This window comes from Nocardia sp. NPDC004582, assembly GCF_053602115.1.
In genome coordinates, this window is the sequence record NZ_JBSGCY010000017.1 from 1 (window position 1) to 57,671 (window position 57,671).

Annotated in this window: 42 protein-coding genes; 19 read left to right on the plus strand and 23 right to left on the minus strand. The window is 68.4% G+C overall.

All coding sequences use genetic code 11. The features are described 5' to 3' along the window. Positions 1 to 280: 280 nt before the first annotated feature. The 7 genes from ACWELJ_RS07650 (at position 281) to ACWELJ_RS07680 (ending at position 11,769) form a co-directional block, all read left to right on the plus strand. Positions 281 to 796 (plus strand): DUF732 domain-containing protein, encoded by a 516-nt coding sequence (locus ACWELJ_RS07650; protein ID WP_452365372.1) that lies wholly within the window; start codon positions 281 to 283, stop codon positions 794 to 796. Beyond that, positions 793 to 1,776 (plus strand): cutinase family protein, encoded by a 984-nt coding sequence (locus tag ACWELJ_RS07655; RefSeq protein WP_452365373.1) that lies wholly within the window; start codon positions 793 to 795, stop codon positions 1,774 to 1,776. Before ACWELJ_RS07650 ends, ACWELJ_RS07655 begins: the two co-directional genes overlap by 4 nt. 415 nt (positions 1,777 to 2,191) lie before the next feature. Next, on the plus strand, positions 2,192 to 4,114 hold the full coding sequence (fadD32, locus tag ACWELJ_RS07660) for a long-chain-fatty-acid--AMP ligase FadD32 (RefSeq protein WP_452365374.1): 1,923 nt from the start codon (positions 2,192 to 2,194) through the stop codon (positions 4,112 to 4,114). A 104-nt stretch (positions 4,115 to 4,218) separates the two neighbouring features. Then, positions 4,219 to 9,345 carry a polyketide synthase Pks13 gene (gene pks13, locus ACWELJ_RS07665; protein WP_452365375.1) on the plus strand — a complete coding sequence of 1,709 codons (5,127 nt, stop codon included), beginning with the start codon at positions 4,219 to 4,221 and terminating at the stop codon, positions 9,343 to 9,345. Positions 9,346 to 9,397: 52 nt separating this feature from the next. Next, entirely contained in the window at positions 9,398 to 10,942 is a 1,545-nt protein-coding gene (locus ACWELJ_RS07670) for an acyl-CoA carboxylase subunit beta (protein ID WP_452365376.1), read from the plus strand. Between the two features lie 82 nt (positions 10,943 to 11,024). Continuing rightward, the gene (locus ACWELJ_RS07675; RefSeq protein ID WP_452365377.1) at positions 11,025 to 11,501 is read left to right on the plus strand and encodes a hypothetical protein; all 477 of its coding nucleotides are present in this window, start codon (positions 11,025 to 11,027) and stop codon (positions 11,499 to 11,501) included. Positions 11,502 to 11,562: 61 nt separating this feature from the next. Beyond that, entirely contained in the window at positions 11,563 to 11,769 is a 207-nt protein-coding gene (locus tag ACWELJ_RS07680; protein WP_452365378.1) for a DUF5988 family protein, read from the plus strand. Positions 11,770 to 11,849: 80 nt separating this feature from the next. Here the strand turns inward: ACWELJ_RS07680 and ACWELJ_RS07685 are convergent, their stop codons facing one another. Then, positions 11,850 to 15,209, minus strand: a complete 3,360-nt coding sequence (locus tag ACWELJ_RS07685) for an arabinosyltransferase domain-containing protein (RefSeq protein ID WP_452365379.1) — start codon at positions 15,207 to 15,209, stop codon at positions 11,850 to 11,852. 123 nt (positions 15,210 to 15,332) lie between these two features. Beyond that, a complete protein-coding gene (locus ACWELJ_RS07690; protein ID WP_452365380.1) occupies positions 15,333 to 18,587 on the minus strand; it encodes an arabinosyltransferase domain-containing protein in 3,255 nt (1,084 codons plus the stop codon). Between the two features lie 68 nt (positions 18,588 to 18,655). Here ACWELJ_RS07690 and ACWELJ_RS07695 point away from each other — a divergent pair, with 68 nt between their 5' ends. Continuing rightward, on the plus strand, positions 18,656 to 20,533 hold the full coding sequence (locus tag ACWELJ_RS07695) for a serine/threonine-protein kinase (protein WP_452365381.1): 1,878 nt from the start codon (positions 18,656 to 18,658) through the stop codon (positions 20,531 to 20,533). Positions 20,534 to 20,566: 33 nt separating this feature from the next. Then, positions 20,567 to 22,201 carry a serine/threonine-protein kinase gene (locus ACWELJ_RS07700; RefSeq protein ID WP_452365382.1) on the plus strand — a complete coding sequence of 545 codons (1,635 nt, stop codon included), beginning with the start codon at positions 20,567 to 20,569 and terminating at the stop codon, positions 22,199 to 22,201. A gap of 71 nt (positions 22,202 to 22,272) precedes the next feature. Here the strand turns inward: ACWELJ_RS07700 and ACWELJ_RS07705 are convergent, their stop codons facing one another. From ACWELJ_RS07705 to ACWELJ_RS07720, 4 genes are all read right to left on the minus strand, one after another. After that, the gene (locus ACWELJ_RS07705) at positions 22,273 to 24,093 is read right to left on the minus strand and encodes a glycosyl transferase (RefSeq protein WP_452365426.1); all 1,821 of its coding nucleotides are present in this window, start codon (positions 24,091 to 24,093) and stop codon (positions 22,273 to 22,275) included. A 202-nt stretch (positions 24,094 to 24,295) separates the two neighbouring features. Beyond that, positions 24,296 to 26,227 (minus strand): galactan 5-O-arabinofuranosyltransferase, encoded by a 1,932-nt coding sequence (locus ACWELJ_RS07710; protein ID WP_452365383.1) that lies wholly within the window; start codon positions 26,225 to 26,227, stop codon positions 24,296 to 24,298. Between the two features lie 146 nt (positions 26,228 to 26,373). Then, positions 26,374 to 27,135 carry a decaprenylphospho-beta-D-erythro-pentofuranosid-2-ulose 2-reductase gene (locus ACWELJ_RS07715; RefSeq protein WP_452365384.1) on the minus strand — a complete coding sequence of 254 codons (762 nt, stop codon included), beginning with the start codon at positions 27,133 to 27,135 and terminating at the stop codon, positions 26,374 to 26,376. Continuing rightward, complete coding sequence (locus tag ACWELJ_RS07720; protein ID WP_452365385.1) at positions 27,132 to 28,634, minus strand: FAD-binding protein; 1,503 nt, start codon at positions 28,632 to 28,634, stop codon at positions 27,132 to 27,134. Before ACWELJ_RS07720 ends, ACWELJ_RS07715 begins: the two co-directional genes overlap by 4 nt. Before the next feature lie 44 nt (positions 28,635 to 28,678). Here ACWELJ_RS07720 and ACWELJ_RS07725 point away from each other — a divergent pair, with 44 nt between their 5' ends. Next, complete coding sequence (locus ACWELJ_RS07725) at positions 28,679 to 29,161, plus strand: GtrA family protein (RefSeq protein WP_452365386.1); 483 nt, start codon at positions 28,679 to 28,681, stop codon at positions 29,159 to 29,161. A 7-nt stretch (positions 29,162 to 29,168) separates the two neighbouring features. Here ACWELJ_RS07725 and ACWELJ_RS07730 read toward each other — a convergent pair whose 3' ends face one another. The 3 genes from ACWELJ_RS07730 to ACWELJ_RS07740 form a co-directional block, all read right to left on the minus strand. After that, complete coding sequence (locus ACWELJ_RS07730) at positions 29,169 to 29,786, minus strand: pyridoxamine 5'-phosphate oxidase family protein (RefSeq protein WP_452365387.1); 618 nt, start codon at positions 29,784 to 29,786, stop codon at positions 29,169 to 29,171. Positions 29,787 to 30,197: 411 nt separating this feature from the next. Further along, positions 30,198 to 32,486 (minus strand): molybdopterin-dependent oxidoreductase, encoded by a 2,289-nt coding sequence (locus ACWELJ_RS07735; protein WP_452365388.1) that lies wholly within the window; start codon positions 32,484 to 32,486, stop codon positions 30,198 to 30,200. Positions 32,487 to 32,677: 191 nt separating this feature from the next. Further along, positions 32,678 to 33,145 carry a hypothetical protein gene (locus ACWELJ_RS07740; protein WP_452365389.1) on the minus strand — a complete coding sequence of 156 codons (468 nt, stop codon included), beginning with the start codon at positions 33,143 to 33,145 and terminating at the stop codon, positions 32,678 to 32,680. Between the two features lie 373 nt (positions 33,146 to 33,518). Between ACWELJ_RS07740 and ACWELJ_RS07745 the strand changes: the two genes are divergently transcribed. Together ACWELJ_RS07745 and ACWELJ_RS07750 are read left to right on the plus strand one after the other, a co-directional pair. Further along, complete coding sequence (locus tag ACWELJ_RS07745; protein WP_452365390.1) at positions 33,519 to 34,091, plus strand: DUF4282 domain-containing protein; 573 nt, start codon at positions 33,519 to 33,521, stop codon at positions 34,089 to 34,091. A gap of 106 nt (positions 34,092 to 34,197) precedes the next feature. After that, on the plus strand, positions 34,198 to 35,070 hold the full coding sequence (locus ACWELJ_RS07750; RefSeq protein WP_452365391.1) for a helix-turn-helix domain-containing protein: 873 nt from the start codon (positions 34,198 to 34,200) through the stop codon (positions 35,068 to 35,070). A gap of 9 nt (positions 35,071 to 35,079) precedes the next feature. Here the strand turns inward: ACWELJ_RS07750 and ACWELJ_RS07755 are convergent, their stop codons facing one another. Continuing rightward, positions 35,080 to 35,496 (minus strand): MarR family transcriptional regulator, encoded by a 417-nt coding sequence (locus ACWELJ_RS07755; RefSeq protein WP_452365392.1) that lies wholly within the window; start codon positions 35,494 to 35,496, stop codon positions 35,080 to 35,082. Between the two features lie 60 nt (positions 35,497 to 35,556). Between ACWELJ_RS07755 and ACWELJ_RS07760 the strand changes: the two genes are divergently transcribed. After that, positions 35,557 to 37,047: an MFS transporter gene (locus ACWELJ_RS07760; RefSeq protein ID WP_452365393.1), complete on the plus strand. Its 1,491-nt coding sequence runs from the start codon at positions 35,557 to 35,559 to the stop codon at positions 37,045 to 37,047. A gap of 110 nt (positions 37,048 to 37,157) precedes the next feature. Here the strand turns inward: ACWELJ_RS07760 and ACWELJ_RS07765 are convergent, their stop codons facing one another. After that, positions 37,158 to 37,724, minus strand: a complete 567-nt coding sequence (locus ACWELJ_RS07765) for a dTDP-4-dehydrorhamnose 3,5-epimerase family protein (RefSeq protein ID WP_452365394.1) — start codon at positions 37,722 to 37,724, stop codon at positions 37,158 to 37,160. 2 nt (positions 37,725 to 37,726) lie between these two features. Then, positions 37,727 to 38,602, minus strand: coding sequence for a glucose-1-phosphate thymidylyltransferase RfbA (rfbA, locus tag ACWELJ_RS07770; RefSeq protein WP_452365395.1), 876 nt, complete (start codon positions 38,600 to 38,602; stop codon positions 37,727 to 37,729). Positions 38,603 to 38,850: 248 nt separating this feature from the next. Between rfbA and ACWELJ_RS07775 the strand changes: the two genes are divergently transcribed. Continuing rightward, a complete protein-coding gene (locus ACWELJ_RS07775; protein WP_452365396.1) occupies positions 38,851 to 39,852 on the plus strand; it encodes an alpha/beta hydrolase in 1,002 nt (333 codons plus the stop codon). A gap of 150 nt (positions 39,853 to 40,002) precedes the next feature. Here the strand turns inward: ACWELJ_RS07775 and ACWELJ_RS07780 are convergent, their stop codons facing one another. Then, positions 40,003 to 40,719, minus strand: a complete 717-nt coding sequence (locus ACWELJ_RS07780) for a hypothetical protein (protein ID WP_452365397.1) — start codon at positions 40,717 to 40,719, stop codon at positions 40,003 to 40,005. Positions 40,720 to 41,154: 435 nt separating this feature from the next. Here ACWELJ_RS07780 and rfbB point away from each other — a divergent pair, with 435 nt between their 5' ends. Next, positions 41,155 to 42,159 carry a dTDP-glucose 4,6-dehydratase gene (rfbB, locus tag ACWELJ_RS07785; protein ID WP_452365398.1) on the plus strand — a complete coding sequence of 335 codons (1,005 nt, stop codon included), beginning with the start codon at positions 41,155 to 41,157 and terminating at the stop codon, positions 42,157 to 42,159. 80 nt (positions 42,160 to 42,239) lie between these two features. Here rfbB and ACWELJ_RS07790 read toward each other — a convergent pair whose 3' ends face one another. Then, the gene (locus tag ACWELJ_RS07790; RefSeq protein ID WP_452365399.1) at positions 42,240 to 43,805 is read right to left on the minus strand and encodes a DUF2142 domain-containing protein; all 1,566 of its coding nucleotides are present in this window, start codon (positions 43,803 to 43,805) and stop codon (positions 42,240 to 42,242) included. Next, entirely contained in the window at positions 43,802 to 44,773 is a 972-nt protein-coding gene (locus ACWELJ_RS07795) for a glycosyltransferase (RefSeq protein ID WP_452365400.1), read from the minus strand. The genes ACWELJ_RS07790 and ACWELJ_RS07795 overlap by 4 nt, the downstream gene beginning before the upstream one ends. A gap of 98 nt (positions 44,774 to 44,871) precedes the next feature. On the opposite strand from ACWELJ_RS07795, the gene ACWELJ_RS07800 reads away from it, so the two are divergent. Then, positions 44,872 to 45,375, plus strand: coding sequence for a GtrA family protein (locus ACWELJ_RS07800; RefSeq protein ID WP_452365401.1), 504 nt, complete (start codon positions 44,872 to 44,874; stop codon positions 45,373 to 45,375). A 119-nt stretch (positions 45,376 to 45,494) separates the two neighbouring features. Further along, a complete protein-coding gene (locus ACWELJ_RS07805) occupies positions 45,495 to 47,396 on the plus strand; it encodes a glycosyltransferase (protein WP_452365402.1) in 1,902 nt (633 codons plus the stop codon). An 86-nt stretch (positions 47,397 to 47,482) separates the two neighbouring features. On the opposite strand, the gene ACWELJ_RS07810 is transcribed toward ACWELJ_RS07805, so the two are convergent. Further along, entirely contained in the window at positions 47,483 to 47,674 is a 192-nt protein-coding gene (locus tag ACWELJ_RS07810; protein ID WP_452365403.1) for a hypothetical protein, read from the minus strand. A 57-nt stretch (positions 47,675 to 47,731) separates the two neighbouring features. Continuing rightward, positions 47,732 to 48,580, minus strand: coding sequence for an SDR family oxidoreductase (locus tag ACWELJ_RS07815; protein ID WP_452365404.1), 849 nt, complete (start codon positions 48,578 to 48,580; stop codon positions 47,732 to 47,734). A 222-nt stretch (positions 48,581 to 48,802) separates the two neighbouring features. Between ACWELJ_RS07815 and ACWELJ_RS07820 the strand changes: the two genes are divergently transcribed. Then, positions 48,803 to 49,978 carry a serine hydrolase domain-containing protein gene (locus ACWELJ_RS07820; protein ID WP_452365405.1) on the plus strand — a complete coding sequence of 392 codons (1,176 nt, stop codon included), beginning with the start codon at positions 48,803 to 48,805 and terminating at the stop codon, positions 49,976 to 49,978. Positions 49,979 to 49,989: 11 nt separating this feature from the next. Next, complete coding sequence (locus tag ACWELJ_RS07825) at positions 49,990 to 51,516, plus strand: alpha/beta fold hydrolase (protein WP_452365406.1); 1,527 nt, start codon at positions 49,990 to 49,992, stop codon at positions 51,514 to 51,516. Here the strand turns inward: ACWELJ_RS07825 and ACWELJ_RS07830 are convergent, their stop codons facing one another. The 6 genes from ACWELJ_RS07830 to wzm form a co-directional block, all read right to left on the minus strand. Next, on the minus strand, positions 51,517 to 52,161 hold the full coding sequence (locus ACWELJ_RS07830; protein ID WP_452365407.1) for a response regulator: 645 nt from the start codon (positions 52,159 to 52,161) through the stop codon (positions 51,517 to 51,519). It abuts the gene before it with no gap. 28 nt (positions 52,162 to 52,189) lie between these two features. Then, complete coding sequence (locus tag ACWELJ_RS07835; RefSeq protein WP_452365408.1) at positions 52,190 to 53,530, minus strand: sensor histidine kinase; 1,341 nt, start codon at positions 53,528 to 53,530, stop codon at positions 52,190 to 52,192. Between the two features lie 116 nt (positions 53,531 to 53,646). Beyond that, the gene (rsgA, locus tag ACWELJ_RS07840) at positions 53,647 to 54,753 is read right to left on the minus strand and encodes a ribosome small subunit-dependent GTPase A (protein ID WP_452365409.1); all 1,107 of its coding nucleotides are present in this window, start codon (positions 54,751 to 54,753) and stop codon (positions 53,647 to 53,649) included. Between the two features lie 280 nt (positions 54,754 to 55,033). Next, the gene (gene glfT1, locus ACWELJ_RS07845; RefSeq protein WP_452365410.1) at positions 55,034 to 55,957 is read right to left on the minus strand and encodes a galactofuranosyltransferase GlfT1; all 924 of its coding nucleotides are present in this window, start codon (positions 55,955 to 55,957) and stop codon (positions 55,034 to 55,036) included. After that, positions 55,954 to 56,775 carry a galactan export ABC transporter ATP-binding subunit Wzt/RfbE gene (wzt, locus tag ACWELJ_RS07850; RefSeq protein WP_357088075.1) on the minus strand — a complete coding sequence of 274 codons (822 nt, stop codon included), beginning with the start codon at positions 56,773 to 56,775 and terminating at the stop codon, positions 55,954 to 55,956. The genes glfT1 and wzt overlap by 4 nt, the downstream gene beginning before the upstream one ends. Positions 56,776 to 56,782: 7 nt before the next feature. Continuing rightward, positions 56,783 to 57,640, minus strand: a complete 858-nt coding sequence (gene wzm / locus ACWELJ_RS07855; protein WP_452365411.1) for a galactan export ABC transporter permease subunit Wzm/RfbD — start codon at positions 57,638 to 57,640, stop codon at positions 56,783 to 56,785. Between the last annotated feature and the right edge of the window lie 31 nt (positions 57,641 to 57,671).

A 57,671-nucleotide genomic window follows, 5' to 3' on the forward strand; every position in this document is an offset into this window, starting at 1 on the left:
GTGACGCCGTCCGCGGCCACCGCGCCCGCTCCGGCCGTGGTCCCCGCTCCGGCGGCGGCTCAGGTCCCGGCTGCCGAGCCCACTCCGGCGGAACCGCCGTCCCCGGCGCCCATCCCCGCGCTGGGTCCCGAAGTCCGTCCCAACTGAGACTTTTCCGACAAACAGGCCCTAATCGGCCCTAAGAAGTGGATGAGGGTCCGTTGTGGTCCGGGCTCCACGTCCGGGTTGCGGCTAGCCTGGGGGCGACCTTTGCCCTTGGACAGATATAGGAAGCGAATAGATGCACGGAACCCGTGGAAAGGTATTCGGCGTGGTGGCCGCCCTCGCTGCCGCCGGCCTGCTCGCCGCGTGCGGTAGCAATGACTCGACCGCCAAGAGCACTCCCACGCTGAGCGCCACCAAGACCACGGCCGCCGCCTCCGGTGCCGCCACGCCGTCGGCCGATCAGCAGGCGCCCTCGGCCGCGCCCGACGGCGGCACGACCGAGCGCCCGGAGCCGATCCCGAGCCAGTTCCTGACCACGCCGCCCGGTTCCCCGGCGCTGACGGACAAGGAGAAGGGCTTCCTCGACGAGCTCAAGAAGGCCGGCATCACCCCGGGTTCCTCGGACATCGCCATCACCGCGGCGAATCTGGTCTGCCAGGGCAAGGCGGAGAACGCCCCGCAGGATCAGATCATCACCTACGTGACCGCCATCGCCGGTTCCGATCCGGCCTTCGATCCGGCCAAGATGTCGGTCGAGCAGGCGGGTAAGACCTACTACGACGTCGCCACGAAGAGCTACTGCAACAAGTGACGACACGACGCCGAAACGGACGACGCCGGCCCCGGCCCGTGGGCTGCCTGCTGCTGGCCATCGCCGCGATCGTGATCGTGGTCGTGGTGGCGCTGCTGCTGTGGTACCTGCTGGCCGGCCGGCTGCGGCTGCCCGGCCCCAAGCCGCCGGGACCCACCCGTCCGAGTTCGCAGCCGGCCGCCTGCCCGGATGTGCTGATGCTGTCCATCCCGGGCACCTGGGAGTCGAACGCCAACGACGACCCCTACAACCCGACCGCGAACCCGGCGTCGCTGATGTTGAACGTCTCCAACCCGATTCGGGCCAAGTTCCCGAACGAACGGCTCGAGGTCTACACCGTTCCCTACGTCGCCCAGTTCTCCAATCCGGTCGCCATTCCGCCGGACGGGCAGGCGTCGTACAACAACAGCCGATCCGAGGGCGCCAAGCGGGCCGCGGAGAAACTGGCCAAGACCCACGCCGACTGCCCGCTCACCACCTACGTGCTGGCCGGCTTCTCCCAGGGCGCGGTGATCGCCGGCGACGTGGCCGCGCAGATCGGCGCGGGCAAGGGCCCGGTGCCCGAGGACCTGGTGCTGGGTGTGACCACCATCGCCGACGGCCGCCGCGATATCGGCGACCCGGGCGAGGCCACCGCCATCGGACCGTCCCCGGCGGGCGTCGGCGCGGAGGTCGCGCTGCGAGGGCTGAACGTGCCGGGTATCACCATGACCGGACCGCGCGGCGGCTTCGGCAAGCTGTCCGACCGGGCCTTCACCATCTGCGCCGCAGGGGATCTGATCTGCGATTCGCCCCGGCAGGCGCTGAACCCCGGAAACATCCTCGGCAGCCTGAACATCCTGGTCAGGGCCGCGGGCAACCCGGTCCACAGCCTCTACAACGGCTACCAGGTGGACGACAACGGGACCACCGCCACCCAGTGGACGGTGAACTGGGCCTCCGGTCTCATTGAAAACGCCCCGCACCCAGCGCATTCGTGAGTGAATGGTGACCCCCACCGACCAACCCCCCAGTTTGGGGGTCACCCGGTAAAGTGCTCCGGGTTGCGACACTGCCGAGACCCGGTGGGTGCGGCAACTCACATCCCTGTCCTTGTTGTGTCCTATCCGGGGCGCTCCCCACCCATTTGGAGGCATTCGCGCCGGTGAAGCCATAGTCCAGTGGTGTGAGCTGGGAGATGTTCGGCCGCTCCGAAGCATGGCCGGATCGCTCCTCTGTAACATGTCCCTGGCTCGAGAACATCTAGCCAATAGACGGTCACCGCGCAGACCGCAACGAAATTCTGCAGGTTGGCTCTCTCATGGAGCTCCCGCGGGCGAACACAGTCGGGGCCTCACAGGTAACAGCGGCAAAGCAGCCGTTCCATGCCGCGTGTGCCTCGGAGGAGAAGAAGGAATGGACGAGACTTTCGACGATTACCTCGACGAAACGGGGAACATCACGATTCCCGAGGGACGTACCCTCGTCGACTACGTCGAGATGCACACTGCGGGCAATGACGCGAACGACCTTGCCTACCGCTACATCGACTACTCACGCGAGCGCGACGGTGAGTACCAGGACCTCACTTGGAGCCAGTTCGGCACCCGGCTGCGCGCGGTGGCCGCCCGACTGCAGCAGGTGACCAAGCGGGGCGATCGGGTCGCCATCCTGGCCCCGCAGGGCCTGGATTACGTCATCTCCTTCTTCGCGGCGATCTACGCGGGCACCATCTCGGTGCCGCTGTTCGATCCGGACGAGCCGGGCCACACCGACCGGCTGCACGCCGTGCTCGGCGACTGCACGCCGTCCGCGATCCTCACCGCGAGCTCCTCCGCCGCCGGTGTGCGGCAGTTCTTCCGCTCGCTGCCCGCTGCTCAGCGCCCGCGCATCATCGCGGTCGACGCCATCCCCGATAGTGTCGGTGAGTCCTGGATCCGCCCCGACATTCGCGTCGACGACATCGCCTACCTGCAGTACACCTCGGGCTCCACCCGCGTGCCGGCCGGTGTCGAGATCACCCACCGCGGTGTCGGCACCAATGTGCTGCAGATGGTGAACGCGCTTGATCTGAACGAGAACTCGCGCGGTGTCACCTGGCTGCCGCTCTACCACGACATGGGTCTGCTGACGGTGATCCTGCCCGCCGTGGGCGGCAAGTACATCACCATCATGTCCCCGGCCTCCTTCGTGCGCCGCCCCTCGCGCTGGATCAACGAGCTGGCCGCGGTCTCCGACGGCGCCGGAACCTTCGCCGCCGCACCGAACTTCGCGTTCGAGCACGCCGCCGTGCGCGGCCTGCCCAAGGCGGGCGAGTCGCTGGACCTGTCCAATGTGCTCGGCCTGATCAACGGCTCCGAGCCGGTGACCACCACCTCGATGAAGAAGTTCAACGAGGCGTTCGCGCCGTACGGCCTGCCCAAGACCGCCATCAAGCCGTGCTACGGCATGGCCGAGGCCACCCTGTTCGTGTCGGCCACCCGGCACGAGGACGAGGCCAAGGTCATCTACGTGGACCGCACCGAGCTCAACGCCGGTCGCGTGGTGAAGGTCGAGCAGGGCACCGAGAACGCCATCGCGCAGGTGTCCTGCGGTTATGTCGCGCTGTCGCAGTGGGGCGCGATCGTGGACCCGGAGACCGTCGACGATCCCGCGGGCGCGCGCGAGCTCCCCGAGGGCGAGGTCGGCGAGATCTGGCTGCACGGCAACAACATCGGCATCGGCTACTGGGGCCGTGCCGAGGAGACCCAGAAGACCTTCCGGAACCGCCTCACCAACCGTCTGGCCGAGGGCAGCAAGGCCGGCGACGTCCCGCTGGACGGCAACTGGCTGCGCACCGGTGACTACGGCGTCTACGTGGACGGCGAGCTGTACATCACCGGCCGCGTCAAGGACCTGGTCATCGTGGACGGCCGCAACCACTACCCGCAGGACCTCGAGTACTCCGCGGAGGAGGCCTCGACCATGCTGCGCGCCGGTTTCATCGCCGCCTTCGCGGTGCCGGCCAACCAGCTGCCCGCCGAGGTCTTCGCGCAGGACAGCCACTCCGGTCTGAGCTACGACGCCGACGATGCCAGCGAACAGCTGGTGATCGTGGCCGAGCGCGGCCCGGGTGCGGGCAAGGCCGATCCGGGCCCGATCGCGGACGCGGTCCGCGCGGCCATCTCCTCCCGGCACGGTGTCACCGCACGTGACATCCTCCTCGTGCCCGCCGGGTCGATTCCGCGTACCTCCAGCGGCAAGATCGCGCGTCGCGCCTGCAAGGCGGAGTACATCGGCGGGACGCTGCGGGGTGGTTACAAGCAGCAGGCCTTCCCCGATGCACCAGACGAGGAGTGAGACGACAGTCTCATAGTTGGATGGCGCGAGCCGCTCAGGTTCGCGCCATTCATGCATGAAAACACCGCCGCGCACCGTAAGCAGACAGGTAGCTTGAGGAACTGATGGCTGAGAACGAGGGCACGGACCCCACCCAGACGACCGGCGACGCGTCGACCCCGGAGGCCGCGGCGAAACCCGCGGTGACCGACATGTCGGTGGCGGATCTGCGGGAGTGGTTGCGCCGCTGGGTCGCCGACGCGACCGGGCAGCCGATCGACAACATCACCGTGGACCGGCCGATGGAGGAATTCGGCCTCGCGTCCCGCGATGCCCTCGCGCTGGGCGGTGACATCGAGGAGCTCACCGGCGTCGTGCTGAACGCGACCATCGTGTACCAGCATCCGACGATCGGTTCGCTCGCGGAGCGAATCATCAACGGTGAGCCCGATGTTCCGGCGGACGCGCCCGACGACTCGTTCTACACGCAGGGCTTCCAGCCCGGCGAGGCGCATGACATCGCCATTGTCGGCCTGTCCACCCGGCTGCCGGGCGCGGGCGATACGCCCGAATCCACCTGGGAATTCCTCATCAATCGCGGTGACGCGATCCGTGAACTCCCCGAGGGCCGCTGGGAAGAATTCACGTCCGATCCGCAGATCGCCGCGCAGGTCGCGCAGGCCAATACTCTGGGCGGGTACCTCGATCAGGAGGTCGTGAAGAACTTCGACGCGGAGTTCTTCGCCCATTCCCCCGTCGAGGTCGAGCGCATGGACCCGCAGCAGCGGCTCATGCTCGAACTGACCTGGGAGGCCTTGGAGCACGCGCGGATTCCCGCCAACGAGGTCAAGGGCAAGCCGGTCGGTTTCTTTGTCGGCACCTCGACCAATGACTTCGCCTACATCGCCACGCAGGCGCTGAGCGGACCTCGTGATCCGAACCTGCCGATCTCGGCCGAGGCATACCTGCTGACCGGTGCGTCTTCGGCGATCATCGCGAACCGCGTCTCCTACTTCTACGACTTCCGCGGCCCGTCCGTGGCCCTCGATACCGCGTGCTCGTCCACCCTGGTGGCGGTGCACGAGGCGGTGCGGGCGCTGCGCGCCGGCGACGCCGAGCTGGCCCTCGCCGGTGGTGTCAACCTGATCCTGGCCCCCGCCGCGACCCTCGGCTTCGAGATCAACGGGGTCTTCGCGAAGAACGGCCGCCTCAAGGCGTTCTCGTCGGACGCCGACGGTTTCATCCGCTCCGAAGGCGCCGGCCTGATCGTGCTCAAGCGTCTCGCCGACGCCGAGCGTGACGGTGACAAGATCTACGGCGTCATCAAGGGCTCCGCCGTCAACAACGACGGCCGCTCCAACGGCATGCTGGCCCCGAACCCGGACGCGCAGGCCGAGGTGCTGCGCCGGGCCTACCGTGACGCCGGAATCGCCCCCTCCACAGTCGATTACATCGAGGCACACGGCACGGGCACGCTGCTCGGCGACCCGCTCGAGGCGGATGCGCTCGGCCGCGTGGTCGGCCGCGGCCGTGACGACGACAAGCCCGCGCTGCTCGGTTCGGCGAAGTCCAACTTCGGCCACATCGAGTCGGGTGCGGGCGCGGCCAGCCTCGCCAAGGTGATCATGGCGTTGCAGCACAACGTCATCCCGCCGAGCATCAACTATGTGGGCCCGAACCCGCTGATCGCCTGGGATCAGGCGCACCTGAAGGTCGTCGACGAGCCCACCGAATTCCCGCGCTACAGCGGCAAGGCCACCATCGGTGTCTCCGGCTTCGGCTTCGGCGGCACCAACGCCCACGTGGTCATCCAGGAGTACGTCCCCGCCGCCGCGACTCCCGCTGTCTCCGCGACCGGAGATCTCGATGACGAGACCACCGATGTGATCGCCGAGGCCGAGGCCCTCACCGAAGCTGTTGCACCGGAACCGGAGTGGACCCGCGAGGAGCCGCTGCCGCTGATCATTCCGGTGTCGGCCTACCTGCCGTCGCGGCGCAAGCGCGCCGCGAAGGATCTGGCCGACTGGCTGGAATCCGAAGCGGGACAGGCGACTCCGCTCGAGGATGTGGCCCGTGCGCTGGCCAAGCGCAACCATGGCCGCTCGCGGGGCGTGGTTGTCGCCAAGAACCATGAGGAAGCCGTCGCGGGTCTGCGTGCCATCGAGACCGGCAAGCCCGGTGCCGGTGTCTACACCGCCGATTCCCCCGCCGCCCGGGGCGCGCTGTGGGTGATGGCCGGTTTCGGTGCGCAGCACCGCAAGATGGGCAAGCAGCTCTACCAGGAGAATTCGATCTTCCGCAAGGCCGTCGACCAGGTCGACGAGCTGGTGCAGGACGAGGCCGGGTACTCGGTCCGGGAGATGATCCTGGACGACGAGCAGGACTGGGACATCGGCACCGGTCAGGTCGGCACCTTCACCATCCAGGTGGGTCTGGCCTCGGTACTGCGGGCGCACGGCGCGGAACCCGAAGGCGTGGTCGGCCACTCGCAGGGTGAGGTCGCGGGCGCGTACATTTCGGGCGGTCTGCCGCTCGAGGACGCGGTCCGCGTGATCTGCGCCCGTTCCCGGCTGATGGCCGAGGGCGAGGCCATGATCACCGATGATCAGGTCCGCAACATGGCGCTGGTGGAGTACTCCGCCGAGGACATCGCCAAGCTCCAGGAGACCGAGTTCCCCGATATCGAGGTCGCGGTGTACGCCGCGCCCACCAATACTGTGATCGGCGGCCTGCCGGACCAGGTGCACGCGATCGTGGCGCGCGCCGAGTCCGAGGGCAAGTTCGCTCGGGTCTTGCAGACCCGCGGTGCGGGCCACACGTCGCAGATGGACATGCTGCTGGGCGAGCTCGCCGCCGAACTGGCCGGTATCGAGCCGACCAAGCTCAAGCGCGACCTGTACTCCACGGTCCACGCCGCCGCTGTCTATCGCGGTGGGAATGCCCCGGTGCACGATGTGGACTACTGGGTCATGAACATGCGTGGCTCGGTGTACTTCACCAACGCCATCCGTCAGGCCGTGGACAACGGGATCACCACCTACCTGGAGCTGGCGCCGAATTCCGTTGCGCTCATGCAGGTCATGGGCACCACCTTCGCGGCGGGTGTGCCCAACGCCGCGCTCATCCCGACCCTGAAGCGCAAGGAAGACGAGGCGTCCGGCGTCATCTCCGCGCTGGCGCAGTTGTACGTGCAGGGCCACAAGGTGGATCTGCCTTCGCTGCTGCCCGCCGGTGACTACGCGGCCGTGCCGCGCACCGCGTTCCTGCGCAAGGAGTACTGGCCCAAGGTGTCCGGCGGCTTCGGCGGCGCGGGCAACGCGGTGGTTCCGGGTGCGCACGTGGCGCTGCCGGACGGCCGCCACGTCTGGGAGGTGCTGGCATCGGCCGTCACCGACCTGGCCGCGCTGGTGAATTCCGCTGCCGCGCAGGTGCTCTCGGACGTGACCGTCGGCGCGTCGGTCGCGCACGACACGATTCCCGCCGCGGGCACCCTGACCACGACGCTCACCCCGCATCCGGGTGGCGCGTCGGTGTCGGTGCATGCCAAGGCGGGCAATACCTTCCGGCCGGTTTTCGACGCCGTGGTCACCTCCGGTGCTCCGCTGCCGGAGTCGGTGATGCCCCAGCCGGTCGCGGCTGTCGCGGCCGCCCCCGCGGTGGCCGAGGTTGCCGAGCCCGTCGCGGGTGATCGATGGGATCCCAACGGCTCTGAGACCATCGAGGCGCGCTTGGCCATCATCGTGGCCGAGTCGATGGGGTACGTGGTCGAGGACCTGCCCATGGAGATCCCGCTCATGGAGCTGGGTCTGGATTCGCTGATGGCGATGCGCATCAAGAACCGCGTCGAGTACGAGTTCGACATCCCGCAGCTGCAATTGCAGGCGGTCCGGGACGCGAGCCTGCTCGAGGTCGGCAAGGTGCTGCGCTACGCCATCGAGAACCGCGATCAGCTCGCCGACATCGCGGCCCGCCAGGCCGCCGGTGAGGACATCGCCGTCGACGCCGACTTCATCTCCGCCGCTCGCGCGGCCATGGCCGAGGGCAAGAATCCGGCCGCGCTGCTGCCCAAGGTCGAGACCACCTCGCCGGTGGCCGAGGCCGAAGCGATCATCGCCGAACCTGTTGTCGCCGACTACGAGGCGTCCGCGCCGGTGGCCGAGACCGACGCCGACAACGTCCCGCCGCGTAATGCGCCGGAGCGACTGGTGTTCGCGACCTGGGCGCTGGTGACGGGCAAGTCGGCGGGCGGCATTTTCAACCCGCTGCCGACGCTCGATGACGAGACGTTCGACAAGCTGGTCGCCCGGTTGTCGGAACGCGCCAAGGCACAGATCGATCCCGAGCGGATCCGTGCCTGCGAGACCATCGAGAAGATGTCGGATGTGGTCGCGGAATACCAGGAGCACAGCGACGACGTCGAGGGCTTCGTCCGTACTCTGCGTGCGAAGGAAGCCGGATCGAACGCCGTGCCGGTCTTCGTGTTCCACCCGTCGGGCGGCAACACGCTGGTGTACGAGCCGCTGCTGAAGCGGCTCCCGGCCGGAACCCCGATGTTCGGTTTCGAGCGGGTCGACGGCACCATCGAGGAGCGTGCGCGTCAGTACATTCCGGAGATTCGCAAGCGGCAGCCGGAGGGTCCGTACGTCTTCTACGGCTGGTCACTGGGCGCGGTATTCGCGCTGACCGTCGCGCAGATCATGCGTGCCGAAGGTGCGGACGTTCGCTTGGTCGGCCTGATCGACCTGGCGGTTCCGGTTGAGCCGGAGCGTGATACGCCTCAGGAACGACTGGAGCGTATGCGTCGGTACCAAGCCTTCGCGCAGAAGACCTACGGCTTCGCCGGTGAACTCGATGACGAACAGCTGGAGGAACTGGCCGCGGCCTCGGACGAGGACCAGATCCAGATCATCATGGAGCTGGTGAAGTTCGCGGGCGCGAATATTCCTGGCGGCGTGATGGAACACCAGCGCACGTCGTTTATCGAAGGCCGGGAACTTCAGAAGGTCGAGCTCTCGAACTACGACGGCGACGTGACGCTCTACCTCGCCGACCGGTACCACGACGGCATCATCGAGCTGGAGCCGCGCTTCGGCGATCGCCGCCCGAATGGTGGTTGGTCGGAGCACATCCCGTCGCTGGAGGTCATCCATATTCCGGGTGACCATCTCCAGATCATCGATGAGCCGCGGATCGCCACCATCGGTGCCGACCTCACCAAGAAACTCGCGGAGATCGACACCACCGGGAAATAGCACCACGGCGACACGGGTTCTGCGAAAGTAGGTTTTTGCCGAAAGGAGTCCAGTGAGCACCACCGCCGAGAAACTCGCCGACCTTCGACACAAGCTCGACATCGCGAGGGAACCGGCGGGTGATGCGGGAATCGCCAAGCGGGCGCGGAAGTCCATTCCTTCCGCCCGCGACCGCATCGACATGCTGCTGGACTCCGGGACCTTCGTGGAAATCGGTGCGCTGGTGCGCAATCCGGGCGACAAGAACGCGCTCTACGGCGATGGCGTGGTCACCGGGCACGGTCTGGTGGACGGCCGTCCGGTGGCGGTCTTCTCGCACGACCAGACCGTGTACGGCGGTTCGGTGGGTGAGATGTTCGGCCGCAAGGTCGCCGGCATCATGGAATTCGCGGCCAAGGTGGGCTGTCCGGTGGTCGGCATCAACGACTCCGGCGGCGCCCGGGTGCAGGAGGCGGTGACCTCGCTGGCCTGGTACGCGGAGCTGGGTCGTCGGCAGGAACCGTTGTCCGGCTTGGTGCCTCAGATCTCGATGATCCTGGGCAGTTGCGCGGGCGGCGCGGTGTACGCGCCGATCAATACCGACGTCGTGGTCGCCACCGAAGAGGCGTACATGTTCGTCACCGGTCCCAAGGTGATCCGCGAGGTCACCGGCGAGGATGTCAGCCTCGAGGAGCTGGGCGGCGCGAATTCCCAAGCGCAGTACGGCAATATCCACCATGTGGCCAAGGATGAGAAGGCCGCGTTCGAGTGGGTGCGCGACTACCTCGGCTACCTTCCGTCCAGTTGCCAGGAGCTGCCGCCGATCGTGAATCCCGGTCTGGAACCGGAGATCACCGAATCGGACCTCGAGCTCGAGACGATCGTGCCCGATGCCGACAATGCCGGCTATGACATGCACGAGATCCTGCTGCGCATCTTCGACGACGGCGACTTCCACGAATTCGGTGAGTCCGCGGGCCGCAATGTGATCTGCGGTTTCGCGCGGGTCGACGGGCGCAGTGTCGGCGTGGTGGCGAATCAGCCCATGGTCTACGCGGGCGCGCTCGACGCCCGGGCCTCGGACAAGGCCGCACATTTCGTGCGGCTGTGCGACGCCTTCGAGATTCCGCTGGTCTTCGTGGTGGATACGCCGGGCTTCCTACCCGGTGTGGAACAGGAGAAGATCGGCGTCATCAAACGCGGTGGCCGGTTCATCTTCTCGTTCGTCGAGGCGACGGTGCCGAAGGTGACCGTGGTGATCCGCAAGTCCTACGGCGGCGGTTACGCGGTGATGGGTTCCAAGCAGCTGGGCGCGGATGTGAATCTGGCCTGGCCGACCGCGCGGATCGCGGTCATGGGCGCGGAGAGCGCGGTGTCGTTGATCGGCGCGAAGACCTTGGAGGCGGCGCCGGAGGATCAGCGTGCCGCCATGCGCAAGCAGATGATCGATTTCTACAACGCGACGGTGGCGACGCCGTGGGTGGCGGCCGAGCGCGGCTATATCGACGCGGTCATCGAGCCGTCGAGCACCCGGCTGGAAATCCGGCGGGCGTTGCACTTGCTCAGGGACAAGCGGATTCCCCGCAACCCGCGTAAGCATCACCTGCTTCCGTTGTAGATTCCGAAACCATTGCGGGTCGCTCCAAGGTATGAAAAGCTCGCATTTCATTTTGAATGCGAGCCTTGGGAGCGAAGCACTAATGGCTACCCGTCGAATTCGGCAACTCATCATCGGTGGCGCGGCCACCGCCGCCACCGCCCTCGCGGTCGTCTCCGCGCCGACCGCGTCCGCGGTGACCTACGGCATCACCGGTGTCAGCGGCCTGGCGCACGTTGGCACGACGTACACCCTCAGCACCCATGTCGGCGCCCCGAACGCGGGGACGCAGGTGGGCTTCTGGGTCGTGAACCCGGGTAGCAGCACCGTGGTCAGCCTCGGCACCGTTCCGGTCGACGCCTCGGGCAACGCGAGCGTGACCTGGTCCCCGTCGGCGGCCGGGCAGTACACCTTCACCGCCAACGACGATCTCACCGTCGGCTCCAATGGCGGCTCGACCCTCAGCCTGCAGGCGACCGCGGTGCCCGAGGGCAGCATGGGCGGTACCGGCAGCTTCAGTGCGATCCCGGTGATCGGCGGGCCGCTGGTGGCCCTGATGAAGCTGATGGGCCTGGTCTAGGCGGCTCGCCGATTGCGCTGAATCTATCGGCTGTAAGGCATGAATGTGAGAGCCTTCAGCTATGAGTACCTCACCGCTGGCGCTACTCGAAGGCGGGCCGGAAGGCCTCGAAACACGGATCGTTCGGATCACTCCACCGGGCGTCGAACTGCGGGTCGCGTACGGGAACGGGTACGAGCGTTTCAAAGTGACGTCACGGTGGCAGGACACTCCGGACGGCAGTCTGCCCGTCTACGAATGGGTCGCCCACGTGGACGCCCCGAAGTAGCCACCGGAATTCGTCCGCCCCGAACACGGCAGTGGCCGCCCGCATGTCGCGGGCGGCCACCGAATGCCTGACGCCTCGGGTCAGAAGACCCGCATCTTGCCCGGTGACCAGAACCCGGAGCGGTTCACCACGTGGGTGTCGATCCGCGCGGGCTTGGGGAAGTCGCCCTTACCGGGATCGGCCGGATTCGAGTAGTACGGCACGTACTGCTCCAGCGAACCCCAGTCGCGGTCGTAGTTGTCCTTCAGATACGTCGGGACGGTCTTCGACGACGCCAGCATCTGCGCCCAGCCCAGCGGGCCACCGAATTCCTGTGCCTGCCAGGTGTTGGTCGAGCTGATCGCGAGCGGGCGATCGGGCAGGATGCGGTACTTGGGGGCCGCGTCGACCATGCCGTTGTGGTGGTCGAACGGGTGCTGGCACGGGAACTGCAGGCCCACCGCCCAGTCCAGCAGGATCGGCTGCGTCCGGCCCAGATAGCTGTCCAGCGACACCAGCTTCGGCACCCGCGGCGGCGTGAACGCCAGCCACTGATCGCCGATCAGGATCGGGTCGTTGGCCCGGATGCGCACCACATTGGCGTCGTCGGACAGCGCCGAGAACGGGATGCGCAGGTTCCGCCAGGACGGCGCGGGGCCGATGTCCAGCGGCCGGTAGGACCGGATCTCGCCGAGGCTGCCGTCCGGATTCCGGTGCGCGTACTCCAGGAAGATGTCCTGGCCGTAGGTCATGTTGCCGGTGTCGTCGAACGACATCGCGCGCCCGGCCGCCGAGATGACGATCAGCGGGGTGTCGTCCGAACGCTGCGGCAGCTGGTACCAGCTGGAAGTGAGCGAGGCGGGCTGCTGCACGCCGTCCTGGTAGCTGCCCATCACCGGGGTGGTGGCCGGATCCAGGCCGAAGGGCAGGGCCACGGTCGATCCGTTGACGCCCTGGGCGCCCTTGCCGCCGCCGGTGCCCGCGTTCTGGCCCTCCTCGAAGGCCGGGCCGACGGTCTGGGTGGAGGTGTTGCCGGTGCCCGGCTTCACCTCGACGGCGTCCGCGTCGAGCTTGGCAGCGACTCCGTTGGGGGAGAAGCCGACCGGGTTCTCCCCGGCCAGCGGGTCGCCGTTCAGCGGCGGGTGCGCGGGATCGATGATCGGGGTCAGGTTGCCGCCGTTGACATTGCCCTCGACCAGCACGTCATTGGCCAGGCCACAGGTCTTGCCGGTGACCGCGTCGACGTTCGAGCGGGCCAGCGAATAGGCCGGGTACTGCTGCACCGCGCCCTTGAGCAGCGACACCACCTCGAAGAGCACCATGAGCGCGGCGACCACGGTCAGCGGAATCGCGGCGAACCTGCGGATCCGCTTGCCGCGCCGGGTCTTCCCGTTCTCCATCGGCTTGGCGTAGCCCTCGCGCAGCGACTGCCACGCCACCACCGCCAGTGCCAGCCCGAACAGCATGAGCATCAGGGTGTTGGACTGGAAGCCGTGCAGGGAGACGGTCTTGTCGTACCAGGGCACGCCGTAACTCGAGACGTACCAGTAGCCGTTGATGCCGGAGAAGGCGACGGCGAGGGTGAACAGCAGCCCGGCCAGGAAGACCGAACGGTTCTTGCGGGACCGCAACGCGGTGGCGGACACTGCGACCGCGGTCACCGCCGCCAGCGAGCCCGCGATGCCCGCGTACGAACCGAAGTGGTGGGTCCACTTGGTCGGGTTGAACATCATGAAGAAGATGGTTCCGAAGACCACGCCCATGAGTCGCCAGGTCGGTGCGCTCGCGATGCCCGGCACCTGCCGCCGGCGCAGCAGCACCAGCATGGTGGTCATCAGGCACAGGATCATGAGCAGGAACGCGAACCGGCGCGCCAGCGAGCCGTCCACCGTCTCGACGAACAGGTAGTAGTAGCGCAGATAGTCCTTGTACCAGGCCAGATTCGGCCCGGTCACCTGCCGCACCCGGTTGGCCTCCATGATCCCGGCGAAGGTCTGATCGGCGAAAACCGCCACCAGCACCAGGGTTCCGGCCGCCGCGATGGGGGCCAGCAGGGCCACGTCGCCGAATCGCTTGCGCCGTCGCACCACGATGGCGACCAGTGGCCGGATGCCCGCGAGCAGGGCCGCCACACACATCAGACCGGTGGGTGCGGCCGCCAGCGTGAACGCCGCCACCAGCACCGCGACCGCGGCGGGCAGCAGCCGCGAGGTCGCGATGGCCCGCTCGATGGAGACCCAGGTCAGCAGCGCGCCCAGGGCCACGATCGGCTCCGAGCGCAGGCCGTTGTCGTAGGGCAGCCAGAAGGCCAGGAACACCAGGCCGCCGGTCCACAGCGCGACCTTGGACCGGGCCACCGCATTGCCCAGTCGCGGCACCACCTCGCGGCTGATCACCAGCCAGCACAGGATTCCGCAGAGCAGCGCGGGAATTCGCACCCACGGGCTGGCGGTGGAGATCTCGGCGAAGGCCTGGATGACGTAGTAGTACCAGCCGAACGGCGCTTCCGGCACGCCGTACCAGCGGAAGTAGTTGGCCAGGTAGCCGGCGTGCGGGGCCGCCCGCACCATGGTCAGGATGTAGCCGTCGTCGGAAGTGTTGGCGCCCACGAAATGCCACAGCAGCAGGGTGCCGATGATGCCGCCGTCCGCCCAGGTCGGCTTCAGCCAGTGCGCGGGCAGGATGCGCCGGTGCCCGCGGCCGTCGCTGGTGTCCAGCACCGCGAGCGCGCCCATGGCCAGCAGGGTGAGCAGCACGGCGGCGATGATCGCGACCAGCTTGATCAGCGTCGGCGAGGACGAGTACCGGGAGTCGATCGTCATGTGGAACGAAAGGCCGTCCGGGACGCCGCCTTTCATATCGGTGAAGACGCCCACCACCTGCGGCCGCAGGTCGCCCAGCAGCCGGCCCTCGATCGGCACGGTGACCAGTTCCCGGCCGCCGTCGGCGGTGGTCTTCTCGACCGTGCGGGTGACGCCCTCGAAGACCGCGTAGGTCTCCTTGCTGTCGGAGGTGATGACGAGCTTCGAGCACTCGTTCAGCTCCGCGCGGGTGGCGGTGGCCACCACGGCATTCCGGTCCAGCACGTCCACGCTCTCGCCGGAGACGCGGACGAACATGGCCTCCAGGTCCGCGCTCTTGCCCTGCGGCGGGGCCGTTGCCAGCAGGATGCCGCCGCGTGGATCCAACTGCCCGACCGCGCTACAGGGGATGGTGACGTTCACATCGATCGGCACCTGCGACACCAGGGCCGCCTGCACCGGATCGAGCGAACCGCTCTGCGGCCAGCTCACCTCGGCCTGGGTCTGCTGCACCGGCAGGAACGGCGTCGCCAGCGCGAACAGCGCCCCGAGCACGCCCGCGACGATCGCTATCAGCTTCGCTACCCGGTAATCACGCGGGTTCGCGGGGTCGGTCGCCGGAGGGTTCGGTTTGATGAGCACTGCGGAGGCGTCTGGCACGGTTGCTGATGGTATCTGCCCTCTCTGAGAGTGGCGGTGTTCACTCCCGCGCCGCCGTAGGCATGGTGTGAATCGACGCGAAAGCCCGCCGGGAACAGTGCTCCGAGCGGGCTTTCGCGACTGCTACTTGGCCTTGATCGGCGAGTCCTTCGCCAGGCCTGACCGGGTCTCGACGGTCACGTCCAGAGTCGGGCGTGAATTCGCGTCCGGAGCGTACGGGGTGAACTTCTCGAGTGCGCCCCAATCCCGTCGCCAGTCGTGCTTCAGGTACGACGGCCGGGTCTCGGACTGCAGCAGCAGACCGGTCCAGCCGAGCGGCCCGCCGCCGATATCGTCCTGCCAGGCGTTGGAGGCGTCCTGGCCCACGCGGTCGGGCAGGATGCGCCACGCGGGCACCTCGGCCACGCCGTCGTGGTGGTCGAACGGGCGCTGGCACGGGAACGCGAGACCCACATGCCAGTCCTCCAGCACCGGGGCCTGGTCGCCGACAAGGGAATTCAGCGTCCGCAGCTCGGGCAGCCGGGGCGGGGTGACCGCCAGCCACTGGCGCGGGGTGATGTCGGCATCGTTCAGGACCAGGCGAATCGCGTTCGCGCCCGCGGGAATCTGGTCCAGCGGGATGCGCAGATTGCGCCACGACGGGTTCGGGCCGATATCGATGGGCCGGATCTGGCCGACATCGCGGACCTCACCCGCGGCGTCGCGGGTGCCGTACTCGACGAGCAGGTCCTGTCCATAGGTCTGGACGCCGTCCTTGTCGAAGGACTTGATCCGGCCCGCCGCGGTCACCACCAGCACCTGGTAGGCCGGGTTATCGCGCACGGTGTTGAGCTTCTCGGCGTTGTACCACTGGGTGGTGAGCTTCGAAACCTGCTGCTCGCCATCGGTGTAGCTGCCCAGCACGGGGGTCTTGGCCGGATCCAGGCCGAAGGGCAGGGCGACCGAGCTGCCGTTGATACCGGCCTGCTCGCTCTTGCCGCCTCCGGTGCCGGCCCCGGTGGTCTTGGAGGTCTTGTTGCCGGACTTGTCGTTCACCGAGTTGGCGCCGCCGGTGACGGTCTCCTCGGCGTCGGCGGTGAGGTCGGCGGCCACGCCGTTGGGGGTGAATCCGGTGTTCTGCGCGGCCAGGCCGTCGGCGTCGGAGCCGGTCCACGGGTGCAGCAGCGACCCGGCGGTGTCGGTCTCCACCAGCACCTCGTTGGCCAGGGCGCACGAATCGCCCTTCAGCGAGCGCAGATTCGACTGGGCGATGGAGTAGGCCGGGTACTGGCCGACGGCCGCCTTGGCCAGCGACAACACCTCGAACAGCACCAGCGCGGCGGCCGCGATGGTGAGCGGCATGCTGGCGAACCTGTCGAAGCCGCGCACCGGCCGCGGTGACGTGTACGGCTCCCGGAAGTGCTGGTAGGCCGCGATCAGCAGGCACAGCACCGCCAGTCCCAGGAACAGGGTGGAGAAGCCCTTGCCCGCGACGAGCGGGGCCTTGTCGAACCACGGCACGCCGTAGCTGGACACGTACCACCAGCCGTTGGGGCCGGTGAAGGTCATGGCCAGCAGGAAGAACACCGCCGCCGTGAACAGCGTCCGGTTGCGCGGCGAGCGAATCCCGTTGACCCCCACCGCGACCGCGGCCAGCGCCGCCAGCGATCCGGCCAGGCCCGCGTACACGCCGAAGTGGTGGGTCCACTTGGTTGGCGTGAACATCATCAGGAACAGCGACATGAACACGATGCCCAGCACCCGCGCCGACGGACCGCGCGAGGTGCCCGGGATGCGGCCGTTCTTGCGCAGCATCACCATCACGCACACGCCCAGGCACAGCAGCATGGCGAGGATGCCGAACCGGCGGGCCAGCGAGCCGTCGGGGGACAGCATGAGCAGCGAGTCCCAGCGGGTGCGCTCGTCGAACCAGGCCACATTGGGCCCGATCAGGGTGCGCACCCGGGTGGCCTCCATGACCGAGGCCAGGGTCTGATCGCCGAAAACGACCACCAGCACCAGGGTTCCGGCCGCGATGCCGGGCGCGAGCAGCGCGCCGTAGCGCGGCAGCCAGGAACCGCGCTGCCGCCCGGCGCGTTTGATGATCACCATGAGCACCGGCCGCGCGCCCGCGATCAGGGCCGCGATGCAGATCAGCCCGGTCGGCCCGGCGGCCAGCGAGAAGGCCGCGATCAGCACGCCGACGGCCGCGGGCAGCAGCCGCCCGGTGGCGATGGCCCGTTCGATGGAGCACCAGGTCAGCAGCGCGCCCGCCGCGATCAGCGGTTCCGGTCGCAGGCCGTTGTCGTACGGCATCCAGGCGGCCAGGAACACCAGGCCGGCGGTCCAGATGGCGACCTGGTCGCGGCGCACCCGGGAGCCCAAGCGCGGCAGCACTTCCCGGCTGATCACCAGCCAGCACACGATGCCGGCCAGCAGCGCGGGCAGCCGCATCCAGGGACTGGAGTCGCTGATCCGGGTCATCCAGGCCAGTACCTCGTACGGCCACCCGAAGGGCGCCTCGGCGACCCCGAACCAGCGGTAGTAGTTGGCCATGTAGCCCGAATACTTCGAGGCCCGGGCCATATTCAGGATGTAGCCGTCGTCGGAGGTGTTGGCTCCGATGAAGTGCCACACCACCAGTGTGCCCAGCACCGCGACATCGGCGAGCCGCACCCGCCACCAGTGCGCGGGCAGGAAGCGGCGCGGCTTGCGGCCGTCGGAGGTGTCGAGCAGGTGCAGCGCGTACAGCGACAACAGCGTGAACAGCACCGCGCCGATGATCGCCAGCCGCTTCAGCCAGCTCGGGCCGGAGGTGAAGCGCGCGTCGATCCGCACGGTGGCGGAGGCGTTCCCGAGCTGCTCCCGCTTCAGATCGGTGAACAGGCCCACCACCTGCGGCCGGGTGTCGCCGCCGACGGTGCCGACGAACGGCGTCCCGTCCTTGCGCGCGACCCCGGTGAATTCGACGCGGGTCTGGGTGGCGTCCGAGCGCACGGTCACGGTTCCGCAGTCGCCGATCTCGGCCACCGGCGCGGACAGCAGCGGAATCAACCGCACCAGGACCGACAGGACGGGTCCCTTGCCGGGTTCGTCGGTGACCTTGACGACCAGGCCCTTGGTCTCGGCCTGACCGGAGGCGGCGGGCACCGTCGAGAACAGCGTCCCGCTGGGCAGCTCCCGCAACACCTGGCACGGCAGCGTCAAGTCCAGGCTCAACGGCACATACGAGACCAGGGGCGCGGCCACGTCGGCCGTATCCCCTTGCGGCCAATGCAGAGTGGGCCGGTCCTGCTGCACCGGCAGGATCGGGGTGATCACCGCCAGCAGGAATCCGAGAAGACCGGACACCAGGGCGAGGATGCGGATGCGGTGGAACGCTCGGGAGTCTGCGCGCACGAAGAACGACTCTATGATGGTTGGTATCCGAACTGGGCGTGGGGCCGGGCCGGAAGACAAGAGGAATCATGACCGAGCTGCGACCTGGCGAAGTTCTCGCCGGGTATGTGATCGCGCGGCGGGTCGGGGCCGGGGGATCGGGCGTCGTCTACGCGGCCCGGCATCCGCGCTTACCCCGGCTCACGGCTCTGAAGATCTTGAAACGCGATGAGGTCGCCGAAGACGACGAGGTGTGGCGGCGTTTCGAGCGCGAGGCCGATATCGCGGCGCATTTCGACCATCCCAATATCGTGCAGATCTATGACCGCGGCGTCGCCGAGGACCGGTTCTGGATCTCCATGCAGTTCGTGGACGGCGCGGATGCCGGTGAACTGCACCATGTTTCGCCCGAGCGGGCGTTGAGTATAGGCGGCGAGATCGGGGCCGCGCTGGATTACGCGCACGGGAAGGGCGTGCTGCACCGGGATGTGAAGCCGTCCAACATCCTCATCGCCGACCCCGAGAGCGGCCGCCCGGAACGCGCGCTGCTCACCGATTTCGGCATCGCCCGGCTGCGCGACGAGACCACCAAGCTCACCCATACCGGAAATATCTCCGCCACTTTCGCTTTCGCATCACCGGAGCAGGTGAGCGGGAAGCCGGTCGGTCCGCGATCGGATCAATACTCGCTGGCCTGCACGCTTTTCGTGCTGCTCACCGACCAGCGGCCCTTCGCCGCCGACAATCCGCTGGCCTGGGTGCACGCTCACACCCAGGAGCAGCCGCGGCGGCTGAGCGAACTGAACCCAGCGCTCCCGGCCGCCCTGGACGACGTGTTCGACCGGGCCCTGGCGAAGGACCCGGAGGACCGCTTCGACAACTGCGTGGATCTCGCCTACGCCGCCACCCAGGCGTACTACTCCGATCCGGCCCTGGCCGTCACCGCCCGCGCCCGCCTGCCGCATCCGCCGCCCCGCGGCAGCGGGCGGAGGAGGCGACGGAAACCGCTGTGGCAGGGGCGATTACAACGGCGCGTCCTGATTCCGGCGGCGGTGGCGGCGGTGACCGCGGCGGGCGTGGGATTCGTGCTCGACCAGGGCAATGCCCCGCCCGCGCCGACCGCGCGGGGGATGGTGCCCGACCGGTTCGTGGGCACCTGGCTGGCCACCGAGGGACAGACCAACTACCGGCTCACCGTGCAGCAGGCCAAGATCGGCGATCCGGTGCTGTCCAATCGGGTGGACGGCGTGCTCCCCAATGGTTTTCCGTTCCACTGCGAGTTCTCCGCGCCGCTCGACCAGGTGCCCGGCGACGGCGACCGGCTCATCATCGGCACCTCCGAGATCGTGGTGCGCGAGCCGTCCAATGCCTGCCGCGCCAACGGGCCCACCACCCTCACCCTGCTGCCCGACGGGCGGGTCAGCCGCAAAACCGATGTGAGCGGGCTGATCACGTACACGAGCGCCGACACCCTGATCTCCTCCTGGGGCCGCGAGGACGCCGCCATCGCCCGCGCCTTCCCGAGCCTGATCGGCCAGCTCTCCGCCAACGGCACCGCGGTCGGCTGGCAGGGCGGCTCCTGCCGCGCCAAGGATCCCGGGCCGGACGAGGCGGTCCGGGGCGCGCACCGGGTGCGTTGCAACGCCGAGGACGCCACCGGGCAGCCGCGCTTCGACTTCCTCGACTTCGACACCCGCCCCGGCAAATCCGTGGCCGCGCTGTTCTTCGGCGGCAACGCGCGCGTCACCCCGGTAACGCACCAGGACGTGGCGGGCGATCTCACCGTCACCACGGCGGCCACGGTGGATCCGGCCGTGACCCGGGACAGCGACAGCCAGCGCGCGCTGGCCGCGGTCTCCTTCCCCGACGGCGATCCGCGGTCGCGCTTCGTCATGGTGCTGCACTGGCCCGGGCACACGGTGAACAACCTCCTGACCGACTGGCTCGACAAGGCTCCACTGAGGTAGCAGGGCTCCACTGAAGTAGGTAGGTGCGCGATCATGGCCGATCCGAAGCCGGGCGAGGAGATCGCCGGATACGTCATCGAACGCTGGATCGGGGCCGGGGGATCGGGCACCGTCTACGCCGCCCGCCATCCCCGGCTACCGCGCCTGGCCGCCCTCAAGGTCTTCAACCGCGACGAGGTGGCCGCCGACACCGAGGGCTGGCGGCGCTTCGAACGCGAGGCCGACATCACCGCCCGCTTCGACCATCCGAATATCGTGTCGGTCTACGACCGCGGCCTCGACGCCGGAAGACTGTGGATCGCCATGCAATTCGTGGCCGGACCCGACGCCGACGGGCTCACCGGCCTGGCCCCCGAACGGGCGCTGCGCATCGGCGGCGGCATCGCCTCGGCCCTCGACTACGCGCACGGCCAGGGCGTGCTGCACCGGGATGTGAAGCCCTCCAACATCCTGCTGTCCCCGCCCGCGGACGGCCGCCCCGAACGCGCCCTGCTCACCGATTTCGGCATCGCGCGCCTGCGCGACGAGACCACCCACGTCACCAAGACCGGCGACATCTCCGCCACCTTCGCCTTCGCCTCGCCCGAACAGGTGTCGGGCCGCTACCTGGACCCGCGCACCGACCAATACTCCTTGGCCTGCACCCTTTTCGTGCTGCTCACCGGCACCCGGCCATTTCTCGCCACCGACCTGGCGGGCTGGATCTACGCCCACACCAGCACCCCGCCCCTGCACGTCACCCAGTTGCGCCCGGACCTGTCCGCGGCCTTCGACCCCGTTTTCGACCGTGCCCTGGCCAAACATCCGGACGAAAGATTCCCCAGCTGCACCGATTTCGCCGACGCGGCCTGGCACGCCTGGCAGACGGGTTCGGATCCGACGGTCCTGAACCCGGCCGCGCCCGACACCCCGCCGTTCGGCTTCGTCACCGACCCGGGCGTCCTGCGCTCCCCGCGCACGGACCCGACCCTGCTGCGCTCCTCGCGCACCGACCCGACCGCGCTCGCCGGCGGCGGCTACCGCACCGACCCCGGTGCACCGGCCTACCGTGTCGCCTACGGCGCGCGCACCGGATCGTTCGAAGACGCCGCGCCGCACCGGCATCGGGCCCCCGAACCGGTCCCGGTGGCCACGGGTGTGAGCCGCGGCGTGGTCACCGGATTGCTGGCCGTGCTGGCGGCCGCCGTGATCGGCGGCAGCGCCATCGTGGTCACCATGAACCTGGAGAGCCACGGAAGATCCACCGGCACACCGCTGTCCGCGGCGGTCCCCACCGTCGCCTCGGCCGCCCCCACCGCGCTCACCACGGTCGCCGCCACCACGCCGCCCGCACCCGCCGGCCGAGTCCCGTCCGCCTTCGTCGGCGACTGGTCGGGCACCAGCACCGCCAACGCCGACCGCTACCGACTGGCCATCCGCCAGGGCAACCTGAACGACGTGGTCGTGACCTCCACCGTCCTCCGCGACAACCAGCCCATCTGCGTCTTCGACTACCGCCTGCTGGGCGTCCCCGGCAGCGCCGACATCACCGTCGGCGCGGGCGGTCTGGTCAGCGGCGACGCCGACGGCTGCCTGGTCCAGGGCACCCATGAATTGGTGCTGACCGACGGCCGCATCACCCGCGCGCTCTCCCGCAGCGGCGCGGTCACCTACACCCGCGCCGGCTGACCGCCGAAAAGTCCTTCAACCGGCCGGAATTCGATAGGGTTCCCACGACACGCCGGCCCGCTGACGCGGGGTCAGTGCAGCAGCCCGCGGACGTCCCACAGCCACACGCCGTCGACGTACTTCGCCGGGAAGCCGAGCAGTTGGTCCACGGTCAGCCGCAGCGTGTCGGCGTTGTCGGTGGGCGGCAGCACCACCACGTCGGCCTGCCAGTAGCGGAGGTCGACCAGGGCGCGGACGCGGTCGGACTCGTCGATCACCGGAATCTTGTTGGACTGCTGGGCTTTGATCAGCAGGCTCGCGGTGGGGCGGTCGTCGGGGCCGTAGCGGCCCTTCTTGGAGGAGCCGGTGGGCCCGACGAAATAGCCGCCGGCGAGCGGGAATCCGAAGCCGGAATCGACCTGCCAGCGCAGCGCGCGGGCATCGGGGGCGGTGGGCGGCGGAGCGATCACCACGGAGCCGCCCGAAACGTAGTGGCGCACCGTGCCGTCGGTGAAGAACGCGGGCGTGGGCGCGCGCTGCACCACCGGCAGCACGGTCGGGGTGAGCGGCAGCAGGGCGAAGACCAGGGCGGCGAACAGAGCCAGCGGTCGCCAGTCGGTCGCCGAGACGCCCCAGTAGTCCAGCGCGCGCTGGGTGGCCAGCACCAGCACCACCGCGATGGCGGGGATGGCGGCCATGGTGAAGCGGGACTCCAGCACCGAATTCAGCAGCGGCACATGGTCGAGCCACTTCCACGGCAGCACGATGCCGGTATCGCTGAGCCCGATGGTGGCCGAGGCGCCCAGGGACAGGACGGTGAACAGGGCGATCACCGCGGCGGCGGCCCGCACCGCGCGTTCGCGCCACATGAGGACGACGGCCACCGACACCACGATCCACAGCGGCCAGCCGAAGTACGAGTTCTCCTCGGTCGCGTTGATGGCCACGTTCTGGCCGTGCGCGAACAGGCCGCCCAGCGACTCGGAGGGGAACTGGAACAGCGCCTTCAGATCGTTCTTCATCGGCCCGTGGTCGATGGAACGGTAGGACTGCGGCCCGAAGAACTGCCACCACAGCGGAATATTGGTCAGCAGCACCGTGATCAGCGCCGCCAGCAGCACCGGCGGGGCCAGGGTGCGCACCATCCGGAGCCCGGTCTTCGGGGCGTGCAGGTGGTAGACCAGCGCGAACACACCGAAGGCGAGCGCGAAGATGAGCAGCGGCTCCTCACCGAGCGCGATCTGCATCGCCACCAGCAGGCCCAGCACGAAGGCGTCCTTGTTGCGGCGGCCGCGACTCACCTCGGCGTCCGCGGCCGCGCGGCGCGCCATCCGGATCACCTTCAGGCCGATCACCGGCAGCAGCGCCAGCAGCACGAAATTCGGGTGCGCGTTGGCGTGCGAGATCATGGCGGGCGCGAACCCGCAGAACAGGCCGCCCATGGCCGCGGCGAATCTGGACGACACCAGTTCCCGCGAGAACAGCCAGTACCAGGCGAACGCGGTGCCGCACAGGCCCAGGGTGAGCACCAGCACGAAGGTGACCGTCGGCCCGAACAGCAGGGTGACCGGGGTGAGCGGCACCCCGACCCCGAACATGGCGGTATTGGCCATCATGTTCACGCCGTCGGGATAGTTCTGCAGCGTGGTGCCCAGCGGATTGCGCAGGTGCGAGACATCGTGGGCGGTGACCGCGAAGAACCACTCCCACATGGTCTGGTCCTGGCCGCTCTTGATCAGGTAGCCGCGGTCGGTGTGCAGCCACTGTCCCGACAGCACCAGCACCGCCAGCGACAGGTACGCGCTCGCGACGAACAGATCGGCCCGCGCCAGGCGTAGCCGTGCGGCCGTGCGCTGCGCGCGAGTCAGGTTGGGACGGGCCGTATTCGGCGTGACGTGGTCGAGAACCGCCACCGCCGAGCCCGTTTCGTTCCCCCGATCGGTTTCCCGCCCCTGTGCCACGCATAACTCCTTGTGCCTTGCAATCAGCGGCCCACGCTACAGCTTCCGACTGAGATTGCACTGGCAAGTCGTGAAGTTATCCACAGATCCGGACAGTTATCCCCAGATTTCGCCGCATTTTTGGGGATAAGTGATCCTTGTCTCGCCCCATCCCTCAGACACGCACGACGAGGGTGAATGGTCCGATATCGGTGATGCGGTAGTGCCCGTCGTCGAACAGCGCCTTGGGCAGCGTCACCGTGATGCGCTTCACATTCGGATCGTTCGGGTAGACGTCCTCGGACAGCCGCAGCGTGTAGCCGTCGCCGGAACGCCGGAACAGGAACGCGTCCGGCGCCCGCCACGGGCAGTGTTCGAGCGCGTCGGTCAGCTCCCGGGGTGTCTTCAGCGTGGCCCAGCGCTGGATCTCGGCGGTCCGCTCCGCGAAGTGCGCCAGCGGGTTCGCGTAATGCGAAGTGAGCGCCTGGAATCCGAAATACGGGTAGATCGCCAGGAAGCTGGTGTCCGCGGTCAGCACCACACTGCCGTCGCGCGGCCGCCCGGTCTGCTCCAGCAGTTTCGCGTCGATCTCGCGGTAGTAGGAGACGGCCGACGGAGCGCGCTTGTCGGCGCGCTCGCCATTGCCGTCGGTGTCGGTGTAGGCCGTGGTGATCTCGGTGGCGAGCACCGTCGGAATGCCCTGGCTGAACCCGATCGCCCCGGCCAGCGCCACCGCGGCCGCCGCGATCCGGAACCGGCCCGGCTCGTTCAGCGCCTGGTAGACCGCCCGCGCGCCCTCGGCGAAGGCGAACACGCCCGCCGCCGACAGCAGCGCCAGCAGCGGCGATTCCAGCCGGAACGACAGCAGGGTGGTCCCGGCCGCCGTCGCTGCCATGGACAGCAGACACCACAGGTAGATGGCGACGACGCCGATGCCCAGCGCCTGCGCGCGCCGCGAACTGCCCGCGCGCAGCACCAGCCAGATGGTTCCGGCCAGGCAGAACACACCCAGCAGATCGAACTCGGTCATGGGCAGCGGCAGCCGCGAACCGGTCTCGGGGAGGTAGTGGAACGCCGAGCCCGAGCCCAGAGATGCCTTGCCGGACAGGAACTTCAGCAGGAACGGGGTCCAGACGGCCAGGGCCAGCACGCCCGCGATCGCGCCGATTCCGATGAGCCGGACCAGGATCGGCCAGATAGCCCGCCAGGTGTGCTGCGATCGGATGGCAAATCCGGCGGCGATGAGCGCCATCAGGCACACCGCGAAGACCGCGACGCCGAAGTAGAGGCTGTAGAAGGTGGCTCCGAGGCCGAGGAACAGTCCGGTCCCCACCACCGCGCCCCAGCCGCCCGCGGTGGTCTCCGCGTCCTCGCTGGTCTCGGCGGGCCGATACAACGCGCCCCAGGCCAGGACCAGCGCGGGGCCGAGCAGCAGCGTGAGCACCGCGCTGTAGGCCTCGGGCGCACCGTAGGCGAGGGTCACCGCGGTAGTCGCGGTGGCGACCGCGACCGCCCAATCCGCGCGAATCAGCCTGGACCACAGCACCAGCGCGACCGCCGCCGCGACCGCCAGGCCGATGATCGCGAAGGGCTTGAACGCCTCCCACCCGGCCAGCCCGGTCAGGCTCGCGAACCGGCCACCCAGCCAGAACCAGCCCGCCGGATAGAACGGCGGCAGTTCCGCGTAGTTCATATCGCGCAGCGCGGCGCTGTCGGTCAGCCGCGTCAGATACTGCGTCCGGAACTCCTGGTCCACGGACATGCCGAACAGGTACAGCTTGGTGGCGGCCAGCGGCATGCCGAGGGTCACGGTCACGAAGGCCGAAAGTCCGCCCCAGGACAGCAGTTTCGCGAGCCACCCCCACTTGCGCAGGCGCAGCAACACCACCGCGACCGTCAGCATCGCCAGCGCGGCCACCTGCCCGACCGTGGTCAGCGCCCGGGTCACGTTGGAGGAGTTGAACGCCGGCCAGTGCACGACCGAGAACGCCTCGAGCCCGATCGCGGCCACCACGGCCGCCACCACAGCGGCGAGCACGGCCTCCCCGGCCGCACTACCGGCCTGCCGCGCCAGCACCGCCGCTCGCCCGCTCGCCCGCTCGCTCATCCGCACCAGCCCTCCGCATTCGTGTCCATGGACCGCCGGTCAGCCTAGCCAGTGCCGCGTGCGCGAACGCCTCGCCGGGGCCGACCCGCCGGATATGAAAAACGCCGCACCCGGGGACCGGAATGCGGCGTTGATCGCAAGCTCGCCTAGATGGGCAGCTTGCGGAAGATCGGACGCGGCACGTGCCGCAGGATCATCATGACGTAGCGGAAAACGGTGGGGGCCCAGACGATTTCCTTGCCCTTCTCCGAGGCCGACACCGCGAGCAGCGCGACGTCTTCCTTGTTCACGGTGAGACCGTTCTCCTTGGCGTGCGCGGAGAGCCGGGTGCGCACCATGCCGGGGCGGATGACCGTGACGCGCGGGCCGAACTTGGCCAGCGCCTCACCCAGACCCAGGTAGAACCCGTCCAGGCCGGCCTTGGTGGAGCCGTAGACGAAGTTGAAGCGGCGCACGCGCTCACCGGCGACCGAGGACATGGCCAGGATGCGGCCGAAGCCCTGCGCCTTCATCTTCTCGCCGAGCAGCACGCCCACCGACACCGCGGCGGTGTAGTTGATCTCGGCCATCATGACGGCCTTGCGCTGGTCCTGCCAGAAGATCTCGCCGTCGCCGTCGATGCCGAACGCGACGATGGCCACGTCGACGTCACCGTCGGCCCAGGCCGCGTCGATCACCGCGGGGTGGCTGCCGGTGTCGAGCGCGTCGAAGTCGACGACCTGGACCTCGGAGGCCCCGGCCGCCTTCATCTGCGATACGGCGTCCTCGCGCAGCGGATCACCCGGCAGGGCCGCCAGGACGATGCGCGCGGGGCCCTTCTTCAGGTACTCGGCGCAGATCGCCAAGCCGATCTCCGAGGTGCCGCCCAGCAGCAGAATGGATTGCGGGTTGCCTACCGCATTGATCACTGAAGCTCCAGCCTTCTCGCCATATCGGACATGAAAACGCCTGTGGGGTCGACGCTCCGGCGGATCTTGATCCACTCGTCGATCCGGGGGTACATCTTGTGGAAGGTCTCCGCGTCGGTGCGCGAATCCTTGGCAGTGTAGATGCGGCCGCCGAACTCGAGGACGCGGCGGTCCAATTCGCGCACCAGCTCGTTGAGGCCCGGGCGGATCGGGAAGTCGAAGCAGGTGTTCCAGCCCTCCATGGGGAAGCTGAGCGGAGCCTGGTTCCCGGGACCGAAGAACTTCAGCACATTGAGCGCGGAATGATGCCCCGATGCCTGAATATCAATGATGATCTTGGTGAATTCGTCGAGGGCCTCCGGCGGCACCACGAACTGGTACTGCAGGAATCCCTTCGAGCCGTAGGCCCGATTCCACTCCGAGATCACGTCCAGCATGTGATAGAACTGCGTCAAGTTCATCAGCTTGCCGGTGTAGTTACCGCCGAGCGCGTAGTACGCCTCGCCGACCATTCCCAGCGTGAACTTGTTGACCGCGAAGCTCGGGAAGATATCCGGCACCGTCAGCAGATTCGGGGCGTCGAACTTCAGCGGATTCTTACGCAGCTTCTTCGGCAGCTCATCGAGTTTCGCCAGCCGGCCGCGAGACACATTGGCGCGGCCCAGCTTCGGCGGCCCGGAGATCACGTCGAACCAGGTCGAGGAGTAGGTGTAGTTCGCCTCGGACCCGTCCTTGTGGACCGCGATCGTCTCCTCGAGGTCGACGGTCTTGATGCCGTCGGAGATGAAGTAGGCCGTCTCGGTCGGCGTCATCTCGATGGTGGCGCGCAGCACGATGCCGGTCAGCCCATTGCCGCCGACGGTCGCCCAGAACAGCTTGGCGTTCTTCTTCGGCCCGATGGTCTGCACCTTGCCGTCGGCGGTGAGCAGATCGATGGACCGCACGTGGTTGCCGAAGCTGCCCGCGCTGTGGTGGTTCTTGCCGTGGATGTCGGAGCCGATCGCGCCGCCCACCGTCACCTGCCGGGTGCCCGGGAGCACCGGAACCCACAGGCCGAACGGCAGCGCCGCCTTCATCAGCTGGTCGAGGGACACGCCCGCGTCCACGTCCACCAGCCGGGAGTCCCGGTCGATGCGGTGGATGCGGTTGAGCGCGGTCATGTCGACGACCAGGCCGCCGGCGTTCTGGGCGTGATCGCCGTAGGAGCGGCCCAGGCCGCGGGCGATGACGCCGCGACGCAGGTGCGCGGGCTTCGAGTCGTTGTCCTCCGCGACCATGGCGACCGCCTTGGCGATCAGCTCCGGGTCACTGGTGGAGAGCACTTCCGAGGTGGTGGCCGCGGTGCGCCCCCAACCGGTCAAGCGCCGGGTCTGCGTCGGCAGGTCGAACGAACCCTGCTGTGACACGGTGCCCTCTTTTTCTTTGCCGACTACAGGGCTGTCACCGTTCGAGCTGGGCTCGGCGGCGGCCGCGGTAGTGGTCTGAGCTTTCGTGGACATCGGCATAGAGGCTACAGGCATAACCGTTCCGAGGCTTGTGTCCAATGTCGCGGGCACTACTCTTCTGCGTTGTGACCGCGGAACCCCATCTGCCCCTCCCGCCCGAGCTGCCCCTGGTCGATGAACCCGGCGGTACGGACGTCGATCTCAAGACGCAGATCATTCGTTTCCTGGCGACGGGCATCTTCTCCGCGGTGGTGGACTTCGGCCTGTACACCCTGCTTTTCCAGCTGGTGGGCCTGCCGTTGCCGGTGGCCAAGTCGATCAGCTTCATCGCGGGCACCACGACGGCGTACCTGATCAACCGGCGCTGGACCTTCCAGGCCGAGCCGAATCGCAAGCGGTTCCTGGCGGTGATCGCCCTGTACGCGCTGACCTTCGCCCTGCAGGTGGGGATCAACCAGCTCTGCTACTACGCGCTGCCGGACGCCTGGTGGCGGATGGCCCTGGCGTTCTGTGTCGCGCAGGGCACCGCCACCGTGATCAACTTCATCGTCCAGCGCGCGGTGATCTTCAAGATCAACTAGGCGCGGCTCAGGATTCGACGAGGGCGCTGGTCTCTTCCTTGGCCCGGAAGTAGTCGCCGCCCTTGGCGCGCACATTGTCGGTGCCCCACTGCCGGGCCTCCCGCTGCGCGGGCACCAGGTGCGGAATGTGCTTGCGGCAGTGGATGTAGGCCTCCTCCACATCGACCACCACCCAGCGCTCCGGCATGCGGCCGCGGGATTCGGCGGGCAGATCCGGGACGCAGCGGCGCATGAGCGCGTCGTCCACGATGCGGGCGGTGCCGTTGACGTGCAGGCCGATCAGATCCTGCACGAAGTCGATCATCAGGATGCCGACGTGCGGATTCTCGAGCACATTGCCCAGGCTGGCCATCACGCCGTTACCGCGGTATTCGGGGTAGGCGACGGTGCGTTCGTCGATCACGTGCAGGAAGCCGGGATTGCCGGCGCGGAAGCTGGCATCGCATTCGCCGTGCTTGTCGGCGGTCGCGATGAAGGCCATATCCATCCGGCGGATGAAATCGATCATGTGGGTATTGAGCCGATCCCGTACCTGATCGGAGTAGAAGCGCTCCGCGCGGTCCTCGGTGCCGTACCGTTCCTGCAGTTCCCGCTCGCCGTCGCTGCCGTTTCTGACCCCGGGCATCGTGCGCCCCCTTTGGTAGCTGAAATACCGGATGGAAGAGGCTCGGCCACGAACTTCGGCCACCCGAAATCCTATACGGTTTAACTATTTTCGTGTGGCGAATGCGTGATCCGGCATATCTGCCCTGGTGGGGCTGCTTCGACTGATGCCGGACAAACCTTCCCGTTGCGAGGATCCTCCCGGATGGAACCGCTCACAAGGGACCTTCGTCCCTTAGCTGCGGGGATGCTGCCGATCGTCTCGGGGCGAGGGTATGCGAGATCCCCAGGGGGCGCGGGGATTTCGCATTCCTGTTTTGTCCATTTTGCAGATCTTCGCGCCGGGTTCGACGGTTTTCATCCCCCTAGGTGGCGCTGATCTTCGGTACTCGAAACATAAATACCGAAAGGTCTTTTCGAAGCGGCTCCGGAATCACGCCGGGGTGAGCGTCACCGGCACCCCGTTGAACACCGCGTTCCCCGACGGGACATCGACCAGCGAATCATCGGTCAGCACATTGGCGTTCACCCCGGCATGGGTCCGCGCGACCGCCTGCGCGCTGTCCTCGTGCCCCCAGCCGTGCGGCAGGCTCACCACCCCCGGCATGATGTCCTCGGTCGGCTCCAGCTCCACGGTCACCGTGCCCGCCGCCGACTTCACCACCGCCCGCCCGTCCAGCCCCAGCCGCGCCGCGTCCTCGGGATGAATGTGCAGCGTGCACCGGTTCGACCCGCCCACCAGCGGCGGAACATTGTGCAGCCAGCTGTTGTTGGAGCGCAGCTGCCGCCGCCCCACCAGCACCATCTCCGGCCGCCGGTCCTGCGCGCGCGCCCGCAGCCGGGCCACATCGGCCAGCAGCTGCGCGGGTGCCAGCTCCACCCTCCGCGAGGCCGTCCGCAGCGCGCCCGGCAGCCGCGGGCGCAGCGGACCGAGGTCGATGCCGTGCGGATTGTCCAGTAGCACGCGCAGATTCAGCCGACCCGCCCAGTCCTCGGCCGGTTCCTCGGAAGCGGAGCCGGGGGCAGCGCCGGAAGCGGCCGCCGCCGCGGGCGCGTTCGCCGCGTTCGCCCACTCGCCGAACGGCCCCAGCCGCAGCATCAGGTCCAGCCGCTGCTCGGTGGTGTTCGACCCGAGCAGTTCCGCGCGCCGATCCGCCATCCCGGCCTTGTGCAGGGTCCCGGCGATGACGATCTCGTCGACCACGGTGAGCGGATCCAGCCCCGGTTGCGGCTCCTGCCCGCTGACCGCGAGCGCCAGCCGGGCCAGCACCTCGGCCTCGGACAATTCGTCCGGGCCCAGCGGCGCCACCGGCGGCGAGTAGCGGGCGTAGTTCCGCACCGCGAAATTGAGCAGCGCGAAGTCGTAGTGCGGAGACTGTGCGACGCGCGGAGGCGGCAGAATCACGTCCGCGTGCCGGGTGGTCTCGTTGAGGTACCGATCGACGCTCACCATGAATTCCAGACCCGCGAAAGCGGCATCCAGGCGTGCGCCACTGGGTGCGGACAGCACCGGATTGCCGGCCACCGTCACCATGGCCCGGATCCGCCCCTCCCCGGGGGTCAGGATCTCGTCGGCCAGCGTCGCCACCGGCAGTTCGCCCATGGCCTCGGGCAGTCCGCGCACCCGGCTGCCCCAGCGCCCGGTCCGGAACGGCCGCGACCGCACGATGCCCAGCGCGGCCCCGGTCGCGAACATGGCCCCGCCGGGCGAATCCAGATTGCCGGTCAGCACATTGACCACATCCACCAGCCACTGCGTCACCGTGCCGAACTCGGCCGTGCAGGTGCCGATCCGGGCGTAGACGGCGGCGGTGGGCGCGGCGGCCAGTTCCCGGGCCAGCCGCGCGATCGTCTCGGCGGGCACCCCGGTGCGCGCGGCGACGAGCTCCGGCGGGAAATCGGCCGCGGCGGCGCGGATCTCGTCGAGCCCGGTCACCTCGACCCGGAGGTCGGTCAGCTCCTCGGCGAACAGGGTGTGCACGATCCCGAACAGCAGGTAGGCGTCGCTGCCGGGCCGCACGAACAGATGCTCGTCGGCGAGCTTGGCGGTGCGGGTGCGGCGCGGGTCCACCACCACGAACCGGCCGCCGCGCTGCCGCAGCGCCTTCAACCGGCCCGGGAAATCCGGTGCGGTGCACAGCGATCCGTTGGACTCCAGCGGATTCGCGCCCAGCATCAGCAGATAGTCGGTCCGGTCCAGGTCGGGCACCGCGACGGTGAGCGGATCGCCGAACATCAGCCCGCTCGACACCTGCTTGGGCATCTGGTCGGCGGTGCTGGCCGAGAACAGGCTGCGGGTGGCCAGGGCCCGGATCAGCAGCGGCACGTACAGCGCCCCGGCCACCGTGTGCGCGTTGGGATTGCCCAGGTACAGGCCCACCGCCTGATTGCCGTACGCGGCCGAGACCTGCGGCAGCCGCTCCCGGATCACCCCGAAGGCCTCGTCCCAGCTGACAGCCCGCCACGTATCGGTGGCGCGGTCGCGGATCATGGGCCGCGTGAGCCGGTCGGGATCGCCGTCGAGGTGGCCGAGGGTCGCGCCCTTGGGGCAGACGAAACCCTTGCTGAAGGGGTCGGCGTGATCACCGCGCACCGAGACGATGCGGTCGCTGCTGTCGAGGGTGAGTTCGAGGCCGCACACCGCTTCGCAGAGCGGGCAGGTGCGCAGTGCCGTCCGATGATCACCCGGTGCGGTCCGGGGGCTGTCCGTGACGTGGGTCATACCCAATGATCGCCCGGACGCGGATCGGGCGAAACACCCGCGGCGGGCGAATCGTGATGGGGGAGCAGGCAATCGCGAGGCCTGGGCTGATGTCCGTTATCTCTTAATTCGCAACGTTCGGACCCGGATACGGCGAAACCCGCGAGCGCCGGGGAGCACTCGCGGGTTTCGCGTTATTCGTCGAGCCGGTGTCAGGAGGCGATACGAGCGGCCTGCGGCCGGGCTCCTTTGGCGGCGGCGCGGACGCCGGCGGCGATGGCGACCACCGGCGGGATCCAGCGGGCCTCGTGCGGGGCGACGCCCCAGCAGGCCGCGCCGGCGGACAGCTTGCTCGGCGGCAGCGGGATGCCCGCGCCGTCGGAGTAGACGACCACGCCGGCCTCGCGCAGGGCCTCGATGGCGCGGGTGGCCTTGGCCAGGCCGGTGACGAGGTGGATCTCGCGGCGCTCGGCGCCCGGGATCTCGATGACCGGGCCGGTCAGGTCGTTGGCCCGCAGGTAGCGGCGCACGAACGCGGCGGTGTCGCCGGTGACCTCGATGCCCGCGATGTTCTCGTCGGTGACCAGGCAAACGCCATTGGCGGTTTCGGCGACCGTCCAGCCGCGCTGGATGTAGTCCTGCGCAGATTCCGCAACGGCTGACGAAAACGTCGTACGCACTGGTTTCTCCATTCCCCGGTAGATCTAGTTCCTGCTCTGCGTGGCGTATCGGAGCGGGGGGTTCAGGGCGTTACATACCCTTTTCCACCTCGAGTCCGTTTTTGTCGCAGAACGTCGTTCGTCCAGTCCGCTTCGGCCCGAAAGTGGCCGTGGCGCACCTGAGACACCTGGTCGCCCGACCGGCTCTGCCTGCGACAACGCGTCAAGGGCGCTGTCACTCGGTGCGGAGCCCGTCATCGGCCTGCCGGCGTGACGTGTTCTACAACACACTCTCTCGTCGTGCGGGCCTCCGGCGTTACCGGAGACACTGAATCGGCCGAAACCGGAGACACAGAATCGGCCGAACAGGTCTGCGGGAGAGGAGATCGTCGGCATGGCCGAACAACCGGGGGAGTTGGAACTCGAGGAGCTCGAGGAGCTCATCGAGGAAGGCCGCTGGGCCGCCTTCAAGGAGGCCGCCACCCGTCGCATGTCCCGCCGGCTCGCCGAGGGCGAGGACCCCGAGGAGCCGGTCGAACCCTTCACCAGCCCAGGCGCTTTCGGCGCCTGGAGCGTGGATGCCGCCCGCGCCCTGCTCGACCTGCAATTTCACCGCGCCGCCACCCGCACCCTGCTGCCGTTGGCGTATCTGCTGGGCCTGGCGGGCGCTTTCGCCATCCCGATCGTGGGAACCGTAGGGCTGTGGCGCATTTCGGCGTGGCTGGGGATCGTGTTCGCGGTGGTGTTCGCCGTGCCGCTGGGCCTGGTGATCGCCGCGGTGGTGCGCCTGCTGCTGGAATTCGTGCTCAACGCGTCCCGGCTGGCGGCGCGGGTCGAGCACATTTCCGATATGGCCGACGATCTGTTCCAGGCGCTCTCGGATGTGGCCGAACCGGTCAATCAGTTGTCCAAAGACGTTCAGGCAGTGCAATTCTGGCGCTTCCGCCGAAGGTCCTCCCGGAAGTAGCCTGGGTAGCGGCCCGTTCCGTCCGTGCCGGAGCCTGTCCCGCGTCCATGGATCGCTGAGTTTTCCTGTGCAACAATGCGATCGCAACACTGGTATAGGGGGACGAATGGCTCTACCGCAGGGGATTACCGGATCGACCGTGCCGCGCCGGCAGCTCGGCCGACACCTGCGCGACCTGCGAAATCGCGCGCGCATGACGACCAGGGTGGCGGCGCAGCGACTGGAATGGTCCGAGGCCAAGATCTGGCGCATCGAAACCGGCCAGACGTCTTTACGCAGTCTGGATGTCGAGGCCATGTGCCGGATCTACGGCGCACCGGAGGACGCGATCGAACCGCTCACCGCGCTGGCCCGCGAGACCAAGGCGCGCGGCTGGTGGACCGAGTTCAGCGACGTGATCGACGAGGGCTACGAGGTCTACATCGGGCTCGAGGAAGCCGCCGGAAAGCTGATCAGCTACGAGAACGAGCTGGTCCCGGGGCTTTTGCAGACCGAGCAGTACTACCGGGCGGTGCTGGCGGGGGCCTACCCCGGCATCTCGCCCGAGCAGCTGGACCGCCGCGTCCGGGTGCGCACCGCGCGCCAATCCCTGCTCACCCGCGCCGATTCGCCGCTGCAGCTGGATGTGGTGATCTCCGAGGCCGTGCTGTGGCACCGCGTCGGCGGTGACGAGGTGACCCGCGGCCAGCTCGACCGGCTGCACAAGCTCGGTGAGCTGCCCAATGTCCGGCTGCGCCTGCTGCGCGCCGAGTGCGGATACCACAACGGCATGGACGCGGGCCGCTTCGTGCTGCTCGAATTCCCCACCGCCGCAGGCGAACCCACCGAACCGCCGGTGGTGTACGTGGAATCGCTGACCGGATCCTCGTATCTCGACAAGGAGCCCGAGGTGGCCCGCTATCGCGAGGCCTTCGCCTCGGTGAGTTCCCTTGCGGTGGACGCGCTTCCGATCATCGAATCGGTGCGCGCCGCGCTCTAGGGCGCGGGTTCACCGGCCCAGGTTCTGGGCCAGCACCGCACGGTGTGTGGGCGCGGCCTGCTCGTACAGTTCGCGCCCCTTCGCCGTCACGCAGACGAAGATCGCGCGCCGATCGTTGGTGCACAGCGTGCGATCCACCAGGCCGTCGCGTTCCAGCCGCGCCACCGTGCGCGAGAGCGCGCTCTGGCTGAGGTAGATGTCATTGGCCAGATCGCTCATCTTGTAGCTGTCGCTACCGGACTCGATGAGGCGGTCCAGCGTCTCGAATTCGCTGAGCCCGATGTGGTGGCGGCCCTGCAGTTCCTTCTCCAGGGCGCACGAGGTGGACGCGTGCCGGGCCAGCAGCTCGCGCCACTCACCCACCAGCCCCGACGTCTCGAAAGACGTTGTCACAGGCCGGTCGACGGGCACTGTCGGCTTCGGCATGGGGGTCATCCTAGTCGCTCTCGCAAAATCATGCCACCGCATTAAATGCTTGTGCATTTGATGCGCGTGCATGTACCGTCCTCTCTCGTGACTTCCACCGAGATCCGCCCCGCAGTGAGCACCGCGGCCGACACCACGCAGTGGACGGCCCGGCTCTGGGGCATGCTCATCACCCTGTGCATCGTGCTGTTCCTCGACGGCCTCGACGTCTCGATGATCGGCGTCGCGCTGCCCTCGATCGGCACCGAACTCGACATCCAAACCTCCACCCTGCAGTGGCTGGTCAGCGGCTACGTGCTCGGTTACGGCGGCCTGCTGCTGCTCGGCGGCCGCACCGCCGACCTGCTGGGCCGCCGCAAGGTCTTCCTGATCGCCCTCGCCGTCTTCGCCCTGGCCTCGCTGGCCGGCGCGCTGGTCAGTTCGCCCGCGCTGCTGATCCTGACCCGCTTCGTGAAGGGCCTGGCCGCGGCGTTCACCGCGCCGACCGGACTGTCCATCATCACCACGAACTTCCAGGAGGGACCGGCCCGTAACAAGGCACTGTCCATCTACACCGTGTTCGGCGCGGGCGGCTACTCCATGGGCCTGCTGTTCGGCGGCCTGATGACCGGACTCGGCTGGCGCTGGACCTTCCTGCTGCCCGTCCCGATCGCGCTCGCCGCCCTGGCCGCCGCGTACTTCCTGGTCCCCCAGGACAAGCCCGCCGAAGAGGGCGGCCACGACCTGCTGGGCGCGCTGCTGTCCACCGCCACCATGCTGCTGCTGGTCTACACCGTCGTCTCCGCGCCCGCCGCGGGCTGGGCCTCGGTCCGCACCATCGGCTCGTTCGTCGCCGTCGCCGTGCTCGCCGCCGCCTTCGTCTACGTCGAGAACAAGGTGCGCTACCCGCTCGTCCGGCTGGGCATCCTGCGCAAGGGCACCCTGGTCCGGGCCAGCCTGGCCATCATCGCGGTCGGCGGCTCGTACTTCAGCTGGCAGTTCATCACCACGCTGTACCTGCAGGACACCCTCGGCTGGTCGCCGCTGAAGCTGGCGCTCGCGCTGCTGCCCGTCGGCCTGCTGGTGGTCGCCTCGGCCTTCGTCTCCGACAAGCTGGTCGACCGCTTCGGCACCGGCCCGATCATCGCGGTCACCATGGTGATCATGGGCATCGGCTACCTGCTGTACCTGCGCATCGACACCGCGCCGGACTACCTCACCGTGCTGCTGCCCGCGGTGCTGCTGGTCGGCATCGGCTGGGTCGGCTTCCCCGCCATCAATATTCAGGCCACCAGCGGTATCGACGACGACGAACAGGGCCTGGCGGCCGGTGTGCTGCAGACCGCCATGCAGGTCGGCGCGGCCATCGTGCTCGCGGTGACCACCGCCATCGTCACCTCGTCGGTGCCCAGCCACCCGACCCCGGCCGACATGCTCGACACCTACCGGCCGGGCCTGGAGTTCGCCGCCGGCGTCGCCATCGTCGGTGCCTTGGTCGCACTCTCGGCCTTCCTCCCGAAGGTCCGGGCGCGGCAGGCGGACCACGACGCGGAGGTCGAACTGGTCGGCTAGTCACCCGCCGACCGGGTCTGCCGCTCACACGGGTCCGGCCGGCATCCCGAAAACAGCCGAGGCGCACCGTTACTCACGGTGCGCCTCGGCTTTCGGCATTCGGGCGGAAGTCAGTGCGGCAGCTTCAAATCCGCCAGGCGCGGGGCCGCCGCGTCCTTGTCGGAGCGGACGAAGGTGAGCGGCTCGCCGTCGCGGCCCGTGGTCGGCCAGTCGATGGCCAGGTCCGGGTCGAAAGCGTCCAGGTCCCGGTCGAATTCGGGGGAGTACTCCAGCGAGCACAGGTAGTTCACGGTGGAGTTGTCCGCCAGCGACAGCAGCGCGTGCCCCAGCCCCTCGGCCAGGAACACCGACTTGCGCTCCACATCGTCGATGACGACCGCGTCCCAGGTCCCGAAGGTGGGGGAGTCGCGGCGCAGGTCCACCACCACGTCCAGGAACGCGCCGCGCACGCAGGTCACGTATTTGGCCTGGCCGGGCGGGGTCTCGGTGTAGTGGATGCCGCGCAGCACGCCCGCGGCCGAGGTGGAGATATTGACCTGCAGCAGATCGAAGGGCCGGCCCGTCGCCTTCTCGAACTCCGAGGCCTTGAACGACTCGTAGAAGACGCCGCGGTCGTCTCCGTGCAGCCGGGGCGTGAACTCCCACGCGCCCGGCACCGACAGTTCCCGAATCCGCATGCCTACTCCCAGGTTCGCCCGTGGCCCAGCAGGTCCATCAGGTACTTTCCATAGCCCGAGCGCACCAGGGGTTGCGCCAGCCGCTCGAGTTGCCCGTCGTCGATGAAGCCGAGCCGCCAGGCCACCTCTTCCGGCACGCCGATCTTCAGGCCCTGGCGTTCCTCGATGGTGCGCACGTAGTTGGCCGCGTCCAGCAGGGAGTCGAAGGTGCCGGTGTCGAGCCAGGCGGTGCCGCGGGCCAGCACCTGCACGCGCAGGCGGCCCTGCTCCAGGTAGGCGCGGTTGACGTCGGTGATCTCGTATTCGCCGCGGTCGGACGGTTTCAGGTCGCGGGCGATGGCGAGCACGTCGTTGTCGTAGAAGTACAGCCCCGGGATGGCGTAGTTGGAGCGCGGCTTGGCCGGCTTCTCCTCGATGGAAATCGCCCGGCCGTCGGCGAATTCGACCACGCCGTAGGCGGTGGGGTCGGAGACCCGGTAGGCGAACACCGCGCCGCCGTCCAGATCGTGGAAGGTCTGCAGCTGGGTGCCCAGACCGGGCCCGTGGAAGATGTTGTCGCCCAGCACCAGCGCCGCGCTGTCATTGCCGATGTGATCGGCGCCGAGCACGAAGGCGCGGGCCAGGCCGTCGGGTTCGGGCTGCACCACGTAGGAGATGTTCACCCCGAAGCGGCTGCCGTCGCCGAGCAGCCGGGTGAAGGCGTCCGCGTCCTCGGGGGTGGTGATCACCAGGATGTCCCGGATCCCCGCCAGCATGAGGGTGGACAGGGGGTAGTACACCATCGGTTTGTCGTACACCGGGACCAGCTGTTTGCTCACCCCGCGCGTGATCGGGTGCAACCGTGATCCGGTGCCCCCGGCCAGGATGATTCCGCGCATGTCACGACAGTCTGCCAGTTCTGCCGCGAACCGTGGCGGTCAGGTTCCGACTGGACCTCAGATCGATCACGGCCGTTTACCGGCGGACGAATCCGGCGATAACTGTTGCGTAGGTCACGTTCCCATGGTGTTCTGAAACAACGCTATGTGAGATGTCAGCGCCGACTCTCCGCGCGCCGGGTGCCGAGCCAGCCAATCGGTCCTTCCGGTCGAACGGCTCGGCGCGCCAACAACGAGGTAGGTGCGCGATGGCAATGCCCTATGACGGGACCGCTGTGGCCCGCGACGAAGTCGAGAACCCGGACCGTATCAGCGCCGCCGCGCGCACCCTGACCGCCTTCTCCCGGACCGTCATCCGGCCCGCCGGCGACCGTGCGACGGTCACCGTCGGTTCCATGCCGGTAGTCAGCACCGTGATCAACAGCCTCGCCAAACTGCGCCCCAGTCCGCGCGGCGTGGAGCGGGAGGAAGTGCGGCTCAAGGGCTTCCGCATCGAGATCGTGCGACCCGCCGGGGCCAGCAAATCCCTGCGCGACGGTGCGGTGCTGTACATGCACGGCGGCGGCTTCTTCCTGTGCGGCCTCGACACCCACCGCCCGGTGGTCGCGTCCCTGGCCCGGCGCACCGGACTGCCGGTGGTCAGTGTGGAATACCGGCAGCTGCCCAAGACCGACATCTCCGGATCCGTCGACGACTGCCTGACCGCCTACAAATGGCTGCTGGCACACGGGGTTCCGGCCGAGCGGGTGGTGTTCGCGGGCGACTCCGCCGGCGGTTACATGACCTTCGCCACCGCCCTGCGCGCCCGCGACACCGGACTCCCGGTCCCGGCCGGCCTGGTCGGGCTGAGCCCCGCGCTGGACCTGGACTGTGCCGAGAAGCGCGCCCACCCCAACTACCACCGCGACGCCCTGATCCCGTTGTCCGCCTTGGAATCCGTGGTGAAGATCGGCGCGGAGGTCGACGGCCGGCTGGATCCCCGCATGTCACCGGTCAACAATGTGCTCGCGGGCCTGCCGCCCGCGCTGCTCATCATCGCCGAGGACGAGGTGCTGCGCCGCGACAGCGAGGTGATGGCGCAGCGGATGGCCCAGTCGGGTGTGCCCGCCACGCTGGAGATCTGGCGCGGCCAGGTGCACGCGTTCCCGGCCATCTTCCCCAATATGCCCGAGAGCCGAGCCGCCCTGGCGCACGTGGCGCGGTTCGTCCGCGAGCGCATCGAATCCGCGAGCATCGCCCGCACAGCGTGAATCGTCATGCGCACAGCGTGATTCGATGATGTGGGGCTCGGGGCGCAGACCTCGGGCCCCACATCCCTCGACAACACGAAACCCCCGCCCGGATGATCCGGGCGGGGGTTTCGACGTACAGCGCGCGGTTACTCGGCCGGGGCCGAAGTACTACTTGGCCGGAGCCGGGGAGATGTGCGGGCCGTTGATGGTGGTGAAGTACTGGATCGCGGCGGCGATGGCGACCGGCGCGGTGATGAACAGCTGACCGGCGATGGTGCCCAGGAAGCCGATGGTCGAGGCGCCGACGAGGCAGCCGATGACCGGGCCGGCGCCGAACAGCGCGGCCAGCGGGGCGGAGGCCAGACCGGCGACACCGAAGCCGAGGACGCAGCCGACGGCCGCGGCGCCCAGGCCACCGACCAGGGTGGCGACGGTGGCGCCCAGCGCGATGGTGTCCTTCATGCGGTTCCAGGCGGCCTGCTCACGGTCGTAGTCCGACTTCCACGGAGCCTGGTCCTCGTAGGGGAGGGCGACATCCTTCACGTTCTGCGGCGTGTAGGTGGCGTGGTCCATGTCGTACTGCGGGGTCAGGGTCGCGGTGTGGTCGGAGATCTCCGCCGCGATCGGGAAGGTGAAGTCGTCCACCTGCAGCTTCAGCGGCATGCCGGCGACGATGTTGCCGTTGGCGGCCTTGATAACGAAGTTGCCGTTCTCGACAGCCATCGAGCCCGCGTCCGTGCGGATGATGGTGTTGGTCTCGGAGGCGGTGGCGGTGTAGTTGATCGCGCCGGCTTCCTCGGCGGGGGCGGCGTTCACGGTGCCGGCGGTAACGGCCATGGCAGCGGACACCAGCGCCGCGGTGGCGGCGAATTTCCTCATCAGCATTTGTTGAAACCTCATCGAAGAGCTCGGGGGGACAACACGAATCGAAATCGAGGACAGCTAACGAGCGGTGAACCCGTTGTGACCGTTCGTTCAAATTCTGTTCACCAAGTCGATCGCGCGGTTCGTAAGGTAGGGGAAAAGTCCTGCGTAGGAAAGGTTTTCGCGCAGATATACGATCGTCGTTACCGTTACCTCCGCACGTCCTTGTGACGAAGGTCACATGCGTCAATGTCGCAGTCGTGACGTTGGGTGCGCGAATGTCGCGGCCGGGGCATCGAATTGCGAAATGTAGACCGAGCGGCCCTCTTTCAATTAAGTACATTTGTTTCAACGGGATGACCGATTCCGCGCACGCGGGCCGCCCCGCAGGTGTAAGGGACGGCAACTTCCCGGACCCACCGCCGAGGTTCGCCACGGCCGTCGTAGTGTTTCGGTGTGCGATTGCTCGTAACCGGCGGGGCCGGCTTCATCGGCGCGAACTTCGTTCACCAGACGGTGACGCGGCGCGCGGGTGTCCACGTCACCGTGCTGGACAAACTCACCTACGCGGGCAACCGCGCCTCACTCGACCCGGTCGCGGACCGAATCGAGTTCGTGCACGGCGACATCGCCGATACCGCGCTGGTGGATCGCCTGGTCGGGGGTGTGGACGCGGTGGTGCATTTCGCCGCCGAATCGCACAACGACAATTCGCTGGCCGATCCGTGGCCCTTTGTCCAGACCAATATCGTCGGCACCTATTCGCTGCTCCAGGCCGTGCGCCGCCATCAGGTGCGCTACCACCACATCTCGACCGACGAGGTGTACGGCGACCTGGAACTCGACGATCCGGCGGCATTCGATCAGAACACGCCCTACAACCCGTCGAGTCCCTATTCGGCCACCAAGGCCTCCAGCGACATGCTGGTCCGCGCCTGGGTGCGTTCCTTCGGCGTGCGGGCCACAATCTCCAACTGCTCCAACAACTATGGGCCCTACCAGCACGTGGAGAAGTTCATCCCGCGTCAGATCACCAATTTGATCGACGGTGTCCGGCCCCGGCTCTACGGCGCCGGACATCAGGTGCGCGACTGGATCCACGTGGACGATCACAACAGCGCGGTCTGGGAAATCCTGGAGCGCGGGCGAATCGGCCAGACCTATCTGATCGGCGCCGACGGCGAACGCGACAACAAGTCCGTGGTGGAGTTGATCCTGGAGGCATTCGGCCGCGCCGCGGACGATTTCGATCATGTCACCGACCGCCCCGGCCACGACCTGCGCTACGCCATCGACGCCTCGCTGCTGCGCACCGAACTGGGCTGGGAGCCGGAGTACCGGGACTTCCGCAAGGGCCTGGCGGCCACCATCGACTGGTATCGGGACAACGAATCCTGGTGGCGGCCACAGAAGGCCGCGACCGAATCCGCGTACGCCGACGCGGGCGAAAAGGTGATCTAGACCGGTCCTGACCGACCCGGACAGCAACGCCGGGGCAATTCGCCCCGGCGTTGATCATCGCAGGTCACAGATGTTCCGGGTCAGCCCCAGACCAGGGTCGAGTACTTCACCACGGCCGCGATCAGCGCCACCGACGTGGCCGCCACCACGGTGAACGCCGCCGCCCGCGCCGGCACCCGGCCCGCGGCGTCGGCGAGTCGCAAGGGCACCCAGCGCAGCAGCACCGCCAGGCCCAGCACCGCCAGCGGCACGAAGTAGCGGCCCTGCACACCGTCGATGATGAAGTAGCCGACCGGCGTGAAGGACATGTACAGCGTCACGTAGATCATGGCCACGCTGGCCGCGATGGTCAGCAGCACCAGCCAGGTCCGCTTGCGGTCCGCGCCGGCGGGCGAGAAGCGCTCGGCCGCACCGAGGCTCATGCCGAAGGCCAGCAGCGCCGCCAGGATGGTGAGGGCGGGCACCTCCACGTAGGAGAAGCCGAGCTCACCGAAGAACTGGGTGAACCAGTGCTGGTCGCGGCGGGCGATGCTGTCGCCGAAGATCCGCAGGAAGTGGAACGGGTCGCTGAGAATGCCGTGCAGCTGGTCGCCGGGCCGCACCGTGCCCCACTGCTTCTCGGGCCGCATCAGGCTCATGCCGTCACCGGTCGGGGCGGCGATCTTCATCCAGCCCGCGAAGGACACCGCGCCGAGTCCGGCGGCCGCCCACGGCAGCGCCCGCTGCCACATCGCGACCCGCTCGCCGTCACCGAAACCGAAGCGGCGGGCCGGGATCAGCACGGTGAGCATGGCGATCAGCACGTAGGTCGGCTTGCAGACCGGCAGCAGCACGGTGGCGGCCAGCGCGGCCACCGTCTCCGGCTTGCTCAGCCGCTCGCCCAGGAACAGGCCCTTCACCACCAGCGCCGACACCAGCAGGGCGAGCGCGTTGGTGACGGTGTCCGCGGTGACGGTCCCGGCCTGGAACAGCGCGATGGGCAGCACCGCGACGGTGAAGGCCAGCCACTGCACCCGGTGCCCGCGCAGCGCGCGCAGCGCGAAGCCGACGATCAGCAGGTAGGCGAGCAGTCCGGCCCAGCGGGTGGCCAGCACCATGCCGCCGACGTTCAGGTCGAGGGCCTCGGCGATCCGGATGCCGGCCGCGGGCGGCAGGTACGGGATCGGGGAGTAGGCCGCGGTATTGGTGAACCACACCGGGGTGGTCTCGGCCGAGACGGCGGCCGCGCCGAGCTGGTCGTAGACGTGCGGGTCCAGGACCATGGGCTCCGGCTCGTCCGGGTTGTCCTGATAGTCGGTGAAGGCGTAGCTCATCAGCGCGTCGATGCTGACCGGCACGTCACCGCCCCAGGCCGGGCCGCGGTCGTCATGGATCTTCTGGGGCAGGAACCCGCCATGGGCGACCTGGTAGGCCCTACCGAACTGGGTGATCTCGTCGTGGCCCCAGAACGGGGGCGTGAGCACCGACCACACCGCGCCGAAGATGCCCGCGATCAGCACGAAAGCCACGGCGGCCGAACCGAATCGGCGTTCGATGCCGATCGCGGCGCGGCGCGGCCCGGCGGTCTTCGGGTCGGCCGGCGCGGCCGCGGGGTCGGGTTCGGCCGGGATCTTCTCGGGTGCCGCGATGGTGGTGCTCTCCGTCATCGAACCGAACCGCCGGAGTGGCCGCCGGGTTCGGTCTCGCCGACCGCGGCGTACCGCAGGTACATCAGGCGGGCCGCCTCGTGCCGGGAGCGGCGGATGCCGTCCAGGATCAGGCCGGCGGTCCAGGCCAGGCTGCCGAGCAGCAGCAGGGTGAAACCGAGGAACAGGGTCGGGAAGCGCGGGACCTGGTGGATCTCGTAGAACTCGATCACTATCGGCGTGATGAGCACCAGCGACACCAGCCACGACAGCGTGCCGAACAGGCCGTAGAAGGCGACCGGCCGCTCGTGCCGGGCCAGGCCGACGATCAGGCGCAGGATCTTGAAGCCGTCGCTGTAGGTGCGCAGTTTGGATTCGCTGCCCGCGGGCCGGTCCCGGAAGCCGACCGGCACGGCGGTCTGCGGAACGCCCAGGTGCTGCGAGTGCACGGTCAGTTCGGTCTCGATCTCGAACTCGCGCGACACCGCCGGGAACGACTTCACGAAGCGGCGGGAGAAGACCCGATAGCCGCTGAGCATGTCCTCGACGTTCTCGCCGAACACCTTGCCGACCACGCCGTTGAGCACCTTGTTGCCGGTCTCGTGCCCGGCCCGGTACGCCGACCCGGCCTCGACCTCGCGGCGCACGCCCAGCACGTGGTCGTAGGGGCCCGCGAGCAGGGTGCGGATCATCTCCGGCGCGGCGGCGGCGTCGTAGGTGTCGTCGCCGTCGACCATCAGATAGACATCGGCCTCGATATCGGCGAAGGCGCGGCGCACCACATTGCCCTTGCCCTTGCGGTTCTCGGTGCGCACGATCGCCCCGGCCGCGCGCGCCTTCTCGGCGGTGGCATCGGTGCTCAGGTTGTCGTAGACGTAGACGACGATGCCCGGGACGGCGGCCTGCAGGTCGGTGACGACCTTCGCGACGGCGGCCTCTTCGTTGTGACACGGCACGATGGCGGCTATACGAAGCTCGGTGGAGTCCACCCGGTCAATCCTCTGATCGGAGGCGAATATGAACACCGGGGAGGGTACCCGACCGTCACAGATATATGGGTCTTGCGGGGTTGGGGTACCGTCGGCCGGTGTCCGCGAACGAGTCCACGGCGGTGAGCGTGTCGTCGCCGAATACTTCCCTGACCGGGAAGGTCCGGGCCCTGCTGCAGCGCGGCGGGGCCTTCCTGGTGGTCGGCGCGATCGGCTTCGTGGTCGACGCGGGCACCTACAACCTGCTGGTTTTCCTGGGCGGCGAGGGGCCGTTGTTCCATCTCCCGCTGGTCGCCAAGATCATCGCGATCGGCGTGGCCACGGTGGTCACCTATTTCGGCAACAAGTGGTGGACCTACTCCGATCACGAGGGCGATACCGGGGCCCGGCACATTCTGACCTACGCCGCGCTGAATGTGATGGCCATCGGACTGCAATTGGGCTGTCTCGGCTTCTCCCGCTATGTGCTCGGACTGGACAGTCCGTTGGCGGACAACGTTTCCGGCACGCTGATCGGCCAGGCCGTCGCCATGGGCTTCCGATTCTGGGCCTACGGGAAATTCGTCTTCACCAATCCGGCCACGGGAACGAATAACGCCTGACACTGATATTGTCGGGCCGCCGAGCGTGACAGTGGCCCTGTGTTGAACAGTGCACGGCTCGCCGTGGGACCACGTCGGATGAGCCGGTGTCTAAGTATTCAAAGGATGTCGAGGGATTCATGGATGCGTCGGCTGGGCAGGCCGTGACCGAAACCGAGGACCAGGAGAGCGCGCAAGCGCCCGCGACCCTGCGCGCGGAACACGCCGCGCCGGAGCGGATGGTGCTGGCTCGCGGCATCTTCAGCGGTCCCGCCCCCAAGATCAGCGATGACCTGTACGCCGTGACCAAGGGCAAGGTCACCCGGGAACGGCGGACCCTGCGCCTGGAGAAGGGCGCGTCGGTCAATACCAATACCTACTTCGGGCGCTTTGCCGCCGCGTACTGGCAGCGCTGGACCAAGGTCACCGAGGTCGAGGTGGGCCTGACCCTCGAGGTGACCGGCAAGGTGCGGGTGCGGCTGGCCGCCTCCGACATCGCCGGACACCGCCGGGTGGTGGACACCGCCGTGGTGCAGGAGACCGGCCGGGTGACGCTGCTCGCCCCGCTGGACATGTACGTCGACGGCGGCGCGATCTGGCTGGAGATCGAGGCGCTCGGCGGTGAGGCCGTGATCACCGATCTGGAGTGGACCGCGGCCGCGCCCGAGCAGGTGCGCCCGGTGGCCATCGCCATCTGCACCTTCAACCGGGCCCAGGACTGCGCGAACACGGTCGCGGCGCTGGCCTCCGACGCGACCGTGCTGTCGCTCATCGACGCCGTGTACGTGGTCGACCAGGGCACCGACCTGGTGCAGGACCAGGCGTTGTTCGCCGAGACCCAGCCCCAGTTCGGCGACAAGCTGCGCTACATCCGGCAGCCCAATCTCGGTGGCGCGGGCGGTTTCACCCGCGGCCTCTACGAGGTGTCGGGCGCCAACGAGCACGCCGACGTCATCCTGATGGACGACGACATCCTGTGCGAGCCGGAAACGGTGTTGCGGCTCAACGCCTTCGCCAACCTGACCGTGGAACCCACCCTGGTGGGCGCGCAGATGCTGTTCCTGTTCAACCCCGACTTCCTCAATGTCGGCGCGGAAGAGACGAATCTGGGCAAGCTGCGCCACGGCCAGAAGGTGGCCAAGGCGCTGCGCAACACCTCCATGCTCAAGAAGCACCAGGAGCGCCGCGTCGACGCCGGCTACCAGGCCTGGTGGACGTGCCTGATCCCGGCCGAGGTGGTCAAGAAGATCGGGCTGCCGGTGCCGATCTTCTTCCAGTGGGACGACGTGGAATACGGCCTGCGCGCGCGGGAGAACGGTTTCGTCACCGTCACCCTGCCCAACGCCGCCGTGTGGCACGCCGACTTCTACTGGAAGGACTTCGACGACTGGGCGCGCTACTTCTCCTCGCGCAACTCGCTCATCGTGTCCTCCCTGCACCACGACCTGGACGCGAAATCGATTACCCGCCAGCTGTTCCGGGAGATCAGCGAGTACCTGGTCGGCATGCAGTACGGCCTGGCGCACACCACCCTGCAGGGCATCGAGGACTACCTGAAGGGCCCGGAGATCCTGCGCGACGGCGGCATCGAGGCGCTGGCCAAGGCCCGCGGCTCCCGCTCGGACTACCCGGAGACCGCCAAGCATCCGGCGGCCACCTCCCCGGTCCCCAACGCCCACCTGCACGTCCGCCGGGCGGGCGGTGAGCCCAGCCACCCGCTGCTGGTGCTGTACAAGCGCGCCCTCAACCAGTGGACCGGCCGCGTCATCCCCGGCCCCGTCGCGGTCACCCGCGAGGACGCCCACTGGTGGCATGTCGGCCTGTTCAACCACGTGGTCGTCACCGATGCCTCGCAGTCCGGCGTCCGAGTCCGCGTGCGCGACAAGGAAACCGCCCGCCGCCTGCTGATCCGCGCCTACCGGGTGCTGCGTCAGCTCCGCAAGGAGCTGCCGGACCTGCAGCGCCGCTGGCGGGGCGCGATGCCGGAGCTGACCAGTCGCGAGAACTGGGAACGTCTCTACGGAATCGACAAGACCGCTTGATATTCGGCTGAACATGGCCCGGGACATCCTGTCCCGGGCCATGTTTCATTTCCGCGGCGAGTGTCTCGCCGATCCGGCTCGCCGGGTCAGCGCGCGGTGAGCAGTGTGCGGGCGGCGGCGGCGAGGTCGGCCTCCAGCCACTCCGGGAGTTCGGGGGCGTGGGCGTGGCGGCGCAGCTGCGCGAACAGGGGTTCGTTCATGCGGGCCAGGCGGTCGCGGAACTCGGTGCCGGGCGCGCCGTCGAGCAGCAGATCACGTTGCGGGCCAAGGGCCCGCAAGCAACTGCTCACGCTGAGAGAGCTCGCCGAGCGGGAGGCCGTCGCGATCGGCTGAGGTCAGAGGAACAGGTCGGTGGTCAGCGGGGCGTCGCCGGGGGTCACGCGGTACCTGTCGAGATCCGTGATGCCGTGCGCCGCAAGGACTTCGTCGTCGATGAAGAAATTGCCGGTGGTGTCCTTGGCGGGGGAGGTGAGGACCAGGTAGGCGGCGTCGGCGTAGATGTCGGGGGTGCGGGAGGTGGCGATCATCTGTTCGCCGCCGAGCAGGTTCTTGACCGCCGCCGTCGCGATGGTGGTGCGCGGCCACAGCGAGTTCACGCCGATGCCGTACTTGCGCAGCTCCTCGCTCAAACCCAGTGTGGTGAGCGACATTCCGTACTTGGCGATGGTGTAGCCGAGGGCCATGCCCGCCCACTTCGGGTCCAGGTTGAGCGGCGGCGACAGGGTGAGGATGTGGGGATTGCGCCCGGCCTGGGCGGAGTCCTTCAGGGCCGGGATGCTGAGCTTGGACAGCAGGAAGCTGCCGCGGCAGTTGATGTCCTGCATGAGGTCGTACTTCTTCATGGGCAGCAGCTCGGTGGGGGAGATGTCGATGGCAGAGGCGTTGTTCACCACCAGGTCGATCCCGCCGAACCGCTCCTGCGTCTGCCGTACCGCGTCCGCGACGGCTTCGTCGTCCCGCACGTCACCGAGGTATTTGAGGACGGTGCCGCCCGCACTCTCCAGTTCCGCCCCCGCGGTGTGAATGGTGCCCGGCAACTTCGGGTGTGGCGCATCGGTTTTCGCGATGAGGGTGATGTTCGCGCCGTCGGCCGCCGCCCGCTTGGCGATCTCCAGCCCGATCCCGCGACTACCACCCGACATGATCATGGTCCGGCCCGCCAGCGGCTTCCGTGCTCCGGTCATGGATCCACTCCTCTTCTGCTGTTGTCGCCCTGAATCCGATCATCCGCGCCTGACCGGGTCAGTGGGGCGGAACTCTCGCATCTCGGGCGGTAGTGCTGGCGCTACCCCCGCCCGGCTGCCGGCGCGACCGCGATTCGGGTGCCCGGGGCATGGACCGCACCCCTCCGCGTACATAGCCTCGAAGGACCGGAAAACCCGGTCTGAACAGGAGGAATGTCTTCCATGAGCGCAATGCGGCGGCCACGCGGCCGGGTGCTGCTGGCCGGTATCGGGGTCCTGGCCGTCCTCGCGGCCCAGGCGTGCGGCACCGACCCCGGGAGCGGCGAATCCGCTCGCAAGGGGCTCTATCGCACCATCACCGAGGCGCTCGACGGCGTGGTCCGTAGCGGCTTCCCGGGCGCGCAGGTGGTGTTCGACGGGCCGGACGGTCATCACGTGCTGACCGCGGGCGCGGGTGACCTGAGCACCGGCGCACCCATCCCCGAGGATGCGCGGGTGCGGATCGGCAGCAATACCAAGACCTACGTCGCCACCGTGGTGTTGCAGCTGGTCGGCGAGGGCAAGATCGAACTGGACGCTCCGATCGAACGCTATCTGCCGGGCGTGGTGCGAGGTGACGGCAATGACGGCAACCGCGTCACCGTCCGGCAGTTGCTGCAGCACACCAGCGGCCTGCCCGAATATCTGGCCGGCCGGGACCCCGCCGCGCCCGGCTCCGGGCAGTTGACCGCGGATTCCGATCAGCTCCGCCGGTCCCACTACGAACCGGCGGACCTGGTCCGCATCGCCATGGCCATGCCGCCGCAATTCGAGCCCGGCGCGCGCTCGGTCTACACGAACACCAACTACATCCTGCTCGGCATGCTGATCCAGCAGGTCGCCGGGCGCCCGGCCGCCGCCGAGATCGACAGCCGCATCCTGACGCCGCTGGGCCTGCGCGACACCTACTTCCCGAACTCGCGCGAGACCGGGATTCGCGGACCGCATCCACGCGGATATCACGAAATCGACGGTCACCGAGAGGACTTCACCGACCTGGACCCGTCCTGGGCGGATACCGCGGGCGCGATGATCGCCACCCCCGCCGACCTGAACCGATTCTTCACCGCCCTGCTCGCCGGGAAGCTGCTGCCCGCAGCGCAATTGGCGGAGATGAAGAAGACGGTCCCCTGGGATCGCGGCGAACCCGGCTCCGGCTACGGGCTCGGCCTGATCCGCCACGCGAGCTCGTGCGGCAAGGAGGTGTGGGGCCACGGCGGCAGCATTCCCGGCTTCGGTACCCACACCGGGGTGGCCGCCGACGGCACCGCCGTGGTGGTGACCGTCAATCAGCTGCTGGCCGACCGGGATGCCTCCGAGGTCGTGACCAAGGTCTTCGACTCCGCCTTCTGCTCGTGAGAGGAACCACTGTGCGCTTTCGCGAGATCGCCCGCACTCGACAAGGTTTGGCCGCGCTCGCGGTGACCGGGCTGGCGGCGGGAGCCGCGCTCATCGCCGCCGCCGTCACCGAGCCGCCGGCCACCGCGGCGTCCCTGGACCGCTACTACCACCAGCGACTCGACTGGAAATCCTGTGACATTCCGGGCCTCGACGGCATGGGCGGGCAGTGCGCCGACATCACCGTGCCATTGAATTACGCGGAGCCGCAGGGCCGTACGACCACTGTCGTCATCTCCCGCATCCCCGCCACCGACCCGGAGCGAAGGCGCGGCGTCATGCTCTCCAATCCGGGCGGACCCGGCGGCGCGGGCCTGGACTATTTCGTGGACACCAGCAAGGCCATGACGCCCGAGGTCCGCGCCCGCTACGACCTGATCGGCATGGATCCCCGCGGCGTCGGGCGGTCCGCGGCGGTGAACTGCCACTGGCCGACCGGCTTCGGACTGCAGTTCGCGGGAATCGACGCCAAGGGTTTCGCCGAATCCGTGGCCACCCAGTCGGATCTGGCGGCGCGGTGCGCGACCGCCGAGGGGGAGCGGCTGCCGCACATGACAACGCGCAATACCGCGCGGGACATGGATGTCATCCGCGCCGTGCTCGGCGAGGATCGAATCAGCTACGTGGGCACCTCGTATGGCACCTATCTGGGTGCGGTGTACACGCAGATGTTCCCGGACCGGGCCGACCGCGTCGTGCTGGACGGCAGTGTCGACCCCGACCGCTACGGCGTGGTCGGCATGGTGCAGGACATGGGCGCGCCCAATGAGGCCGCGCTCGACGCCTGGGCGGCCTGGACCGCCGAACACGATGCCGAATACCACCTGGGCGTGTCGGCGTCCGCCGTCCGCGACCTGGTCCAGCGGCTCATCGCCCGCGCCGCCGCCGAACCGATCCGGATCGGCGACTTCGACGTCGACGCGCACTCCCTGCCCCTGGTGCTCTACATCGCCTTCGATTCCCCGCAGAACTACGGCCGGGCCGCACAACAGATCCGGGACCTGGCCGACGCCGCCGACGGGAAGCGGATCGAGCCGGACGAGAACCTGGCGGGCAGCCTGGCCGTGATTCTGCGTGCCCAGCCGCGCGATATGTCGCCCGCGATGGCGGTCCTCTGCGGGGATGTCGGCGCACCCCGCGATCCGGCGTGGTACTGGCACAATCTCGAGGCCGCCCGGGCCACCCAGCCGGTCTTCGGGGCGCTGGCGAACAACATCACGCCGTGCGCGTTCTGGGCTCCGCCCGCCGAATCACCCACGGCCATCGGCAATCCGGTACCGAGCCTGATCATCCAGGCCACCGGCGACACCCGCACCAACTACGGCGGTGCGCTCGCCATGCACCGGGCGCTGACCGGATCCCGCATGGTGACGTTGCAGGACGTCGCCATCCACTCGATCCTGGGCCGCTACCCGAACACCTGTGTCTACGACGCCGTGAACACCTACCTGGCCGAAGGCATCCTGCCCGCCGCCGACCTCGGCTGCCGCGACGAGTGATCAGGCGTTCAGGTAGGCGAGGACGGCCAGCACCCGCCGGTGCCCGACCTCGTCGGCGAACAGCCCCAGCTTGGCGAAGATGCTCCGAATGTGTTTGAGCACAGCGCCTTCGGTGACCACGAGGCGCTCGGCAATGGTGGCATTGTCGAGCCCCTCGGCCATCAGCGCCAGCACCTCCCGCTCGCGCGGGGTCAGCGCCGCCAGCGGATCGTCGGTCTTGCGCCGCACCAGCAGTTGCGCGATCACCTCGGGATCCATCGCGGTCCCGCCCTCGGCCACCCGCCGCAGCGAATCCAGGAAGCGATCCACCTTCCCGACCCGCTCCTTGAGCAGATACCCGATTCCGCCCGCCCCGTCGCCGAGCAGTTCGGCGGCGTAGCTGTCCTCGACCCAGGCCGAGAGCACCAGCACCGGCAGGCCCGGATGAATCTGTCTGGCGCGCACCGCCGCCCGCAGCCCGTCATCGGTGAAGGTGGGCGGCATCCGCACATCCACCACCACCGCGTCTGGCCGGTCGGCGGTGACGATCCGCAAGAAGTCGTCGGCATTGTCGACCGCCGCGACCACATCGATGTCGGCGGTCCGCAGCAGCAGCGTCAGACCTTCCCGCAGTAGCGCGTCATCCTCGGCGATCACCACCCGCATGTCGCCACCACCTCGTTTACCGGCTCCTTCACGATCGACACGGCAGCTCCACCCGCACCACGGTGGGCCCGCCCGGCGGGCTGCTCAGCAGCATCCGGCCGTCCAGCGCCTCGGCCCGCCGCCGGATTCCGGCCAGCCCGCCGCCTTCGGTCTCGATCGCCGAGCCGACGCCATCGTCGTGAACCTGCACGGTCAGCAGTTCGGCGGTGCCCCCGATGCGCACTCGAAGCTGTTGGGCCCCGGAGTGTTTGGTCGCATTGGTCAGCGCTTCCGCGATCACGAAGTACGCGGCGGCCTCCACCGCCGCCGCGTGCCGCGGGCCATCGCCCGTGATGTCGAGCGCGCAGGGGATCGGCGAGCGGGCAGCCAGGGCCGAAACAGCGCTCGTCAGACCACGATCCGCGAGCACCGGCGGATAGATGCCGCGCACCACGTCGCGTAGTTCGGTGAGTGCGGCCTCGGCGGTGTCCTGGGCCCGGCGCACGAGCTCGTCCGCCGCGCCCGGATCACGGTGCCGCAGTTGATCCGCCAGCCCGAGTTGCATGATCACCGCAGCGATCCGGGCCTGCGCGCCATCGTGCAGATCTCGTTCGATGCGTCGCAGCTCCGCCCCGTGCGCGTCGAGGGCGGCCGCGCGCGTCGCGGTCAGTTCCGCCACCCGGACCGCCAGCTCGGCCCGCGGGGCCCCGAGCAGCGTCCGCGCCAGCATCGCCTGCCAGCGGGCCACGACAGGAATCTGGAGCACCAAGGCGGCCAAAGGAATCGCGATGAGGGCGCTGAGTCCGGCCAGCGGCCACGAGTCGACGACGAAACCGAAGCTCTGGACGGTGCCCGGCGGCACGATCCGCCAATACGCCGGTATCGCCAGCTGATTCAGGAAGCCCCACGGCAAGCCGATCGCGAACAGCGCCACCACCATGCCGGGTACCCCGTGCACGCACAGCCACGCGATGTCCCGCGCGTTCGCCGGATCCTGGAAGGCGCTCGTCAACCGCTGCCGCAGCCCGCCCGTCATCGGCTGATACGCCACCCTGACCGGGGCGCCCAGCCGCTTTCCGGCCCGCCGCCGTTCGAAACCGGTCAGTGGCCGGATCAGCCGCAGAAATTCGGGAACCGCCGGAATGCCGACGCCGATCAGACTAGTGGCCGCCATCAGCAGCAAACCGACCGTCGCGAGGACGGCCGCGGCTCCCGTGGCACCACCGATCAGCAGGTATCCGATGCTGCCCGGCAGCGCCCGCAGCCGATCCGCCGTCCACCGTCGCGCGGTCGGTGGAGCGGCGCCGGAATCGCCATCGCCCCGAGCATCCACCGCCACGCCGCCGGCCCGGTGATCCGGGCCGTGTTCCGGCATCGGGTCGGCGGTCATGCCACCAACCTACTGGCCGCGGGATGGGCCGGGTCGCGTGCGTTCCGCCCAGACCCGACCCGGCTGGATGCGGCGCGTCGTGTCGAGGCCACCCGGCGCGCCGCATCCGGGCCCGGTCAGCGCTGCTTGCCGCCGCGTTCCTTGTACATCCGCCGCTGGCTCTTGTTGATGTCCTTCCACACCTTCTTGCGCTCGGCCTGCAACCGGGCGTCGGTGCGGGCGGCCAGCCAGTCGTTCTCGCGGCTCAGCTTGCGGTAGCTGTCGAGCCGGCGTTGCGGCAGCGCACCCGACTCGATGGCAGCGAGCACCGCGCAACCGGGTTCGGTCCGGTGCTCGCAGTCGGCGAAGCGGCAGTCGGCGGACAGGGACTCGACATCGCTGAAGGTGCGGCCCAGCCCTTCGGCCGCATCCCAGAGACCGACCGAGCGCAGCCCGGGCGTATCGATGAGGGTGCCGCCGCCGGGCAGCGGGCGCAGTTCCCGGTGCACGGTGGTGTGCCGGCCACGTTTGTCGCCGTCGCGGACCGCCTGGGTGGCGAAGACCTCCGCGCCGAGCAGGGCGTTGGCGAGGGTGGACTTGCCCGCGCCCGACGGCCCGATCAGGGCGACCGTGCCGGTCAGCAGCGAGCCCAGGACATCCATGCCGATCCCGCCGGCCGCGCTGACCGCCAACACCGTCACACCGGGTGCGGCGGCCCGGACCTGCTCGAGCGGAACAGCGTGCGCCAGATCGGCTTTGGTGAGCACCACGATCGGCTGCGCGCCGGATTCCCAGGCCAGCGCGAGCAGCCGCTCGATACGCCCGAGATCGACGTCCCCGTCACCGGCGGTGCACACCAGCACGATGTCCACATTCGCGGCCAGCACCTGATGGGCGGATTTGGCGCGGGAATCGGGCTGACCGGAGACGGCCGCGCGGACGATGGCGGTCCGGCGCGGCAGCAGGGCCCGCACCGTGCGGGTGCGATCGATGGCCACCCAGTCGCCGGTGCACAGCCCGCTGACCTCGGAATCCGAGCGCGGGAGCTGTGCGCGGACCACCGCGGCCGTCAGACGGCTCTGATAGTCGGCAGTGGGCAGTGGTGCGGCGATATCGCATTCGCTGCGATCCATCCGGATCACGCGGGCGGGAATCAGGTCCGCGCCGAGCAGCGGCAGGTAGTCGGCGGCGAGCGCGGAGGTCCAGCCGTAGGGGGAGAGCAGGTCGAGATCGACCGAAGACATGGGGGAGTCCTTTGACGGGCCGAGCCCGATCACGGACTCAGCGAGGGGAATTCGAGGTGGAGGCGCGCACCGCGCGAGTGAACGCGGGCACGGCGATCCGCACAGCCGTCGTCACGTAACTCCACCTCCCATCTCTCCTCATGCCGTCACCGAGGCGAGGGCTCCCAACAAGAACGGGGACAACCTTCTCAGGCTGTCCCCGTCCGCGCAACGTATTTTCTCGCCGGCTTCATCGGGGTTTCAGGGGTTCACCCCTGAGAGTCCCGAGGGTTGGCTCTCCCTACGACGTCGGCTTGTCGAACTGCTCGCGGCGGCCCATCCGCTGCAGGCGCAGCCACTCCATCAGCCCGGCCGGATCCTTCTGCTGCACCAGGAAGAACCACCCGAAGCGGGCGACCTCCTGCGGCAACAGCTTTCGCATGCCCGGCTGCGCCATCAGGTAGCCGCGGTTGCGATAGGTGAAGTGCCGCTTGACCGGATCGTCCGGGTACTGGGTGTGCATGCGCCCGCCCAGGATCGGCTTGAACTCGGCCGAGCCGTTCGGGTGCAGGTAGGCCGTCTGCAGGCAGGTGCCGAAGGGCAGCCCGGACCGCACCAGCCGCCGGTGCACCTCGACCTCGTCGCCGCGCACGAACAGCCGCAGGTCCGGTACGCCGATCTTGTCGACGGCCGCCGCCGACACCAGCGCGCCGTTGAACAGCGAGGCGATGCCCGGCAGGAAGTCCTCGTCGCCCAGTTCGGAGCGCAGCCGCCGCCACACCACGCCGCGGCGCAGCGGGAAGGCCAGCCGGTCCGGGTCGTCGATATCGGCCACCACCGGCGACACTTCGACCAGCGAGTGCCGTTCGGCGCAGTCGAAGAGGGTGGCGAGCACGTCGGGGCCCTCGGGCCGGCCGTCGTCGTCGGCCAGCCACACCCAGTCGGCGCCCATGGTGAGCGCGTGCAGCATGCCGAGCGCGAATCCGCCCGCGCCGCCCAGATTGTGCTCCGAACCCAGGTAGGTGGATTCGATGGGCTGCTGCTTGACCAGCTCGCCGACCTCGGCCTCGTTGCCGTTGTCCACCACGATCAGATGGTCGACCGGACGGGTCTGACCGCTCAGCACCTTCAGCGATTCGGCGAGCAGTTCCCGGCGTTTGTGCGTGACCACGATGGCGACAATGCGGGCCTCGTCGCCATACAAGGGTGTGGATGACTCACTCATGCGGGATTCCGTTCCGGTTCACGTTCACGTTCCAGATCCCGCAGCACCTGCGCCACGTGATCACCCGCCTCCGGGCCCTCATAGGCCCGCACCACGTCCTCGATGCCGCCCTGCATCCGCACCTGCCCGTGATCGATCCACATGGCGTGGTCGCACAGCTGGGCCAGGAACTCGTTGGAATGGCTGGCGAACACGAGAATGCCCGAGCGTGAGACCAATTCCTGCAGGCGCACCCGCGCCTTCTTCATGAATTCCGCGTCGACCGCGCCGATGCCTTCGTCGAGCAGCAGGATCTCCGGATCGATGGAGGTCACCACGCCCATCGCCAGGCGCACCCGCATACCGGTCGAATAGGTGCGCAGCGGCATCGCCAAATAGTCGCCCAGCTCGGTGAATTCGGCGATCTCGTCGATCTTGGACAGCATCTGCTTGCGGGTCTGCCCGAGGAACAGGCCGCGAATGATGATGTTGTCGTAGCCGGAGACCTCGGGGTCCATGCCCACGCCGAGATCGAAGACCGGCGCCACTCGCCCGCGAATCCGCGCGCTGCCGCGGGTCGGTTCGTAGATGCCCGAAAGCAACCGCAGCAGTGTCGATTTGCCCGCGCCGTTGTGGCCGACCAAGCCGACGCGATCGCCTTCCTTCAGCGACAGCGAGATATCCCGCAGCGCCTCCACGACCACCACGTCGGATTGATTGCGCCCGATGGCCCCGCCGGCCGAACCCAGTACCGCCTTCTTCAGCGAACGGGATTTGGCGTCGAAGATGGGGAATTCCACCCACGCGTTCTGGGTCTCGATACTCACACGGTCGGTCATTGAGCCTTCACACCCAGTAGGGGACTCGGGAACGGAACTTCTTCATAGCCAGTATCGCGACTATCCAGCCGACGACGGTGATCGCCACCACCACAATCCAGCTGCGCAGGTGGATCGGGTCGCCCAGCAGGGGCGCGCGCACGATCTCCAGGTAGTGGAAGGTCGGCACCAGCTCGGCCAGCTTGGCCCGGTCACTGGCGGTGCCCGACAGCGCCGAGGTCTTCCACATGACCGGGGTGAGCACGAACAACATCAGCGTGGTGCTGCCCAGGATCGGCGCCAGATCCCGATAACGGGTGCTGAAGATGCCGAACACGATCGTCACCCAGATGGCGTTGAGGAACAGCAGCACCAGGGCCGGAATCGCCAGCAGCGCCGACCAGTGCAGATGCCGCCAGATCGCGAACGCGGGCACCATCACCGCGTAGATGATCAGGTTGTGGGCGAAGAACAGGAACTGCCGCCACACCAAGCGGTACACGTGCACGCTCAGCGCCGACGGCAGCTGCTTGATCAAGCCCTCGTTGGCGATGAAGACATCCGAGCCTTCGAGGATGCTGGCGTTGATCACGTTCCAGACGATCAAACCCACCGTCACATACGGCAGATACGAACTCAGCGACTGCCCGAACAGGGTGGCGTAGAGCACGCCCATCGCGGCCGCCTGCAAACCGGTGGCGATGGTGATCCAGAACGGGCCCAGCACCGAACGCCGGTACCGCTGTTTGATGTCCTGCCAGCCCAGTGCCAGCCATAGTTCACGCTGGGAGAACCCGTCGCGGAAATCCTTGAAGGCGCGACCGAAGGACTGCGAGTCCGACACCAACGGCACCGGATTCTCGTCCGGTCGCACGTCGGTCGTCACCGAGTCAGGGGGAGCAGCAGCAGGCACAGCA

Bases quoted from the DNA above. Each gene is read 5' to 3' on its own strand.
- rfbA (WP_452365395.1), bottom strand. From the start codon at position 38,602: ATGCGCGGAATCATCCTGGCCGGGGGCACCGGATCACGGTTGCACCCG.
- ACWELJ_RS07725 (WP_452365386.1), top strand. From the start codon at position 28,679: ATGTCGCGGGCACTACTCTTCTGCGTTGTGACCGCGGAACCCCATCTG.
- ACWELJ_RS07765 (WP_452365394.1), bottom strand. From the start codon at position 37,724: ATGCGGATTCGGGAACTGTCGGTGCCGGGCGCGTGGGAGTTCACGCCC.
- ACWELJ_RS07780 (WP_452365397.1), bottom strand. From the start codon at position 40,719: ATGCTGATGAGGAAATTCGCCGCCACCGCGGCGCTGGTGTCCGCTGCC.
- ACWELJ_RS07745 (WP_452365390.1), top strand. From the start codon at position 33,519: ATGGCCGAACAACCGGGGGAGTTGGAACTCGAGGAGCTCGAGGAGCTC.
- rsgA (WP_452365409.1), bottom strand. From the start codon at position 54,753: ATGTCTTCGGTCGATCTCGACCTGCTCTCCCCCTACGGCTGGACCTCC.
- wzt (WP_357088075.1), bottom strand. From the start codon at position 56,775: ATGACCGACCGTGTGAGTATCGAGACCCAGAACGCGTGGGTGGAATTC.
- pks13 (WP_452365375.1), top strand. From the start codon at position 4,219: ATGGCTGAGAACGAGGGCACGGACCCCACCCAGACGACCGGCGACGCG.
- fadD32 (WP_452365374.1), top strand. From the start codon at position 2,192: ATGGACGAGACTTTCGACGATTACCTCGACGAAACGGGGAACATCACG.
- ACWELJ_RS07650 (WP_452365372.1), top strand. From the start codon at position 281: ATGCACGGAACCCGTGGAAAGGTATTCGGCGTGGTGGCCGCCCTCGCT.
- ACWELJ_RS07805 (WP_452365402.1), top strand. From the start codon at position 45,495: ATGGATGCGTCGGCTGGGCAGGCCGTGACCGAAACCGAGGACCAGGAG.
- ACWELJ_RS07720 (WP_452365385.1), bottom strand. From the start codon at position 28,634: ATGTCCACGAAAGCTCAGACCACTACCGCGGCCGCCGCCGAGCCCAGC.
- ACWELJ_RS07835 (WP_452365408.1), bottom strand. From the start codon at position 53,530: ATGACCGCCGACCCGATGCCGGAACACGGCCCGGATCACCGGGCCGGC.
- ACWELJ_RS07830 (WP_452365407.1), bottom strand. From the start codon at position 52,161: ATGCGGGTGGTGATCGCCGAGGATGACGCGCTACTGCGGGAAGGTCTG.
- ACWELJ_RS07710 (WP_452365383.1), bottom strand. From the start codon at position 26,227: ATGAGCGAGCGGGCGAGCGGGCGAGCGGCGGTGCTGGCGCGGCAGGCC.
- ACWELJ_RS07680 (WP_452365378.1), top strand. From the start codon at position 11,563: ATGAGTACCTCACCGCTGGCGCTACTCGAAGGCGGGCCGGAAGGCCTC.
- ACWELJ_RS07790 (WP_452365399.1), bottom strand. From the start codon at position 43,805: ATGACGGAGAGCACCACCATCGCGGCACCCGAGAAGATCCCGGCCGAA.
- ACWELJ_RS07815 (WP_452365404.1), bottom strand. From the start codon at position 48,580: ATGACCGGAGCACGGAAGCCGCTGGCGGGCCGGACCATGATCATGTCG.
- ACWELJ_RS07730 (WP_452365387.1), bottom strand. From the start codon at position 29,786: ATGCCCGGGGTCAGAAACGGCAGCGACGGCGAGCGGGAACTGCAGGAA.
- ACWELJ_RS07695 (WP_452365381.1), top strand. From the start codon at position 18,656: ATGACCGAGCTGCGACCTGGCGAAGTTCTCGCCGGGTATGTGATCGCG.
- ACWELJ_RS07675 (WP_452365377.1), top strand. From the start codon at position 11,025: ATGGCTACCCGTCGAATTCGGCAACTCATCATCGGTGGCGCGGCCACC.
- ACWELJ_RS07755 (WP_452365392.1), bottom strand. From the start codon at position 35,496: ATGCCGAAGCCGACAGTGCCCGTCGACCGGCCTGTGACAACGTCTTTC.
- ACWELJ_RS07750 (WP_452365391.1), top strand. From the start codon at position 34,198: ATGGCTCTACCGCAGGGGATTACCGGATCGACCGTGCCGCGCCGGCAG.
- ACWELJ_RS07775 (WP_452365396.1), top strand. From the start codon at position 38,851: ATGGCAATGCCCTATGACGGGACCGCTGTGGCCCGCGACGAAGTCGAG.
- ACWELJ_RS07760 (WP_452365393.1), top strand. From the start codon at position 35,557: ATGCGCGTGCATGTACCGTCCTCTCTCGTGACTTCCACCGAGATCCGC.
- ACWELJ_RS07820 (WP_452365405.1), top strand. From the start codon at position 48,803: ATGAGCGCAATGCGGCGGCCACGCGGCCGGGTGCTGCTGGCCGGTATC.
- glfT1 (WP_452365410.1), bottom strand. From the start codon at position 55,957: ATGAGTGAGTCATCCACACCCTTGTATGGCGACGAGGCCCGCATTGTC.
- ACWELJ_RS07735 (WP_452365388.1), bottom strand. From the start codon at position 32,486: ATGACCCACGTCACGGACAGCCCCCGGACCGCACCGGGTGATCATCGG.
- ACWELJ_RS07700 (WP_452365382.1), top strand. From the start codon at position 20,567: ATGGCCGATCCGAAGCCGGGCGAGGAGATCGCCGGATACGTCATCGAA.